Raw genomic sequence first — 57,005 nt, forward strand, 5'->3', positions numbered from 1 at the left:
GACGGCATCCGCTTCCTGCCCGAGGACGCCGCAGCCGTGAAGGGTGGCGTGATGAAGACCTTCATGCGCTACCAGGGGTGGCTGTTCTTCCCCCTCCTCACGCTCGAGGGCCTGAACCTGCACCGCTACGCCGTCATGTCGATCGTGACCGGCAACGGCACCAAGGCCGACAAGAAGCACCGCCTCATCGAGGGCGCGCTGCTGGTGGCGCGGTTCGCGATCTACCTGACGGTGGTGTTCTGGTTCCTGCCGTTCGGGATGGCGTGTGCGTTCCTCGGGGTGCAGCTGGCCGTGTTCGGCGTGATGATGGGTGCTTCGTTCGCTCCGAACCACAAGGGGATGCCGACCATCGCCCACGACGCGAAGGTCGACTTCTTCTCCCGCCAGGTGCGGACCTCGCGCAACATCCGTGGTGGTTGGTGGGTGTCGTTCCTGATGGGTGGGCTGAACTACCAGGTCGAGCACCACCTGTTCCCGTCGATGCCGCGTCCGGCGTTGAAGCAGGCCCGCCTGCTGGTGCGGGACCACTGCGACACCCTCGACGTGCCCTACACGGAGACCACGCTGCTGCGTTCGTACGGCATCGTCGTCCGGTACCTCAACCGCGTCGGCCTCGCCGCCCGCGACCCCTTCGCGTGCCCCATGGTCGCGCAGCTGCGCATCCACTGACGCCGTGCTGACCGCCATGCCCACGGGCACCGTGAAGTGGTTCGACCACAGCAAGGGGTTCGGATTCATCCACCCCGACGACGGGTCCGAGGACCTGTTCGCACACTTCTCCAGCATCGTCGCGGCGACCGGCTCCCGGCCGCTCGCCCAGGACGACCACGTGCAGTACGAGATCGGACCCGGCAAGAAGGGTCCGCAGGCGGACAACATCTCGATCATCCGCTGACGCGGACGACGGACGGGAGGCACGGTGCCAGCTGGCACCGTGCCTCCCGTCGTTCCTTTCCCATGGCCACTGCAGTGGTAGTCCCGGAACCGCTCGGCGCCCTACTTGATGCCGGTCGAGGCGATGCCCTGCACGAACTGCCGCTGGAACGCCAGGAAGACCACGAGCAACGGCAGCACCGTGACGGTCGCGATCGCCATCACGGCTCCCCACGGTGAGCTGAACGCCGGGTTGTTCGTCAGGGTCGACAGGGCCACCGGCACGGTCAGGTTCTCGTTGCCCTGCAGCACGACGAGCGGCCAGAGGAAGTCGTTCCACCGCGTCATGAACCCGAGGATCACGAGCACCCCCACCAGGGGGCCGCACGAGGGCAGCACCACCCGGAAGAACGTCTGGAACTCGCCGGCGCCGTCGAGCCGAGCGGCCTCCATCAGCGCGTCCGGCACCCCGAGCATGAACTGCCGGGCGATGAAGATCCCGACGACGTCGAACACGGTCGGCAGGATCACCGCCCAGGGGGAGTCGACCAGGCCGATCTTCGCGACGACCAGGAAGCTCGGCACCAGGGTGACCTGGATCGGGATCATGATCGTGACGAGGAACGCCGAGTACAGCAGCCCTCGGCCCATGAACCGGAACTTGGCGAGGGCGTACCCGGCCATCAACGACACGACGACGCTCAACGCGGTGCCGACGCTGGTGATGAGCGCGGAGTTGCCGAGCCACCGCCAGACCGGCTGCGTGCTGAACACCTGCGTGTAGTTCTCGAACGTCGGCCGGGTCGGGAACAGCGAGAACGTGCCACTCTGCGACTGCCCGCCGGGGGTGAGCGCCGAGACGACCATCCAGTACAGCGGGAACACCATCAGGATCGCCAGGGCGGTGAGCCCGGCGACGAGGACCCACCGACCGGGCCGACGCCGGGAGCGGGCTCCAGCCGGACGGCGGCGGGGACCGCGGACATCGAGTACGGCCATCAGAGCATCTCCTCCGCCTTGCGGTTGGCGCGCTGCCGGAGCAGCGTGAACACGAGCAGGATCGCGACGAGCACCAGTCCGAGCGCCGCGGCGTAGCCCATCCGGGCATCGATGAACGCGGACCGGAACACGTACTGGATCAGCACGGTCGTCGAGAAGCCAGGGCCACCGCCGGTCATCACGTAGATGACGTCGAAGGCCTGCAACGAGAACACGACGTTCAGGATGAGCAGGATCGACGTCGTCGGGCGGAGCAGCGGCCACGTGATGGTCCGGAACCGCACCCAGCGCGAGGCGCCGTCGATCGCGGCGGCCTCCTTGAGCTCGGCGGGCACGGACTGCAGCGCGCCGAGGTAGATCACCATGCAGAAGCCGATCCGGGTCCAGACCACGACGACCACCAGGGTCGCCATCGCCCACCCCGGAGCGGTCAGCCAGGGCACGCGGCCCATGCCGAGCGCTTCGAGCAGGTTGTTCACGACGCCGTAGTCGCCGTTGAAGATCCACGACATGATGACGCCCACCACGACGCCCGCGGCGACCATCGGCACGAAGAACAGGGCGCGGAACACCGAGCGCCCGGGCAGCGGCCTGTTCAGGGCGACCGCCAGGGCGAGCCCGATCGCCATCGACGTCGGCACGGTGCCGAGCGTGAACACGAGCGTGTTCCGCAGCGCCGTGCCGATGAGCGGGTCGGAGCCCATGTCGACGAAGTTCTTCCCGCCGACCCAGGTGCCGTCGCCGAGCGAGGTGCTGGAGTCCTGGAAGCTCAGCGCGATCGCCGTGATGATCGGGATGAGCGAGAAGCCGAGGAACAGCAGCGCCGCGGGGCCGATGAACACGTACGGGACGAAGCGGCCGCGGCTTCGGCGGGCACCGTCGCCAGCGGGGAGTCCGCCGGTCGGAGGGGCGGTGGACGCCGTCGTGCGGACCGGCGCGGTCTCAGTTCGCAGTGACACTGCGCATCGCCTCCATCATCTGGTTCGAGGCCTCTTTCGGGCTCAGCTGCCCGAGCAGGCAGAGGTCGAGGTAGTCGGCGAACACCGCGTTGAGCGAGCTGAAGTACTCGCCGCTCTCGGCCTTCACCATCGAGAGCGGGATCGTCGTCCCCTGGTCGATGAACCGCTGCATCGTGTCGGTGTTCGCGGCGTACCCGATGTCCTTCGCGTCGAGGGACTTCCGGGCGGGCAGCCAGTTGCCGTCGTGGCAGAACTGCTGCATCTTCGACCGTGACGTGATCATCGCCACGAGCTCGGCCGCGAGCTCCGGGTGCTTGCTCGACTTCGTGACGGCCAGGGCGTTGCCGCCCAGGTCGCTCGCCTCGCCGACGTTGCGGATCATCGGGGCAGTGCCCCAGTTGTCGGGCATGTCGGTGTCGAGCTGCGCGATCGACTCCGGGTTGTTGAGCATCATGCCGATCTGCCCGGTCAGGAACAGGTTCCGCGAGACGTCACCGCCGCCGCTCTTGCTGAGGTTGCCGGTCGTCGCGAGTCCTTCGGCGTACCACTTCCGGCCGAAGGCCAGGGCGTCGATCGCCTCGGGGGTGTCCATCGACGGGGTCGCGCCGTCCTCCCCGAGGAACGCGCCGCCGTTCTGGTGGACCAGCGGCAGCCACCGGTACGCGGTCTCGGGCGACGACCAGCCGTACCCGAACGCGTACTTGCCGGTGACCTGCTTGACCTCCTTCGCGACGTCGAGGAACGCATCCCACGTCCACGCGTCGCCGAGGGCCTGCGGTGGCGTGACACCGATCCGTTCCATGACGTCGCGGTTGTAGTAGGTGATGAAGTTGTCGGTGTGCTGGAAGACGCCGTACACACCGTCGTCCCGCGCGCCGATCGCCCAGAACGGGTCGCTGTAGTCCTGCCGGTAGTCCGCCGGGACGGCCCCCGAGATGTCGACCAGGCTGCCGTTCGCGGCGTACCGGCCGATCTGCTGCGGGGTGATCCGGATGACGTCCGGCGCCAGGTCGGCGGCGAGCCGCGTGATGAACCACTGGTGGAACTGGCCGGTCGTGACCTCGACGGAGACGCTCGTGCCCGGGTGCGCCGCGACGAACTCGTCGGCGATCGCCTGGTAGCTCGTGATGTCAGTCGGGATGTTCCAGGTGGACAGGCGGATGTGCTTCGTGCCGCCGCGGGCAGCGGTTCCCTGGCCCGCGCAGGCGGCGAGGGCGCCGGCCATCGAGATACCGGCGAGTGCGAGGAACCCCCGTCTGGCGAGCTGGGGGGATGGTCGGGTCGGCATGGTCCTCTCCTTTGAGGTCGTGGTGCCGTGCAGGACGGACTGGAGGCGCGGCGCGCGGCTGCGCGTCGGCGCGAGCCGGACGTGGGGTCGCGGTTGCGGACCCGACCCCACGTCGGGCGCGACGGCGTCAGACCAGCGCTGGGCGGGCCTCCCGGTCGGCCGTGTGCGCGGCTGCGCCCGCGTCCGCCGGACGCAGCGACTCGGGGAGCAGCGCCGCATGGGCGTGCAGGAGCTCGTCGGTCATCTCGGCGATGCGGTCCAGCGTGAGGTGCGCCGCCGTCAGCGGGTCGAGGGCGACCGCGTGGTGGACGTGCTCGACGTTGCCCGTCAGCGCAGCGCGCACCGCCAGGGTCTGCACGTTCGTGTTCGTGCGGTTGATCGCGGCGAGCTGGGGCGGGAGCTCGCCGAACGAGGTCGGTTGCACGCCCTTGCCGTCCACCAGGCAGGCCACCTCGACGCAGGCGTCGGACGGCAGGTTCTGGATGACGCCGGTGCTGTTCGGGACGTTGCCGTAGACGACTGCGGGGACCCCCGTGACGATCGCGTTCACGATGCTCGCGCCGTACTCGACGCTCGGCGTCAGGTCGGCCTTGAGCTTCTCGAGCTGCGTGTCCACGTCGCCCTGCTCGTCGTGCGCCAGGCAGATCTCGTAGTAGTCCCAGCGCTCCGGGATGTACTCGAGCACCGTCTCCGGGTCCTTGCGGAAGTACGGCACGTACTCGCTGGCGTGGTGGCTCGACTCGGTCTCGAAGTACCCGAACGAGCGCATCAGCTGGGTGCGGACCTGCTCGTTGCCGCCCTCGTAGTTGCTCGCCGCGGCAGCCGCCTCGCTGTGGTCGCCGTCGTCGTCGTGCAGGTCGGACGCCGCGACGCCGCGCTGGTGCTTCGCCGTCATCACCTCGCGCAGACGCGGGTAGAGGTCCTCGCCGTTGCGACGCTTGAACTCGAGGATCCACGCCTGGTGGTTGATGCCGGCGCTGATGAACTCGACCTCGTCGTACGGCACGCCGAGCGTGCGGGCCAGCATGCGGGTGGTGCCCTGCACGCTGTGGCAGAGGCCGACGGTCCGCAGGCCCTTCGCGTTGAGGAACGCCGTGGCCATCGCCATCGGGTTCGCGTAGTTGATGAACTGGGCGTCCGGGCAGAGCTCGAGGGCGTCGCGGGCGATGTCCTCGTAGGCACGGACCGACCGCAGGAAGCGGAAGACGCCGCCGGGGCCGACGGTGTCGCCGACGGCCTGGTCGATGCCGTACTTGCGGGGGATCTCGACGTCCCACTTGTACGACTCGACGCCGCCGACCTGGAACGTGATGATGACGACGTCCGCACCCGCCAGGGCCTCGCGCCGGTCGGTGGTCTCGAGGACCTCGACGCCGAGGCCGTGGTGGGCGACGAGTTCGCGGGCTGCGGTCGCAGTGCGGGCGACCCGGCCCGCGTCGAGGTCCATGAGGTGCAACGTCGCGTCCTGCAGTGCGGGGAAGGAGACGAGGTCGCCGATGAGGCGGAAGGGGAAGACGAAGCCGCCGGCGCCGATGATGGTGATCTTGGTCATGTGACGACGGTAGGAAGCGCCGGGGCCCGGGGTCCTCCGGCTTCGGACGGCGGGGTTCCAGGATCCTCCGATCGGACTCCGGGTCGTCCACGCCGCTGCCGTAGGCTCGGCACCGTGCTCGACGTGGAGACGGTGGAAGCGGCGTACTGGAGCCATCGCGGCCCGGCGCCGATGATGCCGTCCTCACACCGGCACGACGACCTCGAGATCAACCTCGTGCTCGAGGGACGGCTCGACTACCGGTTCGGCGGGGAGCCGGTGAGCGTCAACGCGGGGGAGATCGCGCTCTTCTGGGGATGGACACCCCACCAGCTCGTCGGTGACGCGACGGGGACCGGACAGTGCCGGTGGGTGCACATACCGCTCGGCGAGGTGCTGGCGTGGGGGCTTCCGGACCACGACCTCGGTGCCATGCTGCTGAACCGTCCCGTCGTGGTGCCGACCGGTGCGGCTGGTCGGGACGTCGAGTCGATGTTGTCGTCGTGGCAACGGGACTTCGCGGACGACGGAGCCGGAGTGATCGCGAACCTCGAAGCGCAGGCCCTGGTGCGCCGGTTGCTGCGGCACCACCGCGACGCCGTGAACCAGCGCGCGGAGGGCGGGCACGGCACCGCGGACGCGATGCACCGGGTGATCGACATGGTGCGGTTCGTCGTGGACCGGTTCCGCGAACCGATCGAGGTCGCCGACGTCGCCGCTGCGGCACACCTGCATCCGCACTACGCCATGACGGTGTTCCGGCAGGACGTCGGGACCACGATCGGGGAGTACCTGACTCGGTGCCGAGTGGCCGAAGCGCAGCGGTTGCTCGCGACCACGTCGATGACGACGTCGGAGATCGCGCACGCCGCGGGGTTCGGCTCGCAGTCGAGCTTCTACGCGCACTTCACCCGTGCTTGCGGGAGCGCGCCCGGGGCGTACCGAGCGCGGGCCCGCTGAGCTGTGGTTCCCACGACGTGAATCGGCCCGGACCGCGCTGCCGCGTGGTCCGGGCCGATCGTGGTGCTGGGGTGTTACTTGATCTGTGCGGTGATGGTGGCGGTGCCGACGAGGAGGCCGCGCTTGACGGCGTCGGTGCCGAAGGTCTTGTTCAGCAGGCCGGCGGCGTCTTCGCTGATGTGGACGGTGGTGCCGGTCAGGATGGCGTTGTCGCCCTCGAGCTGGAGGGGCTTGAGGGAGCCGCCGTGCAGCTCGAACAGGAACGCGTTGTTGACGGCGACCTTGCCGTTGACCAGGACGTCGCCGTAGAGCTTGGACGAGCCGGGGTTGACGACGAAGTTCTCGAGGGTGACGGTGGTGTCGCCGCCCTTGAGGGTCAGGCCGGAGTCGTCGTGGTTGAGCAGGCCCTGGACGTAGGGGCGGTAGTTGCCGTCGGGGGACCAGTAGGTGACCGATCCGGCGGTGATCGGGAACGACACGGACCCGTCGGCGAGCTTGGCGGTGCCGGAGACGCCGGGGGTGAGCTTGAGGGAGGTGAGGGCGTCGGTGAAGCCGGAGTCGAGCTTCACGGCGGTGGAGCCACCGAGGACCTCGGGCACCGAGGCGACCGGTGCGGGGATCTTCGACGACGACGAGGACACCGTGTGGATGGCGGGGGTGGCGGCCTGGGCGGAGGAGATGCCGAACGCGGCACCGCCCAGCACGAGGGCGCCGGTGGTGGCGAGGGTGATGGAGGTCTTGAGGCTCTTGCGCATCGTGATCAGTCCTTTGCTGTTGTCGCGCTCGGCGCGGCTGCTGTGTGCGCGCCGAACACACCCTGGTGCAGGGTGGAGAACCAGCGGTGTGCGGCTGGTGAGCGCTCCGGGTGGTTCCCGGTCGTTGCAGGTGATTCGGCACCCTCTGCCCGTCGGATTGGGACGACTTCTCCGGGCCCGTCGCCCCTAGGCTCGGGGCATGCGGGGAACGACGATCCGACCGACCACCGAGGACGACTGGGAGCGGGTCCGTGCGCTGCGGCTCGAGATGATCCAGGACACCCCGAAGGCCTACGGGGAGCGCCTCGCCGACGCCGAGCAGCTGCAGGAACGTGACTGGCGGCGCCGCGGTCGCCGTGAACACGACGTCGGCGGGACGACCCTCGCCGCGATCGACGCCGACGGCACGTGGGTCGGGACGATGGGGGTGTACGTCCCCGGTCCCCGTGTCGGACCGCTCCTGGTCGGCGTCTACGTCGCACCCTCGCACCGGGGTCGTGCCACTGGTGTCGCCGATGCGCTGCTCGACGAGATCGAGGTGTGGGCGGCGACGCACGGGTCGGCCCTGCGGCTGCACGTGCACGAGGGGAACACCCGCGCGCAGGCCTTCTACGCCCGGCGCGGCTACGAGCCGACGGGCGCGACCGAGGCGTACGTGCTCGACCCGAGTGAGCTCGAGGTCGAGATGATCCGACAGCTGCGGGGATCGCTGTGACCGCCGGGACGGCCGGGGCTTCCGTGCCCGCTGTGCGGTGGCTGCTGCTCGACGTGGGCGGGGTGCTCGAACTCGTCGACGACGCCGCGTGGCCCGGACACTTCCGGGCGCGGTGGGCCGAGCGGCTCGGGATGACGACGGACGACTTCTCCGCTCGGCTCGTCGCAGCCGACCTGCCCGACGCCTCGCGGCAGACCGGCGTCGTCGACCGGTACTGGGGTGCGATCGGCACGGCGCTCGGGCTGTCGGCCGAGCAGCTCGCCGTCATGCGCGCCGACTTCTGGGATGCGTACTGCGGCACCCTGAACGAACCGCTGTACGACTTTCTCGCCGGACTCCGCGGCACGATCGGCCTGGCGATCCTGTCGAACTCGGGCGACGGTGCCCGCGAGGAAGAGGAGCGGCGCTTCCGGTTCTCGGCGGTGTTCGACCCGATCTGCTACTCCCACGAGATCGGCGTGAACAAGCCCGATGCCGAGGCGTTCCGGATCACGTTGGACCGCCTGCAGGCGACCCCGGCCGAGGTGCTCTTCATCGACGACGTCCCGGAGAACGTCGCGGCCGCCCGTGCACTCGGCATCGGGGCGCACCTGCACGTCGACACCGACGAGACGATCCGGGTGCTCGACGCGGTCGTGCGGGGGAGCGGCCGGCCGTGACCGTCGGCATCGTGTTCTTCGACGTCGACGGGACCCTCGTCACCCCCGGTTCCAGCAGCAGCTTCCTGGCAGCCCGGTTCGGGCACCAGCGAGCCCTCGACCAGGCAGAGGCCCGGTACGCCGACGGCGAGCTCACCAACCAGCAGGTGAGCGAGGTTGACGCCCTCGGGTGGCGCGGCACGGCCACTGCGACGGTCGAGCGGTGGCTCGACGACCTGCCGGTGTTGCCCGGCACCGACGCCGTCGTCGCCTGGTGCGCTGCACACGGCGTCGAACCTGTGCTCGCGTCGCTCGCCTGGCAGCCCGTGACCCGCTCCTTGGCGCGGCGGTTCGGGTTCGTCGCGAACGGAGGACCCCGGGTGGGGGAGCGCAGCGGCGTCCACGACGGCTCCGTCGCGGAGCACTTCGACGAGTTCGACAAGCGGGACCGGGCGCTCGCGCTCGCTCGCGACCGCGGTGTCCCGATCGAACGCTGCTGCGCCGTCGGGGACAGCCGCTCGGACATCCCGCTCTTCCGGGCGCTCCCGAGCGCGCTGGCGCTCAACGCGAGCCCGGCTGCACGTGCGGCTGCGAGTGACGCGATGGACGCGGACGACCTCTCGAGCATCATCCCCTGGCTCGGCCGCTGGTTCCGGGGACTCGCCTGATCGATCCGCTCCGAGCCGGATGCGGCATGATCGGTCCGTGTCTTCTGTGAACCCGACCGACGCGTACCGTGCCGCCCGCGACCAACTCCTCGCTGCGGACTCTCCTGAAGCGGCACGCGCCGGGTTCCGGTGGCCCGACGTCGGCGAGACGTTCAACTGGGCGTCCGACTGGTTCGACGTCATCGCGACCGACAACGGCCGCACGGCGCTCTGGATCGTCGAGGAGGACGGCCGTGAACAGCGGCTGAGCTACGCCGAGATGGCCGCACGCTCCGATCGGCTCGCCGCACGCCTGCACGGCTTCGGCGTGCAGCAGGGCGACCACGTCCTCGTCATGCTCGGCAACCAGCTCGAGCTCTGGGAGACCATGCTCGCCGTGATCAAGCTCGGCGCGGTCATCCTGCCGACGTCGACGATGCTCGACACCGCCGACCTGCAGGACCGTGTCGACCGGGGTTCGGTGGCGCACGTCGTCACGAACCAGAGCGAGACACACAAGTACGACGACGTCCGAGGCGCCTTCACGCGCATCGTGATCGGCGGCCACTCCGACGGCTGGACGGAGTACCCGAGCGACCTGGGCGAGCCCGCCCCAGAAGGCGAGGCACGCCCGCGGGTCATCACCCGCACCACCGACCCGTGCCTGGTCTACTTCACGTCCGGCACCACGTCGAAGCCGAAGATGGTCGTGCACACCCAGACGTCCTACCCGGTCGGGCACCTCAGCACCATGTACTGGCTCGGCGTCCGCCCCGGTGACGTCCACCTGACGATCAGTTCGCCCGGCTGGGGCAAGCACGCCTGGAGCTGCTTCTTCGCGCCCTGGATCGCCGAGGCCACCGTCTTCATCCACAACACCGCACGCTTCGACCCGGCCGGCCTGCTCGCCCAGCTCGAACGCGCCGAGGTCAACACGTTCTGCGCCCCGCCCACCGCCTGGCGGATGATGCTGCAGTCCGACCTCGGCGCGAAGCCGCGTGCACTCCGCGAGGTCATCTCGGCCGGCGAGCCGCTCAACCCCGAGGTCATCGGCCGGGTCGAGGGAGCGTGGGGGCTCACCATCCGCGACGGCTACGGGCAGACCGAGACCACCGCGATCGTCGGCAACGCACCCGGAGCCCCCGTGACCCCCGGAGCCATGGGCAAGCCGCTGCCCGGCGTCACCGTCACGCTGCTCGACCCCGTCACCGGCGAACCGGGCGACGAGGGCGAGGTCTGCCTGGACCTGACCGAGCGGCCCGTCAACCTGATGGCCGAGTACCTGGGCGACCCCGATCGCACGGCGTCGTCGATGCGCGACGGCTTCTTCCACACCGGCGACATCGCCGTCCGTGACGCCGACGGCGAGCTGACGTTCATCGGTCGCACCGACGACGTGTTCAAGTCCTCCGACTACAAGGTGTCGCCCTTCGAGGTGGAGAGCGCGCTGCTCCAGCACCCGGCCGTGGCCGAGAGCGCGGTCGTCCCGGCTCCCGACGATGCCCGCCTCAACGTCGTCAAGGCGTACGTCACGTTGGCCGCCGGATGGGAGGCGTCGGCCGACACCGCCAGACAGGTCCTGGAGTACGCACGCACAGCTCTCCCCGCCTACGCGCGTGTGCGCCGGGTCGAGTTCGCGGAGCTGCCGAAGACCATCTCGGGCAAGATCCGTCGCGTCGAGCTGCGGGAGCGCGAGGAGCTGTCGGTGACCAATGGCACGCGCGCCGAGGCTGAGTGGCGCGACGACGAGTTCCCCGGCCTCCGCGCGCCCCGCCCGCACGCCGGACCCGCTGCCGGCTGATCGACTGGCGGAGCTCACACATGGTCGTCGTCCTGCGCCCGTGGTCCTTGGACGACGCGGCTGCACTCCTCGTCGCCAGTCGGTCGGACCCGGATCTCGCGACGCAGTTCCCGGAGGTCGGGCTCGATGACGAGGAGCATGCCCGCGCGCACGTCACGGGCGCACTGCGGTTCGACGACCACGCGAGGAACTGGGCGATCGTCGAGGACGGGGTCGCGGTCGGCAACGTCGGTCTCTCGGCGATCGAGTTCCGGCACGGCACGGCGTGGGCCCACTACTGGGTGGCAGCCGATGCTCGTGGCCGAGGACTCGCCGCTCGTGCGCTGACGAGTGTGTCGAGCTGGGCCTTCGACGCCGGTCTCTTCCGCCTCGAACTCGGACACCGGACGAACAACCCGGCGTCGTGTCGGGTCGCCGCCGCCGCAGGGTTCAGCGCGGAGGGCATCGAACGGCAGAAGCTCCGGTACGGCTCGGAGCGGTTCGACGTCGAGACGCACGCCCGCCTCGCGATCGACCCCGTGCCGGACCTGCCCGGGTTCGAGGTCAGGACGACGTCCTGACGGCTGCCCGGTCAGTCCCTAGGCTCGGCACGTGGAACTGATCACGGACGTCACGCGCGGCGACTGGCTGTTGGCCCGGGCCGGCGAGTTCGCCACGTTCGGCGGCGTCGCGGGCACCGGCTTCGAGGCGTACGCGCGGATCCTGCACCCGCTCCGCGCGGATCGCGAAGACCGCTCGACCGTGGACGAGTACGACGACCACCCGGTCATCGAATCGACCGAGTGGCGTTGGGCCGCCGTCGCCGAGCGCACCCGTCGGACGATCGATCCCCTCGTGTCGTGGCAGACGCTCAGCGGTCGGGACGACGAGTCGGACCTGCCCTTCGAGGACGGCTGGGTCGTCCATCCACCCGAAGAAGGCTGGTACGAGCCGACGCACCTCGCCGCGCTCACCGAGCTCCTCGCCGACGCGACGTCGACGCCGGACGACCTGGTCGGGGCGATCTGGGACGGATGGGGCGACCTGAACGGGACGTCGACGTTGGGCTTCGGGTGGCAGGGGAACGGCGAGCCGACGGCGGCCGAGCGCGCGGAGATGCAGGCGCACATGGCCCGGGCTCAGGCGCAGCACGGGCGGGAGCAGGCTGCGCTCCGGGAGTCGCTCGCGGGTCCGCGCTTCCTGTGGCCGGCCCGCGAGTGCTTCCTGCTCTCCATGTCCCTGCCGCAGCTCAGCGACCCGTCCTGGACGGACGACGCCCGCGTGGGCACGTACGTCGACGTCGGGCACACCCCGCAGATGCTCTGGCCCGAGGGGCACGAGTGGGTGCTCGCCACCGAGATCGACTGGGACTCGACGATCGTCGCAGGCTCACGGTCACTCGTCGACGCGATCCTCGCCGACGCCCGGTTCGAGGCGTACGAGGTCGACGCGGACGCTTCCCCGGGCTGATCAGACCGGTAGGGCCACCTCGGTGGTCACGCGCCGGACACTCCGGGTGGACGCGGCGACCACGGTGGCGACGACGATGACGACGGCGCAACCGACCAGGGTCGCGGGCGTGCCGACCGCGTGCGCCAGCGGTCCGACCAGGGCCTCGCCGAGCGGGACGGCGACGAACGATCCGACCATGTCGTACGAGTAGACCCGCGACAGCACGGCGCGGGGCACGTTCGACTGCAGTGCGTGGTCCCAGGCGATCGCGAACAGCTCGAGGGCGATCCCGCCCAGGGCGAACGCGACGAGCAGGGTCGGCAGGGCCGGGGCGACCCCGAGCGCCACGACGGGGAGCGCGGTCACCGCCATCAGGGCGACACCGATGCCGAGCGCACGCCGGGGCCGCCACCGCAGGGCGATCAGCGCACCGAGTGCCAGGCCGACGGTCTGCGCGGCGACGACGAGCCCCCAGGCCGCCCTGCCGAAGGAGTCGTCCGCGACGACCGGTCCGAGCACGGTCGTCGCGCCGACGAAGGCGGCGTTGAGCACTGTGAACTGGGCGACCACCGTCCAGACCCAGCGTCGTCCCGAGAACTCGACCCATCCCTCCCGGATGTCCGCGATCACCGACGGGCGGTCGGCCGGTGCGATCGACGCGCGACGGGGCAGGCGTATCCGCGCGTACAGGGCTGCGGCGACGGCGAAGCCGGCGGCGTCGACCGCCAGCCCCCACCCGGCACCGACGAGCGCGACCATGCCGGCCCCGGCGGAGGCACCGACGATCGTCCCGGCGTTGATGCTCAACCGGATCACGGCGTTCGCGGGGCGGAGCAGCGCCTCCGGAACGGTTTCGGGCACCATGGCCGCGGTCGTCGGCAGGCTCACCGCGGCGACCGCGCCGTTCAGGATGCTGAGCACGACCAGGAGCGGGACGGTCGCCGTGCCGGTCAGGACCAGCGCGGCGACAGCGGCCTGTGTCACCGCCGCGCCGAGCGACGTGGCGACGAGCACGACGTCGCGGGGCAGGCGGTCGGCGATGACCCCGCCGAACAGCAGGACCGCGACGTTCGCGACCGAGCGTGCGGCCACGACGAGACCCAGGTCGACGGGTGAGCCGGTGAGGTCGAGGACGGCGAACGCCAGGGCGATCGGCGCGACGGCGTTGCCGACGATGCTCACCGTGCGGGCTGCGAGCAGCCAACGGAACGGTGCGTGGGCGAGGACGCCCGGGGTCGGCGTGCTCACGGTCGCCGCATGGGGAACATCGAGACGGTCATCGACACCGGCACCGTGCCCGGGGTACGCGGGCGCTGCGCTGCAGCGTGGAGCAGGGCGGACGCCTGGCCGACGTGGTGCACCACCCGCCGCCACGTCTCGGGGCCGACCCACAGTTCGGCGTCGGTCGAGACGGCAGGGCCCGTGGTCCGCTGGTGCAGTCGTCGCCGGAGCTCCTCGACCTGCGCCTCGACGTAGACGAGCTGGTCCTCCACCGAGATGCGTTCCGGGTGCCCACCATCGGGGACGGCGTCGAGGTCGAACGGTTCGGACGACGACTCGTGCCGGTACCGCTTCGCCTCGCCGCCTCGGAGCCGCACGACCTCGACGACCGCGACCAGCCCCGCCCGTTCGAGAACCCGCAGGTGGTAGCTCGCGGTGGCCTGCGAGAGGCCGAGTTCCCGCGCGGCCTCGGCCGCGCTCATCGCGGTGCTCGTCACCAGCGACAGCAGGCGGAGCCGGATCGGGTGGGCGGTCGCCCGGAGGGACTGGAGGCTCGACATGCGCCCATCGTCGCCGCTGCGGTCGAGACCGTCAAACGGCTCTTTGGGGGTTGCGCACCAGGGGCACCTCCGAGCCCCTGCACCGGTCTTTCGCGCTCAGCGACATCTCACGGGCCGCCGCGCGCGTGAACTGTCGCCCAGCGCGAAACAGCGCGACCCCCCGCCCGCGTCACCCCGCCCCATCCGCGTCAGCCTGTGGGAGCCCACATCTCCCCCCAACGGCGGACGCGGCGCCGACCACCGCTCCCGTAGCGTCGACGCCGTGATCGAAGTCAGCCATCTCACCAAACAGTACGGTCCGAAGACCGCCGTGGACGACGTCTCCTTCGTCGTGCGTCCCGGCAGTGTGACCGGCTTCCTCGGGCCCAACGGCGCCGGGAAGTCCACCACGATGCGCATGATCATGGGGCTCGACCAGCCCACGTCGGGCACAGCCACCGTGAACGGCCAGCCCTACACGAGCTTCCGCGACCCGCTCCGGCAGGTCGGCGCCCTGCTCGAGGCGAAGGCGGTCCACTCCGGACGCAGCGCCTACAACCACCTGCTCTCCCTCGCGGCGACCCACGGCATCCCGAAGTCCCGCGTGCACGAGGTCATCGACATGACCGGCCTCGACTCCGTCGCGAAGAAGCGCGTCGGCGGGTTCTCGCTCGGCATGGGGCAGCGCCTGGGAATCGCTGCCGCACTGCTCGGCGACCCGAAGACCCTGATCCTCGACGAGCCGGTCAACGGCCTCGACCCCGACGGCGTGCTCTGGGTCCGACAGCTCGCCCGCCGCATGGCCGCCGACGGCCGCACGGTGTTCCTCTCCAGCCACCTGATGAGCGAGATGGCACAGACCGCCGACCGCGTGGTCGTGCTCGGCCGGGGCAAGGTCCTGGCCGACGCCCCGATCGCGGAGTTCGTCGCCGGTGGCGGCGCCGCTGCCGGCACCGATGCCGCCGTCAGCCGTGTCATCGTCCGCACGCCGGACCCGAACGGCCTGTTCAACGCCATCGGCCCGAACGCCGCGGTCACCCAGCGCGAGGACGGCTCATTCCTCGTCGTCGGGCCCGACGCACCGACGGTCGGCAACATCGCCGCACAGGCAGGCGTCCCCCTGCACGAACTCACCCCGACCGGCGCGAGCCTGGAAGAGGCCTACATGGCCCTCACCCGCGACGACGTCGAGTACCGATCGGAGGGCACCCGATGAGCGCCACCACCTCGCCCACCACACCGTCGACCCGGATGTCCGGCTCGACCCGCCTGTCGTTCCCGCACCTGGTGCGGAGCGAGTGGATCAAGCTGCGCAGCATCCGGTCCACGTTCTGGTGCTACGCGATCCTGGTCGTCCTCACGATCGGCATGGCCGCGCTGATCGGGGCGAACACGAACAGCGGCGGCCAGGAGCTGCCGACGGACCTCGCCAACGGCACCTTCGTGAACGCCAACGCCGTGGGTGTCCTGCTCTCGTCGCTCGTCGTCGGCGTGCTCGGCGTCCTCATCATCACCGGTGAGTACGGCACGGGCCAGGTCCGCTCGACGTTCACCGCCGACCCGCGACGCACCGGCGTGATCCTGGCGAAGGCCACCGTCCTTGCCATCGCGACCTTCGTCGTCAGCGCCGTCGCCACCTGGATCGGCGTCCTCATCTCGCTGCCGCTGCTGGCCGGCAACGGCATCGAGCCGGAGGTCAGCGACCCGTCGGTGTTCCTGCCGATCCTCGGTTCGTCGGTCTTCCTGACCCTGCTGGCGCTCCTCGCGTACGGCATCGGTCTGCTCGTCCGGTCGAGCGCCGGCGGCATCGCGATCACGCTCGGCCTCCTGCTGGTCGTTCCGGGGGTGCTCGCACTCATGAGCGGACTGATGAAGGTCGACTGGCCGATGGACATCGCGGCGTTCCTGCCCGACTCAGCCGGCGGCCAGCTCTACGCCTACTCGTACGACGGCGCGAGCACGGTCGACAACAGCGGGGTCGTGCTGAACGGCTGGGGCGGCTTCGGCGTCCTCGCCGCCGAGGTGCTCGTCGTCGGTGGCCTCGCCCTGACGCTCGCGCGCCGTCGCGACGTCTGACGCGACCAACCCACGGCCGGGAGGCGCGGTGCCAGCTGGCACCGCGCCTCCCGTCGTCCGCGGTGTGGGTCCGCAGCGTCACTAGGCTCACAGCGTGCGCTCCGTCCCCGCCCTGCTCCTGCCCGCGATCGCGGGCGTGCTGCTGCTGGCCGGCTGCGCCGGGCCGCCGCCCGTCGACGAGGCGGCGCTGCACGCCTGGGAGAAGCGGCAGATGGCCGCCGAGTCGGACCGGGACCTCGGCGCGATGTTCGCCGAAGAACCCGCCGGGCAGAGCGCGACGGGGAACGACGACGAGATCGACCGTGGCGTCACGATCACGTTCGCGCACCCGGAGACGGTCGACCACCTCGAGTTCTCGTGCTTCGGTGACGGGCACATGAGCGGTTCGGTCATGGTCGTCTCCCGGGAAACGTCGCGGAACCACATCATCGAGGCGATGCCCTGCGGCGACGGGGAGCGACGCATCGACCTGCGGCGAACCTGGCGCGCCGACGTCGACAGCATCTCCGTCAACGGGTTCGACAGCGACCGCGACAGCGCCTGGAACGTTCGCGTGATCGGCGCAACGCCCGGCGCGGACTGACCGTCCGAGCGTTCAGGACCGCCGGACGTCGTACCGGTGCAGGGTGACGCCGTTGTCGGAGCGCTGCTGCTCGAGCAGGTCGAGCTGCACGAGCGGGCGGTGCCCCGAGAGCGGCGGATCGAACAGCGGCCGACCGGCACCGAGCACCGACGGGTGCGTGAAGAGCATGACCTCGTCGAGCAGCCCGGCGTCGAGCAGCTGACTCGCGATGCTCGGCCCACCGACGCCGATGTCGCCCTCGCCTTCGGCACGGATCGCGGCCAGCTCGGCGATCGCGTCGCCGTCGCCTCCGATGACCCGGGTGTCGTGGTCGGCGGTGGTCCGCGTGCGGGACACCAGGATCTTCGGCTGCGCGGTCCAGATCTCGCCGTACTCGCGCAGGTACTCGGGCATCGACTCGTCGTGCCGGGCATCGGGCCAGAACGGGTCCATCATGTCGCGCACGAGCCGGCCCTCGACGGACAGGGTCATCGCGGCGGCCCGGGCGTTGAACTCGCGGTGCAGTGGCTCGTCGATGCGCATCCAGTCGGGGCCGTCCAGGCCGCCGTGCTCGCCGGGTGCCCGTTCGACGAACCCGTCGACGGAGACGTTGATCCAGTAGACGAACCTCGCGGGCATGGCATGACTCCTTCGTCGGGCCGAGCGTACGCGCGCGTTGCCGACCAGCGCCACCGAGGGGCGCACGACACCGGTGTTGCCGAGGTGCACCGCGACGTGCGCGTGTTCGACCCGCGAACACCGGTGTTGTGGCGCCCCTGCGCACCGCGCCCCGATCCGGGAAACGCCGCTCGGCGACACGGATACCCGTCGGGATGCGAAGATGCATCGTTGGTGCCGGAGCCGAGGACGAGGGTTGGATGATCCCGACGGAAGAACACGACGCGAGCGCGCCGCTGCTCGACGGTCGGTACCGCCTGGAACAGGCGATCGGTCAGGGCGGCATGTCCGTCGTCTACCGCGGCGTCGACGAGAGCCTGCACCGCCCGGTCGCGATCAAGCTCTTCCACGCGGGCATCGTCGACATCGCCCGGCAAGAGGCCGAACTCGGCGTGCTGGCGTCGCTCGAGCACCACAACCTCGTCAGCCTGCTCGACGCCGGGGTCGTCACCAGCCAGGACGGCACCCAGCAGCGCTACATCGTGATGTCGCTCGTCGTCGGGCAGGACCTCGAGGAACGTCTGAGCGTCGGCCCGCTCGCCTCGCGCCACATCGCCGAGATCGGCTACGACATGGCCGAGGCGCTCGACTACATCCACGCCAACGCCGTCGTGCACCGCGACATCAAGCCGTCGAACATCCTGCTCGTCGACTACGGCAACGCCTCCGAACGGGCCCGCGCACGCCTGACCGACTTCGGCATCGCGCTCGCCGCCGGCGTCGAACGCCTGACCGCCGACGGCGTGACCACCGGCACCGCCGCCTACCTCAGCCCCGAGCAGGCGCGCGGCGGCGAGGTCGGCCCGCCGAGCGACGTCTACTCGCTCGGCCTCGTGCTGCTGCAGTGCTTCACCCGCCGCCGGGAGTTCCCGGGCTCGCTCGTCGAGTCCGCCGTCGCGCGGCTGTCCCGCGACCCCGTGGTCCCCGAACCCCTGCCCGAGCACTGGAAGCACCTGCTCCGCGCCATGACCGCGCAGGATCCCGCAGCCCGTCCGCTCGGCCCCGAGCTGGTCACGATGCTCCGCGACGTCGTGATCGCCGAGACCGCCGCCCCCGACCACGTGGTCGAGCCGACGGACGAGACAGCCCCGGTGCCGACGCGGTCCGAGACCGATCGCCCGGCGACCCTCGACACGCTGCCGAACGAGTCGCTGCAGCGCACCACGACCATGGCTGCTCGGCTCTTCGACGCACCGATCGCCCTGATCGAGGTGCTCGACGAGGACCGCGAGTGGTCCCAGTCGTACATCGCCGAGGGCATCGACGAGGCGGCCCGGAGCATCAGCTTCACCAACGGCTTCGCGCCCGTGCCCGTCCCCGTCGTGATCCCGGACGGTTCCGCACACCCCGAGATGCGCAACAGCCCCCTGGTCACCGGCCCGCTCGGCATCCGCTTCTACGTCAGCGTCCCGCTCGTCCGGCACGACGGCGCGCCGATCGGCACCCTCGCCGTGCTCGACACCCGCCCGCGGCAGGCCACCGAGGACGACCTCGCCAACCTCCGCGACCTGGCGGCGCTCGCCGTCTCGCAGCTCGAGATCCGGCAGGAGTCCCTGCGCACGACCAGCGACTCGCTGCCGGTCCCACGGGTGGGCGGCGACCACACCGCCTGAGGGGAGGCCCGGTGCTACCCCGCACCGCGCCTCCCGTCCGCCCGTGGTGGCGTCCACCGCCACGCCGTCGCCGTCCGCCGAGCGGTCACGATCCGTCGGCTGACGCGCTCCCGCCCGACCCTTCGTGACCGCTCGCCCGCCGGTCGGCGGGGTGTCGTGACCCCTCGCGGTGGTGCGTGTTCGCGCGCGTCGGCTCACACTGCCGAGCGGGCGAAATGCCGGGGTGCCTCCGCGGGCCGACGCGGGTGTTTCGCCCGCTCGCGGTGGTGGGGGTTCGTGCGCGTGGGTCGGGGTTGCCGAGCGGGCGGAATGCCGGGGTGCCTCCGCGGGCCGACGCGGGTGTTTCGCCCGCTCACGGTGGTGGGGGTTCGCGTGCGTGGGTCGGGGTTGCCGAGCGGGCGGAATGCCCGGGTGCCTCCGGGAGCTGACCCGGGTGTTTCGCCCGCTCGCGGTGGTGCGTATTCGCGCGCGTCTGCTCGCACTGCCGAGCGGGCGGAATGCCGGGGTGCCTCCGCGCATGAACCCGGGTGTTTCGCCCGCTCGGCCGGGGGGAGGGGGGGCTCAGCCGAGGCGGGTCGCGGCGATGCCGCCGTCCACGTCGATGGTGGCGCCGTGCACGAAGGACGCCTCGTCGGAGGCCAACCAGCGCACGGCGAACGCGACGTCGACCGGCCGGACGGGTGCGCCGGCCGGTGTGCCCGCCGTCATCTGCGCGAGGACGTCGTGCGAGTCGGCGTTGCCCGGCGTGGCGGTGGCACCGGGGGAGACCGTCGACACCCGCACACCGTGCGGGCCGAACTCGGCGGCCCACGCCCGGGTCAGCTGCTCCACGGCCGCCTTCGTCGCCGGGTACAGCGCCGTGAAGGGGACGCCGACGCGGGACATCCACGAGCCGATGTTCACGATGACACCCGAGCCGCGCTCGACCATGCCCGAAGCCAGGGCGCCGACCAGGACGTGCGGTGCTCGGACGTTCGTGGCCCAGAGCGCTTCGGCGTCGTCATCGGGGAGCAGCGCCGTCGGGCCGACCGGGTAGACGCCGGCGTTGTTGACGACGATGTCGACCCGGCCACCGAGGGCTGCCGTGGCACGGGCAGCGAGGTCGCGGACGGCGTCGGGATGCGCGTTCAGCTCGCCGATGACGGCCACGGCGGAGCCACCTGAGGCGGTGATGGCGTCCACCACGGCCTGCGTGCGCTGTACGTCACGGCCGGCGACACCGACCGTCGCGCCGGAGGCGGCGAGGACCCTGGCGACGGCTTCGCCGATGCCGCTCGAGGCGCCGGTCACCAGCGCGGTCCGGCCGGCCAGTCGGTCGTCGGGGGTCAAGGAGTCGAGGAGTGCTTCGTTGGTCTGCATGCTCCGATGCTCGGTCCGGCGAGGCGGTCGACGATTGCACAGGACTCCGGACTGCTTGCCGGATCCAGCACGGGCGTTCAGCGCATCGATCGGCTCGACAGAATGAGTACATGGACGACGTCACCTCGGACCGACTGGACCGCGCGCTGCAGAGCGTCCTGGCCCACGTCGACGACACGGAGCGCGCCGGACGGCTCGGACTCCGCCTGGCCCGGGTCGACGCGCCGACCGACCTCGGGTACCAGCGCTACACGCCGTCGGTGTCGGTGGTGCTCGCGGGCCAGAAGCGGTCAATCGTCGGGGACGACGACCAACTCTGGGGCCGCGAGCGCTTCATCATCACACCCGTCGACCTGCCGGTGATCGCCGGTGTGGTCGCCGTGGAAGAGCCGGCGGGATTCGTCGCGGTCGTCTGGCAGCTCGACCCCGCGGCGGTGGCCGAAGTCGCGACGGCGATGTCCCGCCCGCACCAGGACGAAGCGCCGCCGGCCCGACTCGGCAGCTGGACACCAGCGCTGGCGGACGCGTTCGCGCGACTCGTCGGATTGCTCGACACTCCGGAGGACATGGCGGTCCTCGCCCCGCTCGTCACCCGCGAGGTCGTGCTCCGGCTGCTGCAGACCGACCAGGCCCCGCGCATCCTGGCCGCGATCGGCAACCGGGACGGCGACGTGGTCGCGGCCGCCACGGCCCTGCTCACCGATCGGCTGGCGGACCCGTGGTCGGTCGCCGACCTGGCCGCGGCGGTCCGGACGAGCGAGTCGACCCTGTTCGCACGCTTCCGGCAGGTCACCGGGATGAGCCCGGTGCAGTACCTGCGGCGGCTGCGGCTGGGAGAGGCCCGGCGGCGGATGATCGTGCTCGGGGACACCGCTGCCCAGGCTGCTGCGGCGGTGGGGTACCGGAGCGCCTCGCACTTCTCGCGGGACTACCGCGCCCTGCACGGTCGTCCACCGGCTGCCGACGCCGGTCGGGCCCGTGAGCTCATGGCGCGGGGCGAGGTCGCGATCGCCTGAACCGTCAGTCCTCGGTGAGGGCTGCCGCGTAGGCGCGGACGGAGCGGTGGTAGCGGGGGAGCGTCGGCTCGACGGCCTCGATCGCGACGCGCAGGGCCTCGGCCGAGCGTCCAGCGCTGTGCAGCGCGAGCGCGAGGAACACCCGCGGTGCCGCCCCCGTGGCGGGGTGCTCGGGGGCGTCGCGGAGCATCGCGATGGCGGCGTCGACCCGGCCGAGGTTCCGCAGCGTCGAGGCGTGCTGCACGACCATCCGCGCCGCGCGTTCGGGGTCGACGGTGTCGAGACCCGCTGCGGTCGCGGCGGCGTACTGCACGTCGGCCTCGGCCTCGTGGCCGCCCGAGTCGAAGGCGCCGCCGAGCTCGAACGCGCCGAGGGCCGGGTGCGGGGCGTCCGCTGCGAGGTCACGCATCCGCTCGATCCGCTGGTGGTCGTCGATCGTCTCGTCGTCCCACAGCGCCGTGACGCGTGCTTCCCAGTCCCCGGTGCTCATCCGGCGAGCGTACCGCCGTCGGTGATCGTCGAGCGGAAGGAACGGACGAACGGTGCGCCCGGCTGCACGATCGCCGGGGTGTCCCACGCCAGGGCCGAGCCGATCGCCGGGTACTCCTCGGCGCGGACGAACCAGGGGTCGTGGTGGTCGAGGGCCTCGATGCGGATCGTCGCCGGCCCGCCGTCGAACACCGCGGACCAGGAGATCCAGGGTGCGACCGAGCCGTGCACGGCGGTCTCGCCCTCGGCGTCGGCGGTCCGGACGACGACCCCGGTGCACTCCGGGAACCGCCAGGAGAAGCCGCCGTAGCCCGCGCCGACCCGGCCGTTGCTGCCCGGGCCGCCGAGGTGCACGGGGGAGTCGCCGGGGGCGCGGAACGACGACGACCAGGACAACTCCCACCCGGTTCCGACCGAGCGCCAGCGCAGGGTGCGGTCCTCGTGCAGGACCACCGCGCGGTCCGGACCCCGCCAGACCAGCTCCTCCGTCGACCCGTGTCCGTGCTGCGCAGCGTGCACGACCTCGACCGAACCGTGGTCGTCGCGCCAGACGTAGCCGGGGCCCTGGACGTAGGTCCGTCCGCCCCAGCAGTTCATGCCGTCGACGTCGGGGATCGCGACGCCGACCCCGCAGTGCCAGTCGTGGTCGCCCGGGTGGTGTGCGCTGACCACGGTGCCGCTGAGGGTCCGGACCGGGTGCAGGTACGGCCGAGGGGACGACGTGGCGATCGTGCCGGCCCCGTCGCGTTCGACGGCGACCGTGACGTCGTCCACGCGGAGCTCCTGCAGCGTCTCGTCGCGGGCCGTGTGCGCCCACGGTGCCCCGACTTCCGAGAACAGCGCGCGGGCGTCGGCGGCGCGCTCGATCGTGGCCTCGACACCGGTCACCACCGGGCGCCGGGCCGGGCCCTCACCCTCCCACGTCACCCAGGGGTGGTCGAGCTGCACGGGTTCGGTCGCGCGGACCGCCTCGAGCACCTCGACGAACGCTCCCGTCGAGACGAGCGGCACGAGCAGTTCGTCGCCGCGCAACCGGTGCGCCAGCAGGTTCTCGAGTAGATCGGTGCGCTCCAGGCGCGTGGTCGCGCCGTCGATCGTGACGTCGTCCGTCGTGTAGTGCACTACGCCGTCCCCCGTCGCGCCCCGCACCCGCACGGTCGGCGGGACCTCGGTGGTGGCGCAGAGCGTGAGCGCGGCAGCGGCTTCGAGGCCGGCGGTCGTGGTCACCCGGACGGCCGAGGTGTCGTCGCCCTCGATGGCGTTCGCGCGGTACAACTCGACCTCGACCCGCGCGACGTCGGCGGTCCGGCGGCAGCCGACGAGCGCCAGGGCCGTCGCCACGGCGTGGGCGAGCGGGTTGGTGACGACGCCGTCGAGCACGTCCACGCCGCCGACCCGACGGCGCCCCGCCCAGGGGGAGCGGTCCCAGTACGCCCGGTCGCGGGTCCACGTGCCGACGGCGGCCGCAGACCGGACGGCACCGACGAGCGCCCCGTCACGGAACGCCGGCAGCGCGGCGGAACCGAGGCTCTGGAACCCCACCTGCACGACCCTGCCGGTCCGACGTTCGGCCTCGAGCAGCACGTCGAGGGCGTCGCGCGTGGTGACCGGGGGCTTCTCGAGCAGCACGTCGGCGCCGGCGTCGAGCGCATCGAGGGTGAGGGGCAGGTGCGCCGCGATCGGAGCCGCCACGACGACCACGTCCACCGGTCCGAGCCTGCGGGCCGCTGCCACGTCGGCCACGACGGGCACACCGGCGTCGGCGGTCGTACCGAGCGCGGGGTCGACGACCGCGGTCACCGTGCAGACCCCTGCTGCCACGAGCCGGTCGATGTTCGCGCGGTGGTGCAGGCCGTAGCCGCGGGCTCCGACGAGCACCACGCCCGGCAGCGTCACCGGCCCGTCCCGATCACGATGCGTGCGGAGCCAGGGGCTCGCCCGGTGACGTGGACGTGCTCACCCTGCGGTCGGTCGGTCCCGCCGAGGAACGCGTAGTCCTGACCCGGGGTGTAGCACGCTGGCTGGCCCGGACCGGCGCCGTTGCCCGGGCCGAACGTCACGACGTCGGAACCGACGCGGTAGCTGCCGGTCCCGTCGGCCAGGACCCGCTCCCCGGTGACGGCGTCGGTCTCGACGCCCATGAGGGTCCCCCCGGTGCGGAACGTCAGCTGCAGGGACCACGGCACTTCGGCCCCCTCGGTCACGACGTCGAGGACGACGGCGTCCGGGGTCACCGCGACGTCGACGGTCGTGCTGAGGACCACCGTGTCGACGGACCGGGCGCCGAACGCCATGGCGGCGGAGAACCGGCCTTCGTCGGCGAGCGGGTAGCGGCCGTCCGGCTGGCGAGCACTCGCGGGCAACGGCTGGTGGTAGCCGGCGGACACGGTCTCGTTCAGCCGGAACCGTCCGTCGCCCAGGGACTCGAGCGCGGTCGGTCGGAACGGTCCGAGGCCGAAGAACTCCCGCGAGAGCCGCACGTCGGACAGCACGACCGACCCGACGACGACCCGCAGGAACGTCGGGCTGTTCGCCAGCCCCGACCGCACGTGGCCCTGGGCCGGGACGTCGGAACCGGCGAAGAGCACGACACTGCGGTCGAGCTCGCGGACGTGCACGAGCCGTGCGTCGGCGAAGGTGTGCACGGCCGGCGCCAGGGCGACGGGTTCCGGCAGCGGACGCCCGAGCAGTGGATCGGTCATCGACCGCGCGGCGACGGCGGCGGGCTGCCAGGTCTCGGCCACGGCGGCGCGGGCGGCGACCGCGGCCAGGTCGCCCCGGCCGTCGAGCACCGCGACGTGCCAGAGCAGCGGCGCGAACGGCCCGATCCCGAAGGGCTGTGACTGGTCCTGCCGTCGGGACTGCACGGTCTCGACGGTGTCGTCCGGCAGCAGGAGCGCGAGCGTGGCGTCGAGCGAGCGGCGCACCGGGTCGAGCAGGGCGGGGCGGTCGAGCACGGCGGCGAGCACCAGGAACGACGGCCCGGACACGGCGGACGCGTAGTTCGGGCTCCGCTCCGACCACAGACCGTCGGCGTCGATGTCCGGCCCTTCGGCCAGCCACGCGTCGATGCGGTCGAGCAGCGCCGCCGCCGGGTGGAGTCGGTGCACCCGGGCGAGGGCGGCTGCGATCTCCCACCGGTGGTTCGGGGTGTGCACCCCACCGGTGAGCAGTGCGGGGGTCGCCCGGTGCACGATCGCGTCGAGGTCGTCGGCCAGCGCGGCCGCTGCCGGCACCGTCGCCCGGTGCGGTGCGAGCAGTTCGAGGGCGTCGCAGACGTCGTTGACGGTGAACGCGGAGTCCGGCGGGGAGAGCACGTTGTCGCCGCCGACGAACGTGCCGCCGGGCGACTGCCGGGTCGCGAGGTGCCGGACCCAGCCGTGCGCGGTGGTGAGGTCGTCGTCTGCGGGGTGAACCGGGCCTCCAGGCCGTTGCCGGACCCACGCACCGACCAACGCGAGCGCACGCGCCATCAGTTCCCGGTGCTGCAGCGTGGCCGGGTCGTCGTCGGCCAGCCGCAGGCGGGCGACCTCGGCGTCGGCGGCCGGGCCGGCCAGGTCGAGGAACCCCATCAGTCCTTCAGACCCGCGTTGAGGTCGGCGCCGTTCACGTACTTCTGGAACACCAGGTAGAGCAGCACGAGCGGGATGATCGAGATGACCGAGGCACCGAGCAGGACCGTCCAGTTCACGTTCTCGGCACCGACGATGCTCTGCAGGGCGATCTGGATCGTGAACTGCTTCGGGTCGTTGAGCACCAGGAGCGGCCAGATGTAGTCGTTCCACCGCCACTGGAACGAGAAGATCGCGAGCGTCAGCATGATCGGGCGGGAGATCGGCAGCATGATCCGCCAGAAGATCCCGAACTCACTCGCACCGTCGATCCGGGCCGCTTCGACCAGGTCGTCCGGCACGGTGATGAAGAACTGCCGGAACATGAAGATGCCGGTGGCCGTGATCACCGACGGCACGATGATGCCGGCCAGCGAGTCGTACATGCCGAGGTCGCGGATGACGATGAACGTCGGAGCGAGGATCACCTCGGTGGGGAGCATCGTCGTGGCGAGGATGCAGACGAAGAACACCTTCAGCCACCGGTTGTCGTACTTCGCCAGCGCGTACCCGGTGGCCGCACTCGCCAGGACCGTCAGCACCGTGGTGACCAGGGCGACGATCACGGTGTTGCCGAAGTACTGGGCGAAGTCGTAGCTGGACCACGCCTCGGCGAAGCCCTCGACCGACCAGTTCTTCGGCAGCAGGGTGAGCGGGTACGAGAACAGCTCGCCGCCCGGCTTGAACGCGCTGAGCACGAACCACAGCACCGGGAACCCGAACGCGATGATGAACACCCAGAGCAGGGCCGTGGCGGCGATGGCCTGGGGCCGCGGCGTGGTGTCCACAGCCTTCGAGCGGCCAGAGCGGCCAGAGCGGCCGGAGCCGGAGCGACCGGCCCGACGGCCGCTTCCGGTCTTGTTGGTCTCGGTGGGGAGCGTGGCGGTCATCGACGGGACTCCGTCCGGCGGTTCACGGCCAGCTGGATCAGCGCGATGGCCATGAGGATGAGCATGAGGACCATCGACGCCGCGCTCGCGTAGCCGATGTGGGCGTTCTGGAACCCGTTCGTGTAGATGTACTGCACCAGCAGGTTGTTGTCGGTGCCGGGGCCGCCGCCGTTGAGCGCCTGCACGGTGGCGAACTCCTTGAACGCACTGAGTGACGACAGCAGGATCACGATGAACGACGTCGGCGCGATGCTCGGCAGGGTGATGTAGCGGAACTGGTGCCAGGCGCCGGCACCGTCGAGCGATGCGGCCTCGTAGTACGACTGCGGGACGTTCCGGATCGCAGCGACGAACAGCAGCATGTTGAACGCCGCCCCGGCCCACGCGGTGGCGAAGACGACGACCAGCAGCGACAGGTCGGCGTTCGACTGCCACGGGACGGCCTTGCCGCCCAGGGACTCGATGACGAAGTTGGCCAGCCCGAAGTTCTCGCCGAACATCCACCGCCAGATCACACCGGTGACGATGGGGGAGATGAGCCACGGGACGAAGAACACGATGCGGGCGACGCTCCGGCCCTTCGCCGCGGGGCTCGTGAGCATGAGGGCCATCGACAGCGACAGGACGAACCCGAGCGGCACGGCGACGATCGCGTACAGGAAGGTGCGACCGAGGGCAGCGTAGAAGGTGTCGTCGGCGAACAGCTCGACGTAGTTCGCCAGGCCGACGAACTTCGGGTCGACGACGCCGTTGTAGTCGGTGAACGAGTAGCCGAGGCCGATCACGGCGGGCCACACGAAGAACACCACGAACAGGACGGCGTTCACGCTGACGAACAGGATCGGGGCGAGGACGGGCTTGCTGACGCCGGAGCGGCGGCGCTTCGTCGTCTTCGCGGCTCCGGGCCGGCGGGGCGGCACCGGGGTGGGGACGGCGGTCTGCACGTCACCGGCTGCGGTGGGGATGCTCACGATGATCCTCTTCGTTCGACGTGGTGCTGCTGTGGAAGGAGGGACAACGGGGCCGGACGCATGCGCCCGGCCCCGTTCCGTCACCCCACGTGCTCCTCGTAGTAGCTTCGTGATCGTGTCGAGCGTCTCCTTGGCCGACTGCTGCCCGTTGATGAGCTTGCCGACCTCGGCCGTGGTCGGGTCGGTGCCGATCTCCTTGCCCTCGACCGCCCACTCCGACGCTGCCTTGGCGTACGAGCTCGAGATCGGGTCGGCCGCCTCGATCTCCTTCTGGTACAGCGCGAAGGAGTCCTTTGCTGCCTGCGACTTGAAGGGGTAGGTGATGTCCAGCCCGGACTCGACCGGCAGGAACCCGTTGGTGGTCACGAGCTTCGCGTAGTTCGTCGGGTCGTACATGTAGTCGATGAACTTCTTCGCCGCGGCGCCGCGGGTGTCGGAGTTCTCGAACCCGACGATGTTGCCGCCGTAGTTGATCTCGGTGGCGTGGGTCGGGTCGGCCGGGGTGGCGGCGCTGGCCCAGTCGAAGTCGGTGATGTTCGACGCGAAGTCCGACGACTGCCAGACACCGGAGAAGTACGCCACGACCTGGCCGCTCTTGAACAGGGCGTTCGGGTCCTGGCCGCTCGTCCACACCGACTTCGGCATGACCGAGTCGTCGTTCATGTCGGCGAAGTCCTGCAGGGCGTCGACGGTCTTCGCGTCGGTGGGGAAGGAACCGTCCTTCTCCTGCTGCATGAAGTCGGTGCCCTTGGTGAACATGTAGGCCCGCAGGCGCGACGGCGACGAGTCGAAGACCAGGTCGTACTTGGCGCCGGTGTCGGCCTTCACCTTGTCGGCGGCGTCGAGGAACTCGCTCCACGTCCACGCCTTCGCGGGGTCGGTCGGGTACGCGACGCCGGCCTTGTCGAACAGCGACTTGTTCACGAACAGTCCGGCCGCGGTGACGTCGGACGGGATCGAGGTGACCTTGCCGTCCTTGTCCTTCGCGATGAGGTCCTGGTCGATCCCGTTCGCCTTGTCGCTGACGATCGAGGCGAGGTCGACGGTCTTGCCGCTCCAGATCGGGTCGATGCCCGCGGCCCGCACCACGTCGGGCAGCGAGTTCGCCTGCGCCGACTCGCGCAGCTTGGTCTGCAGGCCGTCGTACGGCAGGTTCACGATCTTCACCGCGACGCCGGTCTGCTTCTCGTAGGCGGTCGCGAGGTCCTGGTAGCCCTTCTCCTGCGCGGACGAGGTGGAGAGCCAGAAGGTCAGCTCGTCCACCTTGCCGCCGTCCCCGGACCCGCCGGAGGCGCAGCCGCTCAGGAGCGCGAGCGCGGCGATCCCGCCGGCGAGTGCGAGCATTCTCTTGGATGACTTCATCGTCACTGCTTTCGTTCGGGACCACGTGCATGTGCCGTGGGCGAGCGTTCGGGGTGTCTCGGCCGAGGACCCCAGGTCTACACGACCCCCGCCGTTCTGGCAAGCGCTTTCCTGAGGGTTGTTCTGACAACGTGACCTGTGGTCTCGACGGCGTGACCGGCCGCTCGGAACCCCGCCCTGGTCGGCGGGGAATCGCTATCCTCGCCACAGGCCGCGCACGGCGCGGACCCTGACTGGAGGCACGACATGCCCGAGCGAGGCACCGTCACCCTGGCCGACGTGGCCGAGCGGGCAGGGGTGTCGCTCGCGACCGCCTCGCGGGCACTCAACGGCAGCACCCGCAAGGTCCGGCAGGAGTCGGTGGACCGGGTGCGCGCCGCCGCCCGGGCCCTGCGCTACACCGCCAACGTGCAGGCGCAGGCCGTCGCTCGGGGGTCGACCACGACCCTGGCGCTCGTCGTCGGCGACATCGCCGACCCGTACTTCGCCGCGATCGCCGCCGGCGCGATCCGCGCCGCCGACGACGCCGGGCTCGTCGTCACGATCACCTCCACCGGCGGCGACCCGTCGCGCGAAGTGGCGGTGCTCGACGTGGTCGCCGGACTCCGCCCGCGAGCCGTCGTGCTGGCGGTCAGCCGTCGGCTCGGGATCGGCTCCGGATCCGCGACGGGCTCCGGCCCGTCCGAAGTCGCGGCGGCGGTCGGTGGCCTCGTCGCCGCGGGGGCTGGAGTGTCGGCGCTCGTGTCCGACCTGGACGGTGCCGCAGCGGGCGTCCCGGGCGTGCACGGCGTCGTCATCCGCAACCTCGGCGGGGCTGCGGCGCTCGCCGGTGCGCTGGTCGAACAGGGGCACGACTCGTTCGCCGTGCTCGCCGGCGACCCGGACCTCGTCACCGCCCACGCCCGGGTCGAGGGGTTCGTCGCCGGCCTCGCGGCCCACGGTCTGCGGGTGCCCGACGACGACGTGGTGCCCTCCGAGTTCACGCGCGACGGCGGGTACCGGGCGATGGTGTCGCTGCTGGACCGAGCTGCCGAGGGTGGGGCCGCGGTGCCCCGGTGCGTCTTCGCGGTCACCGACCTGATGGCCGTCGGGGCGGTCGCGGCGATCCGGGAGCGCGGGCTCGTGCCCGGGGTGGACGTCGGCGTGGCGGGGTTCGACGACGTGCGGATGCTCGCCGACGTCGTGCCGGCGCTCAGCACGGTGCGGCTGCCGCTCGAGGAGATCGGCGAGCGGGCCGTCCGCCGTGCGCTCGGGCTCGAGGCCGACGGTGCCGTCGACGGCGAGGTCGTCCTGCGCGCCAGCACCGCCCGCTGACCTCGCCACCGCGCACCCCGTGGTGTACGGTTCCGGCAAGCGCTTTCCACGACGACGGAGAGCGGGCCGCAGCGAGCAAGGGAGCACGCGTTGACCACCACGCGCACCATCGGCATCATCATGAACGGCGTCACCGGGCGCATGGGCTACCGGCAGCACCTGGTGCGGTCGATCCTGGCGATCCGCGACGACGGCGGTCTGCGGCTGCCCGACGGCACGCGCGTGCAGCTCGAACCGATGCTCGTCGGTCGGAACGCCGCGAAGCTCGAGGAGATCGCGACCCGGCACGGCCTGCAGCACTGGACCACCGACCTCGACGCCGCCCTGGCGGATCCCCGCTGGCAGGTCTTCGCCGACTTCGCCGTGACGAGTGCCCGTGCCGACGCGCTGCGCCGCGCGATCGCCGCCGGCAAGGCCGTCTACACCGAGAAGCCGACGGCCGAGACCTCCGCCGAGGCCCTCGAACTCGCCCGGCTCGCGGCCGAGGCCGGCATCCCGAACGGCGTCGTGCACGACAAGCTCTACCTGCCCGGGCTGCGGAAGCTCCGTCGCCTGCTCGACTCCGGGTTCTTCGGCCGGGTGCTGAGCGTCCGCGGCGAGTTCGGGTACTGGGTGTTCGAGGGGGACTGGCAGTCGGCGCAGCGCCCGAGCTGGAACTACCGCCGGCAGGACGGTGGCGGCATCGTCGTCGACATGTTCCCGCACTGGAACTACGTGCTCGAGCAGCTGTTCGGCCGCGTCGAGTCCGTCTACGCCCGCGCGGTCACGCACATCGAGCAGCGCACCGACGAGCAGGGCGTGCCCTACCCGGCGACCGCCGACGACGCCGCGTACGGCGTGTTCGACCTGGCCGGCGGCGTCACGGCGCAGATCAACTCGAGCTGGGCGGTCCGGGTGGACCGTGACGAGCTCGTTCAGTTCCAGGTCGACGGCACCGACGGCAGCGCGGTGGTGGGGTTGTTCGGCTGCCGGATCCAGCCCCGCACGGCGACGCCGAAGCCCGTCTGGAACCCCGATCTGCGCGACGACGCCGACTACCGGAGCCAGTGGCTCGAGGTCCCCGACAACGAGGTCTACGGCAACGGGTTCCGCGCCCAGTGGGAGGACTTCCTGCAGGACCTCGTCGCCGGGCGCCCGCACCCTTACGACCTGCTGTCCGGTGCCCGCGGCGTGGCGCTGGCGGAAGCCGGTCTGCGATCCAGCGCCGAGGGCCGGCGTGTGGACCTGCCGGAGCTGACCCTGCCCGCCGGGGCCGAGCCGCGCCTCCCGGTCGAGACGCCGGAGGTCGCCCAGCGCACCGAGACCATCGGGGCGTCCGCATGACGGACCTGACCCTGCTGGCGCCCGACGGCACCACGAGCCGGACGCCGCTGGGCGCACCGGCCGTCGACGCCACTGCCGTGCCCGCGGCACCGCTCACCGAGCGCATCGTCTACGCGGCCGCCCACGTCGTCCCGCGCACCGCCGCCGACAACACCCCTGGTGCTCCGGCCGACCTCGACTGGGACGCCACCCTGGCGTTCCGGCACCACCTGTGGTCGTGGGGGCTGGGTGTGGCGGACGCGATGGACACCGCGCAGCGGAACATGGGACTGGACCCGGCGGCGACCCGCGAGCTCGTGACGCGCTCCGCCCGCGAGGCGCAGTCGGTCGGCGGCCGCATCGTCGTCGGCGTGAACACCGACGACCTGCCCGACGAACCCGTCACCGAGCAGCAGGTCGTCGACGCCTACGCCCGGCAGCTCCACCACGCCGAGGACGCCGGGGCGGGCGTGGTCCTGATGGCCAGCCGCCACCTGGCACGACTCGCGCTGGACGATCCGGACACCTACCGCCGCGTCTACCGTCGGGTCGTCGAGCGGGCGAGCGCCCCCGTCGTCCTGCACTGGCTGGGGGAGGCGTTCGACCCCGCCCTCGCCGGGTACTTCGGCGGGCACCGGGGCCCCGACACGGTGCTCGACATCATGCGCGACGCCGGGCCGGGGATCTCCGGCATCAAGATGAGCCTGCTCGACGCGACGGCCGAGGTGGCACTCCGCGCCCGGCTGCCCGAGACCGCCCGGATGTTCACGGGTGACGACTTCCACTACGTCGACCTGATCGCGGACCGCGACGGCGTGCACTCCGACGCCCTGCTCGGGGCGTTCGCCGCGATCGCACCGCTCGCCTCAGCCGCCGTGCGTGCCCTGCCAGACGAAGCCGCCTACCGCTCGTTGCTCGGACCGACCGAGGCCCTGTCCCGACACCTCTTCAGTGCCCCCACCTGGCACTACAAGACCGGCATCGCGTTCCTCGCCTGGCTGAACGGGCACCAGCCGGCCTTCGCCATGGTCGGTGGCCAGCACGCCGGCCGCTCGCTGTCGCACCTGTCCGAGACGGTCCGGCTCACGAACGCCTGCGGCGCCCTGCAGGACCCGGACCTCGCCGCCGCGCGCTGGCACGCCCTGCTCGCGGTCAACGGGGTGGACACGACCGCCGGGAGGCCCGCCCCACCCGCCGTCGACCGCGCCGCCGCCGGGGTGGTCGCGTGAGCACGCCGGTCGGCGCGGCTGGGCAGGCCGGCGTGGTCGCGCCGGCGGCGCCTGGCTCGCCCGCGCCGCACCCGCGGCTGTCCGTCAACCAGGCGACGATCAAGTACGCGACCCTGCCCGAGGCGCTCGACACCGTCCGCCGTGCCGGGGTCGGGGCGATCGGCACCTGGCGCGAACCCGTCGCCGAGCTCGGGCTCGCCGAGGCCGTGCGCCGGGTGGCCGACTCCGGACTCCGGGTGTCGTCGCACTGCCGTGGCGGGTTCTTCACCCTGCCCGAGGGGGCCGCACGCCAGCGGGCACTCGACGACAACCGCCGGGCGATCGACGAGACCGCTGCCCTGGCCGCCGCGGGTGCTCCGGGGTCGGTGCCCGTCCTCGTGCTCGTCGCGGGCGGCCTGCCAGCGGGCTCGCGCGACCTCGGCGGTGCGCGTGCGCGGGTGGCGGACGCCCTCGCCGCCCTCGTGCCGCACGCACTCGACACCGGCGTGCAGCTCGCCGTCGAACCCCTGCACCCGATGTACGCCGCCGACCGCGCCGTGGTGTCGACGCTCGCGCAGGCCCTCGACCTGGCGGCCCCGTTCCCGGCAGCGGCCGTGGGGGTCGTCGTCGACACCTTCCACGTCTGGTGGGACCCGGCGCTCGCGGCCTCGATCGCCCGGGCCGGTGCCGCCCGCCGGATCGCGTCGTACCAGGTGTGCGACTGGACCACCCCGATCGCGGCCGACCCGCTGCTCTCACGCGGCTACCCGGGCGACGGGCACGTCGACTTCGGGCCGGTGACCGATGCGGTGATGGGTGCCGGCTACTCCGGCGACGTCGAGGTCGAGCTCTTCAACCAGGCGATCTGGGACACCCCGCCCGCCGAGGTCGTCGCCCGCGTCGTGGCGTCCTTCGCCGAAGCGGTCCCGCTCCCGCGCTGAGGCGGGCGCTGCCCCCGCACGGTGCGGGGCGGGCGCGCCCCGGGCCTCCCGTCCGCCCTGATCGTGAGCACAGGACGTCGGGTCGGCTCGACGGACCCGACCATTCCTGCTCACGAAGCGAGCGCGACCGCGAGCGCGAGCGCGCGCGACCGCGCACGAGCCCTACTCGTCGGCGGGCAGCGGCTCGGCGTGCTCGATGCGGGCGCTCGCCGTGGCCATGTGCTCGTCCATCGCGCGCTGCACGGCGGGCACGTCGCGGGCGCGCAACGCCTCGAAGACGGCGCGGTGCTCGTGGAACGCGGCCTCGGTCGCCTGCCGGGTCTGCACGCGGCGCGCGACCCAAACGCTCAGCATGGAGCGCAGACTCTGCAGCAGGTCGGCGAGCACGTCGTTGCCGGACGCCCGTGCCAGCAGGACGTGGAAGCGGACGTCGGCGTCGATGAAGGCCTGCGGGTCGTCGAGCGTCGCCTCCTGCCGGACCAGGTACTCGCCGAGCTCGGTGATCTGCTCGTCGGTGGCGCGCTGCGCGGCGAGGATCGCGGCCGTGCGCTCCAGCGAGGACCGGATCTCGAGCAGTTCGCGGGTGCGGTTCGAGGCGAGCATCAGACCCCACGACAGGGTCGTCGGCAGCAGGTCCGAGGTGCCGCCGCGCAGGTACGTGCCCGAACCGGGGCGGATCTGCACGATGCCCAGGATCTCGAGGGCGGCGAGGGCCTCGCGGACGGCCGAGCGACCCACGCCGAGCCGCTCGGACAGGACCCGCTCCGCCGGCAGCCGCGACCCGGGGGCCAGCTCGCCGGCGGTGAGCAGCGAGACGAGCTGTCGGGCGACCACCGAGGCGGGTGACCCGACGGGCACGGACTCGAGTTCGAGTCGGATGTTGAGGGGGTCGTCCGGGCTGAACGCGGGCATGCAGTGAGCGTACCGGTCGGTCAACCGGTTGCGGCGGGAGCGGAGCCAGCGCGCCGGGCGGGCGGCCTCGTCCGAGCCGACGCGCGAAATGGTCAACCGGTTGACAAGTTGAACGAGCGCGACGCACACTGGATCAGGCGCACCGATGCGCCCGCTCCCGATCCGCGCAGCAGCCCGGACCACCCCGACGCAGCCGACCGGGCAACCCGGCGCAGCAGCCGGGCGGAGTCGTACCACCCCCACCGAGCAGGAGTCATCGTGGACATCCCCGCCACGCGAGGCATCCCCACCTCGGTCGTCGAGAAGACGGCCATCCGCAAGATCGCGATCCGCATCGTGCCGTTCGTGGCACTGATGTTCTTCATCAACTTCCTCGACCGCACCGCGATCTCCTTCGCCGCCCCCAACGGCATGGAGGCCGACCTCGGCCTGACCGCCGCCCAGTTCGGCTTCGCGTCCGGTGTGTTCTTCATCGGCTACCTCGTGCTCGAGGTGCCGTCCAACCTCGCGCTGCACAAGTTCGGCGCCCGGATCTGGCTCGCCCGCATCATGATCACGTGGGGCATCGTGTCCCTGCTCTTCACGTGGGTGCAGAACTACCCGCAGCTCGTCGGTCTGCGCTTCCTGCTCGGCATCGCCGAGGCGGGGTTCTTCCCCGGCGCGATCCTGTTCCTGTCGACGTGGGTCCCGGCTCGCCACCGCGGCAAGATGCTCGCGCTGTTCTACCTGGCCCAGCCGCTCACGAGCGTCATCGGTTCCCCGCTCGCCGGCTGGCTGATGACCCACGAGGGGATCCTCGGCGGCCTGGCCGGCTGGCGCTTCATGTTCCTCTGCGTCTCGATCCCGGCGATCATCGTCGGCGTCCTGTGCCTCTTCGTGCTCAAGGACAAGCCGTCGCAGGCGAAGTGGCTCGACGAGGACGAGAAGGTCTGGCTGGAGACGACGCTCGCTGCCGAGAGCGCGGCGAAGGGCGGCGGCGACGGTCACGGCAAGGGCGGCCTGCGTGCGGCCTTCGGCTCCGGCCGCGTCTGGATGCTCGCCGCCGTGTACTTCGGCTTCATCTACGGCCTCTACGCACTCAGCTTCTTCCTGCCGACGATCATCGACGGCTTCCAGGAGCAGTTCGGCACCACGTTCGACCTGTTCCAGAAGGGCCTCATCACGGCCATCCCGTACGTGCCGGCCGCGGTCGTCCTGTACTTCTGGTCGCGTGACGCCTTCCGTCGTGGCGTCCGGGTCTGGCACATCGCCGTCCCGGCCCTGGTCGGCGGTCTGACGATCCCGGTCGCGCTGTACATGAACAGCCCGGCGGCCACCGTCGCCGTCATCGCGATCACCGCGTGTGCGATCTTCGCGGCCCTGCCGAACTTCTGGACGGTCCCGACGCAGTTCCTGACCGGTGCCGCCGCAGCCGCGGGGGTCGCCCTGATCAACACCGTGGGCAACCTCGGTGGGTTCGCCGCCCCGTACATCACGGGCGCGGTCAGCGAGTGGACCGGCGGGTACCAGGTGCCGATGTTCATCGTCGGGTTCTTCATGGTGCTGTCGAGCGTGCTGATGTTCGTCCTCGGCCGGAACACCAAGCGCAACGAAGCGGCCGCCGCCGCGACCGGAGCCGAGACCGCAGCCGCGGCCACGGACGGACCGACCGCCATCGCGAAGGAGGCCGGCGCATGACCCGCCTGTTCAACGACCCGGCGGACTTCGCCGACGAGATGGTCGACGGCTTCGTCGCCGCCAACCGCGCCCGGGTCCGCAGGGTGCACGGCGGCGTCGCCCGCTCCACCACCAGCCCCGAGGGGACCGTCGCGCTCGTCGTCGGCGGTGGCTCCGGCCACTACCCGGCCTTCGGCGGCCTCGTCGGGCACGGCCTGGCTGCCGGTGCCGCGATGGGCAACCTGTTCGCCAGCCCCAGCGCCCAGCAGGTCACCGCCGTGGCGAAGGCGTCCGAGCACGGCGGCGGCGTACTGCTGAGCTACGGCAACTACGCCGGCGACGTCCTCAACTTCGACGCCGCGGCACGGGCGCTCGAGGCACAGGGCATCGACGTCCGCACGGTCCGCGTGACCGACGACATCGCCTCGGCGCCCGCCGACCAGGCGCACCAGCGCCGGGGCATCGCGGGTGACCTCTGCGTGTTCAAGGTGGCCGGCGCGGCCGCGGAACGCGGCGACGACCTCGACGCGGTCACCGCGATCGCGACCCGCGCCAACGACCGCACGCGCAGCTTCGGTGTCGCCTTCTCCGGCTGCTCCCTGCCCGGCGCCGACGAACCGCTCTTCACCGTCCCCGAGGGCCGGATGGCCATCGGCATGGGCATCCACGGCGAACGCGGCATCGCCGAGGCCGACGTCCCCACCGCGGACGGCCTGGCCGACCTGCTCGTCGACGAGCTGCTCACCGAGCTGCCGTCCGGCGTCACCGCGGACGGTGCGCGCGTCGTCCCGATCCTCAACGGCCTCGGCTCCGTCAAGTACGAGGAACTCTTCGTCGTCTTCGGTGCCGTCCAGCGGAAGCTCACCGAGGCCGGCATCGTCGTGGTCGAGCCCGAGGTCGGCGAACTCGTCACCAGCTTCGACATGGCGGGCGTCTCGCTCACCCTGTTCTGGCTCGACGACGAACTCGAGCAGCTCTGGGCCGCGCCCGCCGACGCCCCCGCGTACCGCAAGGGCGGCGCCGTCCCGCAGCAGCCGCTGCCGGCCGAGGTGCTCGAAGCCGGCGTGGTGGTGCCCGTGACGCCCGGCACCGAGGAGTCCCGGGCCGCAGCAGTCCGCGTCGCAGGCGCCGTCTCCGCGATCCGCGCCACGATCGACGACCACGCCGACGAGCTCGGCCGCATCGACGCCGTCGCCGGCGACGGCGACCACGGCATCGGCATGCAGCGCGGCTCCACCGCCGCCGACCGTGCGGCACAGGACGCCGCCGCCCGTGGCGCCGGCGCCGGTTCGGTCCTCGCGATCGCCGGTGATGCCTGGTCCGACAAGGCCGGCGGCACGTCCGGTGCGATCTGGGGTGCTGCCCTGGAGGCCATGGGTCGCGTCCTCGGGGACGAGTCCCGTCCGACATCCGCCACCGTCCAGAGCGCGGTGCACGCCGCCACCGAGGCCGTCCTGGCCTTCGGGGCCGTCCCCGGCGACAAGACCATGGTCGACGCACTCGTGCCGTTCGACCAGGTCTTCTCCGCCCGGGTCGACGCCGGCGACGAACTCGTCGACGCCTGGTCGGCCGCCTCGGCCGCAGCGCAGACCGCGGCCGACGCCACGGCCGACCTGTTGCCCCGGATGGGCCGTGCACGCACCCACGGTGCGGACGCCGTCGGCACCCCGGACGCCGGCGCGGTCTCGTTCGCGCTGATCACCGCCGCGGTCCGCTCGACCATCGCCGTCCCCGCCTGACCCCCACCACGAAAGGCACACCCGCATGAGTGAGCAGCAGTTCCGCATCGTCGTCGGTTCGGACGACGCCGGCTTCGACCACAAGGAGGCCATCAAGGCCGACCTGGCGAAGGACCCCCGCGTGGCCTCCGTGGTCGACGTGGGCGTGGACGCCGACGGCCACACGGCCTACCCGCACGTCGCCGTCGACGCCGCCCGTCTGGTGGCGAACGGCGAGGCCGACCGCGCGATCCTGGTCTGCGGCACCGGCCTCGGAGTCGCGATCGCGGCGAACAAGGTCCCCGGCATCCGCGCCGTGACCGCGCACGACTCGTTCTCGGTCGAGCGCTCGATCCTGTCGAACGACGCCCAGGTCCTCTGCATGGGGCAGCGCGTCGTCGGGGTCGAGGTCGCGCGCCGGATGGCGAAGGAGTGGCTCGGCTACACCTTCGACCAGACCAGCGCGAGCGCGTCGAAGGTCCAGGCCATCTGCGCCTACGACGGCTCCGCACCGGTGGGGACCGACGCCTGATGCCCGCGACCGCGGCGGCCGCCCCCGTGACGATCGGGGTGTCGCTCAAGATGTACTTCTCGCACGCCCGGACGCTCGAGTGGGCGGCCGCCGTGGCCGACATCGCCCGGAGCCACCCGGCGGTGCGCTCCGGCGCGGTCGAGCTCTTCGTGGTGCCGACGTTCCCGTCGCTCGTGCCGGTGCGTGCGGTGATCGGGGACGCCCCCGTGACGCTCGGCGCGCAGGACCTGGCGTGGGCGGACGAGGGCGCGTTCACCGGCGAGGTCTCCGGCGTGGAGCTCCGGGAGATCGGTGTCGACCTCGTCGAGATCGCACACGCCGAGCGCCGCTCCCTGTTCCACGAGACGGACGACGAGATCGCGGGGAAGGTGCACGCGGCGTTCCGCAACCACCTGCGGCCCCTGATCTGCATCGGTGAGACCGCGCGCGCCGCCGACGACGACCCCGCAGCCGCGATCGCCGATGTCACCGCGCAGCTCGACCGGTTCACCACCACGGCCACCGCCGACGGTCTCGCCGGACCGCTCATCGCCGCGTACGAGCCGGTGTGGGCGATCGGTGCCCCGCAGCCCGCACCCGACGAGCACATCGTCGCGGTGCTCGGTGGGATCGAGCAGCACCTGGCGACCCGGCCGGAGCTCGCCGGCTCGGTCGCGATCTACGGCGGCAGTGCCGGTCCGGGCCTGCTGACCCGCGGTGCCGGACGCATCGGCGGCCTGTTCCTCGGCCGCTTCGCCCACGACCCCGAGGCGATCCGCACGATCCTCGACGAAGCCGAGGCGCTGGCCGCGACGCAGGACGGAGCACCGGCGTGACCTCCCTGCTCGGCCTCTCCACCTACGCCTACTTCTGGCGCATGTCCGACCGCGTGCCGTCGCCGATGTCCCTCGACGACGCCCTGCGCGACGCCGCGAGCCACGACGGCGTCGACCTGTTCCAGATCTGCGACCACCTGCCGCTCGACACCGCGACCGATGCGCGCCTGGCGTCGATCCGGTCCCTGGCCACCGACCTCGGTATCACACTCGAGGTCGGCACCCGTGGCACCCGGCCGGAGCACCTGGCCCGGTACCTGCACGTCGCGCAGCAGCTCGGCGCGACCCTCGTCCGGAGCATGTGGACGAGCGGCGACGACCAGCCCGACGCGGCCGAGACCGGACGACGCCTGCGGCAGGCGCTCCCCGCCTACGAGCGCGCGGGCGTGACCCTCGCGCTGGAGACCTACGAGGTCGTCGCCACCGCCGACCTCGTCGCCGTCGTCGAAGCGATCGGCTCCGACCACCTCGGCATCTGCCTCGACCCGGCGAACACCGTCGCCCGGCTCGAACACCCGGCCGACGTCGTGACGATGACCGCCCCGCACGTCGTCAACTGGCACGTGAAGGACGCAGCCTTCACCCGCTCACCGGGCTGGGTCGGGTTCCAGTACACCGGCGTCCGCACCGGTACCGGACTGCTCGACCACGACGCCGTCCGCGCCGCGATCGAGCCCGACGCCCGGGGGATCAACCGCGTCATCGAGTTCTGGCTGCCGTGGCAGGACGAGCACGCCTGCGCCGAACCCCTGCCGGGGGAGACCCCCGCACAGACCACCACGCGCATCGAGGCGGCGTGGACCGAACACACCATCGAGTACATCAGGAGCAAGGAATCATGACCGACACCGTCACCACCCCCCACACCGTCGCTGCCGGATCCGGCACGGCCGACGTCACCGTCGCCGTGATCGGTGCCGGCGGCAAGATGGGCACCCGCGTCTCGAACAACTTCGCGAAGAGCGAGTACACGACCCTGTACAGCGAGGCCTCGCCCGCCGGCCAGGAGCGCATCCGGGCCCTCGGCCGCGAGATCACCGACAGCCTCGACGCCGCGAAGGCCGCCGACGTCGTCATCCTCGCCGTGCCCGACGTCCTGCTCGGCACCGTCTCCGAGCAGCTCGTCCCCGTGATGCAGCCCGGCGCCACGATCCTGACGCTCGACCCCGCCGCCGCCTACGCCGGACTGCTCGCCAAGCGCGAGGACGTCCACTACGCCGTGGCGCACCCGTGCCACCCGTCGGTGTTCCTCGAGCGCACCACCAAGGCCGAGTGGGACGACACCTTCGGTGGCATCGCCGCCCCGCAGGAGGTGATCGCGGCCTTCGACGCGTCGGAGTCGCTCGGCGACCAGGACGAGCGCGCCAAGGCCGTCGCCGAGGCCGTCATCACCACCATGTACGCGCCCGTCATCCAGGTGCACTGGGTGACGGTGAAGCAGCTCGCCGTGCTCGAGCCGACCCTGGTCGAGACCATCGCCTGCATGATCGGCGACTTCCTCAACGACGCCCTCGAAGAAACGGTCACCGGTGTCGGCGTGCCCCGCGAGGCCGCCCGCGCCATGCTCCACGGCCACACCTGGATCGCGCTGACGAACGGCCTGCGCGGCTCGAACCCGTTCTCCGACGCCTGCCACATCGCGATGGGCTACGGCCGCGAGAAGCTCATCAAGGAGGACTGGAAGCAGGTCTTCGACGACAGCGAGCTCGACTCGGTCATCGCGAAGATGCTGAAGATCGACGCCGTCCGGCGCTGATCACCCGCGGTCCCCACGGACCGGAACGCCCCGCCGACCCCCTTCCGGCGGGGCGTTCCCCGTGCCGCCACGGCTGCTCTTCGCCACCCGCCAGCCGCCCTGGAGGCCCGGTCCGGCCCCGTCAGACCGTCTCGCGCCCGGCGAGCAGTGCGCCCAGCGCTGCGGCGCCGCCCGCCGCGTCGGGCACGGTCACCATCCGCGCCTGCCCGCCGCGGAGCCGTGCGACCAGCCCCGGCCCGGACCGCACGACGTAGGCGACGCCGCGGCCCGAGATCCGGTAGCCCCAGCCACCCCACTGCCCGGGGGACACCTGCTCCCACCCGCACGACTCGATGCGCTCCAACGGCACCCGCATGAGCGGGATCCTCGTCCACGTGGACGTGAGCCGCATGCCCCGTCGGTCGACCGTGAGCTCCACCCGCGCCAGCACCAGCACGGCGAGCCCCGCGAGCACCATGGCCAGACCGGACACGACCGCCGTGGTCACGCCCGCCGACACCGTCCAGACCGCGGTCCCGACGCCGAGCAGCACGACGAGCGCCCCGAGCAGCGCGAACCACCGGCTGCCGACGCGTGCACGCCAGGCCACCCGGGTGTCGGGCCCGACGGTCAGGGGTGCGACGTCGTACGCCGGCACGGGTGCAGCGCCCCGGAACAGTGCGAGGACGGGGACGGCGGCGACCACCACGGCGACGAGCAGGAACGGCACCGTCCACCACGGGGACAGGGTGCCGTCGCCGGCCGTGTTCGTCCAGGCGAGCAGGACCCAGGCCGACCCGAGGGTCCCGGCCAGCAGGTTCGCGACGAGCAGCACGGTGGCCGCGGTCCGCTTGTCGTGCCACCGCAGCGCGCCCATCGCGAGCCCGACGGCCACGAGCGCCACCGCCAAGGTGACCCAGAAGGCCGTCCAGGGGGAGCCCCAGCCGTCCGCTGTGCCGTCCGTCCGGAAGTGGATCGCGATCCGTGACGGCATGGCGGGCGCCGCGAGGACCGCGGTGAGCACCAGTCCCACCGCGACCAGGAGCCCTGGTGCCACCACCGCCAGCCGTGTGCCCGTGGTCATCGGTCGTGTCGTCATCGTGCCCCCTTGATCATCGTGAACAGGTCGTCGAGCGGGACGCCGAGGGCGTCCGCCTGGTCGCGCAGCTCGTCGACGAGCGTGCGCAACCGGTCGAACGAGGCGTTGCCCGACCGCAGGACCGTCGCACCGCGGCCACGCCGCAACTCGATCAGTCCGTCGTCCTGCAGCAGCGCGTAGGCGCGCAGGACAGTGTGCATGTTGACGTCGACCGAGGCCGCGAGGTCGCGCGCTGCGGGCAGTCGCTCGCCGTTCCGGAGCTCGCCGCGGGCGATCGCGTGGCGGATCTGGGTGGCGACCTGTTCCGCCAGGGTCGCGCGGGCCCCCGGGTCGACGGTGATCAACATGTTCGCATTCTATGCGAACAATCCCGCTCGCCACCAGGGGTCACCCGCCCGTCGAGACCCTGCTCGGACGCCGTTTGGCCGCGGAACGCAGGACGCGGTTCCGGCGGGCTCCGGCACGCGTACCGTCCGTCGCGATGACCGATTCGACCACCACCAGCACCCCGTCGAACTACGAGTCCGCCGACGGGGTGGACCCCCTGCGCGTCACCACCTACCGACAGGTCCGCAAGGCCGCACGCCGCGGGCACGCACTGCCCGGCGACGTCGGCGAACCGTCGCTCGCCGACCTCGTGAACGCCCGGAAGAACGGCATCGCCGAGTCCCGCTGACCCCGCGTGGCCGTGCGTGCGGGCGGGCGACCGGTCAGCCGTGCGCGACGGACTCCACCAGCGCGTCGAGCGCCCGGTCGAGTTCCGGCAGCGTGACGGCGCCGTAGCCGAACACGATGCCCGCCGGTGCGCTGCCGGGCGCGAGCCCGTACTCCTCGAGCGTCGCCACTCGTACCCCGGCGTCCGCCATGCGCTCGGCGACGACGGCCCCGGTGGTCGGACCCGACCACGTGACCACCGCGTGCAGTCCGCCGTTCAGGGCACGGGCCTCCAGTCCGGTGACGTCGTCGAGCCGGGCCGCGATCCGGGCTCGGCGATGCGCGTAGTCGCGGCGCACCCGACCCAGGTGCCGCCGCAGCGCACCCGTGCGCAGCAGGTGGGCCAGTGCCGCCTGCACCGGCTCGGCGACCACCGCGCCGCGTGCACGCCGCGCCGACAGCACCGCCTCCGCCACCCGTGCACCGATCCCGGCACCTGCTGCGGAGGGCAGGACGACCCAGGCGCACCGCAGTCGCGGGTCGAGCGTCTTCGAGAACCCGCCGACGTGCAGCACCACGCCCTCGGCGTCGAGTGCGGCCAGCGCGGGCACGGGCGTCCCGCGATGCCGGAACTCCGAGTCGTAGTCGTCCTCGACCACGACCGTGCCGGTCGCAGCCGCCCAGGCGAGCAGCCGACGGCGCCGGGCCACCGGCATCACCGAGCCGAGCGGGTACTGGTGGGTCGGACTGACCAGCACCGCGTCGACCGGCCCCGCATCCTCGAGCACGTCGAGGTCGAGTCCGTCCTCCCCGACCGGGACGGCGACGAGGGTCCCGCCCGCGCTCGTGATCGCCCGGTGCCCGGTGCGGTAGCCGGGGTCCTCGACGCCGAAGACGGGTGGACGACCCAGCAGGCCCCGCAGCGCCTCGGTGACGAGCGACAGCGCCTCCGAGGTCCCCGCGGTCACGAGCACCCGGTCGACCGTCGTCGTGAACCCGCGGGTCAGGCCGAGCTGGACGACGACCTGTGCCCGCAGCTCGGGGGAGCCGAGCGGCTCCGCGATCGCGTTCCGGAGCGGTGCCGACGCCGCTGCACGCCAGGCGGCCCGCCAGTCCCGCTGGGGGATCGCGGTCACGGCGGGGATGCCCGGCCGGCAGTCGATGCGCACCGCGGGCGACGGATCGGCCAGGACGGCGTCGGCGGCGAAGGCGACGGGCGAGCCGGGCCCGGCGCCGCCCGCCACCGACCCACCCGGCGTCCGGCCGTGCACGTCCGCCGCGACCCGGGCCACCGCACCGTGCCGCGTGCGCAGGTACCCCTCGCCGTCGAGCTGTTCGTAGGCCGCGACGACGGTGCCGCGCGCCACCCCGAGCTCTGCCGCCAGTGCACGCGTCGACGGCAGTGGATCGCCCTCGCGCAGGGTGCCGTCGTGCACCATCGCACGGACCCGGGCCACGACACCGGACACCTTGCCCGACTGGTCCACCGTGATCGCTCCGAACTGGTCCACGCATCGGACCACTGGCGACCCTAGCGTGAGCGCATGCCCACCCCGAACGCCCAGCCGCACCCCACGGAACCCGCCGCCGACGGTCCCTCGCTCCGCGTCCGCCGCCTGCGCGACCGCCAGTCCGACGACCCGGGAGTCCTCGACGCGATCCTCGCCGAGGCCCACGTCGCGCACGTCGGCATCGTCCGCGGCGGCCACCCCGTGGTCCTGCCCTTCCTCTGCGCCGTCGGGGACCTCGGCGACGGCCCGGTCATGCTGCTGCACGGCTCGACCGGAGGCGGCCTGTTCCTCGACGCCGGGGCCGAGGGTGTCCCGGTGGCCGCGACCGTCACCCACCTGGACGGCCTGGTGTTCGCCCGCTCCACCAACGACAGCTCCGCGAACTACCGCAGCGCGATGATCGCCGGCCGCGCCACCGTCGTCCCGACCGACCTGCGTGCCGAAGCGCTCTGGCAGGTGGCGGACCACCTCATGCCTGGGCGCCGAGCCGAGGTGCGCGAGATGACCGCGAAGGAGGTCCGCGCCACCCAGGTCCTCCAGCTGCCCCTCGACCGCGCGAGCGTCAAGGTCCGTGCCCACGGGGTCGGCGAGGACCCGGCCGACGGCGAGGACCACACCGTCTGGGCGGGCGTCCTGCCACTCGCGGTCCGCGCCGGTGTCCCGATCTCGGGGGACATCTCGGGGGACAGTCCAGTGGACGCGTCCGTCCTCGCGCTGTCGGCCCGGCTCGACCGTCTGGCCGCCGACCGGGAGGCCCGGATCGCCGCCGCCATGCGGGTCGCGTCGGTCTGAGCCGGTCTCCACAGCCGCACGCCGGCTCCGGAACAGCCGTGCGCGTCGTCGGAGTGGCCTGCGAGCGGTGATCGTTCCTGTGACCAGCTGCAGGAACACTCCGGCGCTGCCCAGCCGCGGACACCGTCGTGACCAATACGTTACTTTCCGGACCGCCGAGTGGTCCCGACCCGGAAGGACCCATGGGACGCCACACCCTGCCTGCAGCAGCCGACGACCGTCAGCCCGCGCGGACGCACACGCACCCCGCGCGACCGCACACGCACCCCGCGGCCGATCCCGCGCCGCTGACGCCGGACACGCAGCAGTCCCGTCCCCGCGGACGCCGCTCGGCCCTCGGCCCCGCAGCCGCCCGTTCCACCTTCGTCGAGCACCCGAAGCCAGCCCGGACCGTGCGGATGCAGCCGCGTCCCGCCCCCGTCGCGTCGTCGGCCGGCAGCGCGGTGCTGAGCCGGACGGCCACCCTGCGTGCCGAACGAGCGCTCGACCCGCGGCACATCCGTCGTTCCGCGAACGCGAAGCGCGCCGCGATCCTGCTGGCCCCCGCCATCGCCGTGACCTCGAGCCTGACGCTCGCCCTGCCCGCGAACGCCGACACGCTGCCGGTCGACACCCGCTCCGGCACGACCACGGCACAGGACGCCCAGACCTTCACGGTGGCGCACGACGTCCAGGTCCCCGTGGTCTCGACCGACGGCATGACCACCACCACGACGATCGTGTCCTACCCGACGCTCGACCTGCGGTTCGGGGTGACGACGGCGCAGGCACAGTCCGCGTTGTCCGCCGCGCTGTCGGCCGGCGGCGACCGGGCCACGATCCTGACGACCGCCCTGCAGTACATGGGGGACCCGTACGTCGAGGGCGGCGCGAGCCACGAGGGCATCGACTGCTCCGGGCTCACGATGGTCGCGTACCAGGCGGTGGGGATCCAGCTCGTGCACTACGTGCCGACGCAGGACGCCGTCGCCACCACGATCCCCGAGTCCGAGGCGTTGCCGGGCGACCTCGTCGTGTACGACGACGACGACCACGTCGGCCTGTACCTCGGCCAGGGTCTCGTGCTGCAGGCACCGCACCCGGGCGAGGTCGTCGACATCGTCCCGATGTACTCGGCGGCGCACCACTTCGCCCGCGTCCTGCCGGCCGGCAGCTGACCCGGCGGACCGCGCTGGGGCCCTGGTGGTGACCAGCAGGACCACCCGGACGGGGCGTCCCCACGGATCACGGGCCTCCCGTATCCTGGAGTGATGGCTTCCGATACCCGCACCCCGTTCGAACAGCAGCAGTCTGCTCGTCCGCAGGTGCGCCCGCGCACCGAGGGCTGGAAGCAGGCCACCGACACCGACGGCCGGCCGCTCCTGCAGTTCGCGTCCCCGAAGCGTGGCAAGCCGCCTGTGCACCTGGCCGACCTGACGGCCGAGGAACGCGAGGCCCGCGTCAAGGAGCTCGGTCTGCCCGGGTTCCGCGCCAAGCAGCTCGCGACCCACTACTTCCAGCACTACACGTCCGACCCAGCCAAGATGACCGACCTGCCCGCCGCCCAGCGGGAGCAGCTCGTCGCCGGGATGCTGCCGCCGCTCCTCACCGAGACCCGGCGGCTCGCGACGGACAACGGCGACACCATCAAGTTCCTCTGGAAGCTGCACGACGGCGCCCTGGTCGAGTCGGTCCTGATGCGGTACCCCGGCCGGATCACGCTGTGCGTGTCGTCCCAGGCCGGGTGCGGCATGAACTGCCCGTTCTGCGCCACCGGCCAGGCCGGGCTGACCCGCAACATGTCCACCGCCGAGATCATCGAGCAGATCGTCCGGGCCAACGCCGCGATCGCCGCCGGTGAGCTCGGGGGCGATCCCCGCAAGGGCGGCAACGACCGCGTCGACGCCGAACGCGTGACGAACATCGTGTTCATGGGCATGGGGGAGCCGCTCGCGAACTACAAGCGGGTGATGGACGCGGTGCGGTTGATGGTCGCGCCGCAGCCGAACGGCCTCGGCATGAGTGCCCGCGGCATCACGGTGTCGACCGTCGGCCTCGTGCCGGCGATGATCAAGCTCGCGGACGAAGGGATCCCGCTCACCTTCGCGCTGTCCCTGCACGCCCCCGACGACGAACTCCGCGACGAGCTCATCCCGGTGAACTCGCGCTGGAAGGCCGACGAGGCGATCGACGCCGCCCACAACTACTACGTCAAGACGGGCCGTCGTGTCTCGATCGAGTACGCGCTCATCAAGGACATGAACGACCACGCCTGGCGAGCCGACCTGCTCGCCGAGAAGCTCAACAAGCGTGGCAAGGGATGGGTGCACGTCAACCCGATCCCGCTCAACCCGACGCCGGGCTCCGTGTGGACCTCGTCCGAGGTGCACGTGCAGGACGAGTTCGTCCGCCGGCTCAACGCCGCCGGCATCCCGACGACCCTGCGCGACACCCGCGGCAAGGAGATCGACGGGGCGTGCGGGCAGTTGGCCGCCGCCGAGTAGGACGGTCCGGTCAGTCGGTCCGGTCCGGTCCGGTCCAGTTGGTCTGGGCGTCTGTTCGTTCGGGAGGCACGGTGCGGGTTCGCACCGTGCCTTCCGTCGTTCCCGGGGTGCGTCCACCCCGTCGATCACCGGAAACCCGGGGGACAGCTCCCGTTCACCGGAGTGCGACACGCCCGGGAGGAAGGACGGTTGGCGGGCCCCCTGGGGCCTGTGTAGAGTAATCACTCGTTGCCGCTGAGGCGGAGAACGGAACGGCCGAGACGGTCACAGGGTGCAAGCCCTGGATGCGCAGTCCGGACGGGGTCCCGCTCAGGCAACATCCCCATAAGAAGTCGAAGTGATTCGACGTGTCTGACGGTGGAACATGACGAATGCCTCTCTGGCGGAATCCTTTTGTGGGTCGAGCGGGGAGTGCGTCTGGTCCTTGAGAACTCAACAGCGTGCACATTGTCAATGCCAATTTATTGATTGACCTCGTGCCTGGTCGGCTTGCTGACTGGGTCATGAAGCAATTCCTTTTGGATTGAAGATTGTCAGTAGACAGTCAACAGTCAGAATCAACTCGGTCTGATGCCTTCGGGTGTTGGGTCTGTATTTTTTTACGGAGAGTTTGATCCTGGCTCAGGACGAACGCTGGCGGCGTGCTTAACACATGCAAGTCGAACGATGATGCCCAGCTTGCTGGGTGGATTAGTGGCGAACGGGTGAGTAACACGTGAGTAACCTGCCCCTGACTCTGGGATAAGCGTTGGAAACGACGTCTAATACTGGATATGATCACTGGCCGCATGGTCTGGTGGTGGAAAGATTTTTTGGTTGGGGATGGACTCGCGGCCTATCAGCTTGTTGGTGAGGTAATGGCTCACCAAGGCGACGACGGGTAGCCGGCCTGAGAGGGTGACCGGCCACACTGGGACTGAGACACGGCCCAGACTCCTACGGGAGGCAGCAGTGGGGAATATTGCACAATGGGCGAAAGCCTGATGCAGCAACGCCGCGTGAGGGATGACGGCCTTCGGGTTGTAAACCTCTTTTAGTAGGGAAGAAGCGAAAGTGACGGTACCTGCAGAAAAAGCACCGGCTAACTACGTGCCAGCAGCCGCGGTAATACGTAGGGTGCAAGCGTTGTCCGGAATTATTGGGCGTAAAGAGCTCGTAGGCGGTTTGTCGCGTCTGCTGTGAAATCCCGAGGCTCAACCTCGGGCTTGCAGTGGGTACGGGCAGACTAGAGTGCGGTAGGGGAGATTGGAATTCCTGGTGTAGCGGTGGAATGCGCAGATATCAGGAGGAACACCGATGGCGAAGGCAGATCTCTGGGCCGTAACTGACGCTGAGGAGCGAAAGCATGGGGAGCGAACAGGATTAGATACCCTGGTAGTCCATGCCGTAAACGTTGGGCGCTAGATGTAGGGACCTTTCCACGGTTTCTGTGTCGTAGCTAACGCATTAAGCGCCCCGCCTGGGGAGTACGGCCGCAAGGCTAAAACTCAAAGGAATTGACGGGGGCCCGCACAAGCGGCGGAGCATGCGGATTAATTCGATGCAACGCGAAGAACCTTACCAAGGCTTGACATACACCGGAAACGGCCAGAGATGGTCGCCCCCTTGTGGTCGGTGTACAGGTGGTGCATGGTTGTCGTCAGCTCGTGTCGTGAGATGTTGGGTTAAGTCCCGCAACGAGCGCAACCCTCGTTCTATGTTGCCAGCGGGTTATGCCGGGGACTCATAGGAGACTGCCGGGGTCAACTCGGAGGAAGGTGGGGATGACGTCAAATCATCATGCCCCTTATGTCTTGGGCTTCACGCATGCTACAATGGCCGGTACAAAGGGCTGCGATACCGTAAGGTGGAGCGAATCCCAAAAAGCCGGTCTCAGTTCGGATTGAGGTCTGCAACTCGACCTCATGAAGTCGGAGTCGCTAGTAATCGCAGATCAGCAACGCTGCGGTGAATACGTTCCCGGGCCTTGTACACACCGCCCGTCAAGTCATGAAAGTCGGTAACACCCGAAGCCGGTGGCCTAACCCTTGTGGAAGGAGCCGTCGAAGGTGGGATCGGTGATTAGGACTAAGTCGTAACAAGGTAGCCGTACCGGAAGGTGCGGCTGGATCACCTCCTTTCTAAGGAGCATCTGGTCAGTGCTGGTCGCCCATTAGGGGTGGTTGGTTGCTGGTCCAGGCGCCTGTTTCGGACCGAACGTGTCCGACGGGTAGCTCATGGGTGGAACATTGACAGTGCAGTTGGGAGTGATGCTTCCGACCTCAGTACGCTCTGCTTGCAGGGTTGGGACGGGTCGGGGGTGGAGCGCTCAGCTGGTGCACGTTGTTGGGTCCTGAGGGACCAGGCTTCCTGCTGCTACGTGAGTGGTGGTGGGGGTTGGGCCTACGGGTCCTTCGTCGGGCCAGTGTGATCCTGCTGTTGTGGTGGGGGAGTGCTGGTGCCGATCGTATGTTGAGAACTACACAGTGGACGCGAGCATCTTTGATTCGCGTCATCCATGATCAGCCTTTGGGTTGTTGAGTGGTGACGTTGGATCGCAATTTTAATCTTTGTGGTCAAGTTTCTAAGAGCAAACGGTGGATGCCTTGGCATCTGGAGCCGATGAAGGACGTAGAAATCTGCGATAAGCCTCGGGGAGCTGATAATCGAGCTGTGATCCGAGGATTTCCGAATGGGGAAACCCCGCCAGGCGTTTTGCGACCTGGTGACTCCCGCCTGAATATATAGGGCGGGTAGAGGGAACGTGGGGAAGTGAAACATCTCAGTACCCACAGGAAGAGAAAACAACATGTGATTCCGTGAGTAGTGGCGAGCGAAAGCGGATGAGGCTAAACCGATCATGTGTGATAGCCGGCGGGCGTTGCATGGTCGGGGTTGTGGGACACGTCACTCAGTTCTGCCGGACTGGGGCGGTTACAGCGCATCATAGTCGAACCGGTTTGAAAGCCGGGCCGTAGTGGGTGCCAGCCCCGTAGACGAAATGGTGTTATGGCCGGATGTGTATCCCAAGTAGCACGGGGCCCGAGAAATCCCGTGTGAATCTGTCAGGACCACCTGATAAGCCTAAATACTCCCAGATGACCGATAGCGGACAAGTACCGTGAGGGAAAGGTGAAAAGTACCCCGGGAGGGGAGTGAAATAGTACCTGAAACCGTTTGCTTACAAACCGTCGGAGCCTCCTTAGTAGGGGTGACGGCGTGCCTTTTGAAGAATGAGCCTGCGAGTTAGTGATATGTGGCGAGGTTAACCCGTGAGGGGCAGCCGTAGCGAAAGCGAGTCTGAATAGGGCGTTTGAGTCGCATGTTCTAGACCCGAAGCGAAGTGATCTATCCATGGCCAGGTTGAAGCGACGGTAAGACGTCGTGGAGGACCGAACCCACTTCAGTTGAAAATGGAGGGGATGAGCTGTGGATAGGGGTGAAAGGCCAATCAAACTTCGTGATAGCTGGTTCTCTCCGAAATGCATTTAGGTGCAGCGTTGCGTGTTTCTCGCCGGAGGTAGAGCTACTGGATGGCCGATGGGCCTCAACAGGTTACTGACGTCAGCCAAACTCCGAATGCCGGTGAGTGAGAGCGCAGCAGTGAGACGGTGGGGGATAAGCTTCATCGTCGAGAGGGAAACAACCCAGACTACCAACTAAGGTCCCTAAGCGTGTGCTAAGTGGGAAAGGATGTGGAGTTGCACAGACAACCAGGAGGTTGGCTTAGAAGCAGCCACCCTTGAAAGAGTGCGTAATAGCTCACTGGTCAAGTGATTCCGCGCCGACAATGTAACGGGGCTCAAGCACACCACCGAAGTTGTAGATTTCGCACTATAGACAAGCCTTCGTGGTTCAGTCGTGCGGAGTGGTAGGAGAGCGTCGTGTGGCGAGTGAAGCGGCGGAGTGATCCAGCCGTGGACGCTACACGAGTGAGAATGCAGGCATGAGTAGCGAAAGACGGGTGAGAAACCCGTCCTCCGAAAGACCAAGGGTTCCAGGGCCAGGTTAATCCGCCCTGGGTAAGTCGGGACCTAAGGCGAGGCCGACAGGCGTAGTCGATGGACAACGGGTTGATATTCCCGTACCGGCGAACAACCGCCCAAGCTAATCCAGTGGTGCTAAGAGTCCTAACCCGGTACAACCGGATCCCTTCGGGGTGATGGTGGCCGGTCTAACGCTCGACCCCATGCTGGTGCGGTTAGCGTATGAACAGGTGTGACGCAGGAAGGTAGCTGAGCCAGGCGATGGTATCCGTAAGGTGAACCTGGTGTAAGGATGTAGGGCTGACGATAGGCAAATCCGTCGTCTGTGTGCCTGAGATCCGACGCGTACCCGTAAGGGGAAATCAGTGATCCTATGCTGCCGAGAAAAGCATCGACGCGAGGTTGCAGCCGCCCGTACCCGAAACCGACTCAGGTGGTCAGGTAGAGAATACCAAGGAGATCGAGAGAATCGTGGTTAAGGAACTCGGCAAAATGCCCCCGTAACTTCGGGAGAAGGGGGGCCGGACACGTGACCGGATTTACTCCGTGAGCGTTGAAGGCCGCAGAGACCAGTGGGAAGCGACTGTTTACTAAAAACACAGGTCCGTGCGAAGTCGCAAGACGATGTATACGGACTGACGCCTGCCCGGTGCTGGAAGGTTAAGAGGAAGGGTTAGCCTTTGGGCGAAGCTCTGAATTTAAGCCCCAGTAAACGGCGGTGGTAACTATAACCATCCTAAGGTAGCGAAATTCCTTGTCGGGTAAGTTCCGACCTGCACGAATGGCGTAACGACTTCCCAGCTGTCTCAACCGCGAACTCGGCGAAATTGCACTACGAGTAAAGATGCTCGTTACGCGCAGCAGGACGGAAAGACCCCGTGACCTTTACTACAGTTTGGTATTGGTGTTCGGAGTGGCTTGTGTAGGATAGGTGGGAGACTGTGAAGCGGGCACGCTAGTGTTCGTGGAGTCATTGTTGAAATACCACTCTGGTCACTTTGGATGTCTAACGTAGGACCCTGATCGGGTTCATGGACAGTGCCTGATGGGTAGTTTAACTGGGGCGGTTGCCTCCCAAAGAGTAACGGAGGCGCCCAAAGGTTCCCTCAACCTGGTTGGCAATCAGGTGGCGAGTGTAAGTGCACAAGGGAGCTTGACTGTGAGACTGACAGGTCGAGCAGGGACGAAAGTCGGGACTAGTGATCCGGCAGTGGCTTGTGGAAGCGCTGTCGCTCAACGGATAAAAGGTACCTCGGGGATAACAGGCTGATCTTGCCCAAGAGTCCATATCGACGGCATGGTTTGGCACCTCGATGTCGGCTCGTCGCATCCTGGGGCTGGAGTAGGTCCCAAGGGTTGGGCTGTTCGCCCATTAAAGCGGTACGCGAGCTGGGTTTAGAACGTCGTGAGACAGTTCGGTCCCTATCCGCTGCGCGCGTTGGAAATTTGAGAAGATCTATCCCTAGTACGAGAGGACCGGGATGGACGAACCTCTGGTGTGTCAGTTGTTCTGCCAAGGGCACCGCTGATTAGCTACGTTCGGACCGGATAACCGCTGAAAGCATCTAAGCGGGAAGCCGTCTTCGAGATGAGATTTCCATGCACCTTGAGTGTGAGAGGCTCCCAGCAGACTACTGGGTTGATAGGCCGGATGTGGAAGCGGGGACTAACGACCCGTGGAGCTGACCGGTACTAATAAGCCGAAGACTTGATAACACACTGATTTCCGTGCACTTGTGCACGGGCTCGCGTCCACTTTGTGGTTCCCGACAGACGATCGGGAATCGAAACTGAATACACCGCTCTGCCCTCTTCACGGAAGGCAGTAGTCGGGACAGCTTTGAGACCAATGTATGATCTGGTCGAGAGTGTTCCGGTGGTCATAGCGAGAGGGAAACGCCCGGTCACATTCCGAACCCGGAAGCTAAGCCTCTCAGCGCCGATGGTACTGCAAGGGGGACCTTGTGGGAGAGTAGGACGCCGCCGGACTTAACGTAGTAACACCAGGGAACCCCTGACCATTCATGGTCAGGGGTTTTCTGCGTTCACGGGGTTGTTCTGAGCGATCTGACGGCGGTGGTCATGCCAGCGGTGCGCACCGGCACGCTGTGTGCGTCGTTGCGCCGTGGTCAGGTCCACTGCGCGGGACCCGGTCTCTTGTCTGCCCGGAGACGGTTCTGGTTCAGGATCGTCGGGAATCGCGAACCGGAACCGTCACACGCGCTGCAGGGAAAGATCCCCGTCGTGCACGGAGTCGTAGGGTCGGAGCGGGGGGACTGCGAAGAACCGGGGACGTCGAGCATGAGCGCACCGATCTGGCTGATCGCGATCGGCGGGGTGTCCGTCGTCCTCGGCGGACTGGTGTACGTCGGGCTCTGGCGATAGTGGATGCGCTGGAGTACGACGTCGATGCCCTTCGGGTGCGCTGCGGTGACCAGCGGCGCCTGACTGCGGTGTTGATCAGGGGAGGAGCTGGAGCTCCATCGCGCGGATCACCGCACGGGTGCGGTCGTTCACGCCGAGCTTCTCGAACACGTGGCCGAGGTGGGTCTTCACCGTGGCCTCACTGAGGAACAGTGCGCGCCCGATCGCCGGGTTGCTGTTGCCCTGGGCAACGAGGCGCAGGACGTCGAGCTCGCGCGGGGTCAGCGACGGGCCGGCAGCAGCGGGGAGGGATCCCGTCGCTCGGCGGACGAGCGCTGCGGCCGCCGATGGTGCCAGCGCGGTCTCGCCCCGTGCGGTCGCCCGGACGCCGGCGAGGATCTCGGACTCCGGGGCTGCCTTCAGCAGGTAGCCGGTGGCGCCGGCCTCGATGGCGGCGAGGATCTGGTCGTCGGACTCGTACGTCGTCAGGATCAGGACGCGGATGCCTGGGTCGGCGGCGAGGATCTCCGCCGTCGCCGCATCGCCGTCGAGCACGGGCATCCGGAGGTCCATGAGCACGACGTCGGGGCGTTCGGCCAGCGCCACCGTCACCGCGGCGCGGCCGTCGCTGGCCTGACCTACGACCACGATGTCGTCGGCGTCCTGCAACAGCGCGACGATGCCCGACCGGACGATCGGGTGGTCGTCAGCGACCACGACACGGATCACCGGGTCACCTGCGCCACGACGTCGCGTTCGACGGCCGGGAGGCTCGGCTCGGGTCCGGTGGGCAGGCTCGCGTCGACGACGGTGCCGCCGCCCGGTGTGCTCGTGATCGTGCAGGTACCGCCGGAGAGCGCCAGCCGTTCGTGGAGGCCCCGGAGACCGTGCCCGGCAGTCGGCACGCCGGTGTCGAACCCGACGCCGTCGTCGACCACGCGGACGCCGACGTGTTCGGGCGCGTGCTGCAGGACGATGCGGACGGAACGGGCGTCGGCGTGCGCGCGGATGTTCGCGAGGGACTCCTGGACGACCCGGAGCAGTACGACCTGGGCGTCACGGTCGAGCGGGCCGTCGGTCGCGTCGACGGCAACGGGCGTGCCGGTTTCACGGGTGTACCGCTCGGCGAGCCGGTGCAGTGCCCCGGCGAGGCTGCCGCTCGTGGCACCGGCGACCCCGGCGGCGATGAGGGCGCGGGAGTCCTCGAGCGCCGCTCGTGCCGACTCCTCGAGGACCGCCAGCCGTTCGTCGAGCGCGGCTCCACGGTCGTTCGCCAGGTCCTTGCGGGCGCGTTCGGTGAGCATGACGATGCCGGCGAGGTTCTGCGCGACGGTGTCGTGGATCTCGCGTGCCAGGCGCTCCCGTTCGCTCGCGACGCCCGCGCTCCGGTGGGCATCGGCGAGGGACTGCTGGGTGGCGCGGAGTTCGTCGAGGAGCTGGCGGCGCTCCTCGGACAGGCCGGCGACGCTCGAGATCCACACGCCCATCGCGCAGGCACCGATGACGCTGATGCCCTCGATGAGCAGGGTGCTGACGAGGGCGTCCGGGCCGTCGGAGACCTGCAGGCCGATGCCGCTCGCGATGCCGACCGCGACCGAGAGCAGGACGCCGGTGCGGACCCGCTCGGACTGCATCCAGACGAGCGGGAACGCGATGCACTGCACGAACGCGGTGCTCGGCACCACGGCGGGCAACACCAGGGCGGAGACGAGGACCAGCGGCAGGAAGGCCGCGGCGGCACGGGGGCTGTCGTAGCCGCGGTGGCCGAACACGACGTAGGCGACGACGAGCACCACGACCGCGGTGTACGCCGGCCAGCGGGTCGACCACGGGGACCAGCCGAACACGGTGATCACCGCGGTGAGGGCCATCGTGCCCGCGAAGAAGACGTGCAGCCAGCGGTTGCGCATCCACGTCTCGCCGTTCATGTGCCCAGCATCCCACCAGCGGGGCGCCATCAGGCGTCCTTGCGGTTCCAACGGAACGTCAACAGGCAGGCCACCGTGCCCAGGACCAGCCACGCTGCCAGCACGAGGGCTCCGAGGCCGAGGTGCCACGCGCCTCCCGGCTCACCCGACTCGAACGCACCGGGCAGGAAGACGGAGCGCATGCCGGACGCCATCCAGCGCAGGGGGAAGACGGACGCGACGTCCTGCAACCAGGTGGGGAGCTGCGTGAAGGGCAGGTAGACGCCGGAGATGAACTGCAGCACCAGCACGATCGGGACGATGGTGGCGGTGGCGCGGCGCCCCTCGCGGGGGAGCGCCGAGACCGCGATGCCGAGGACGCAGCTGGTGGCGATCCCGAGGACCATCACCCCGGCGAAGACACCCCACCGGCCCGCGTCGATCGGCAGGTCGACGCCGAACACCAGGCCCGCGATCGCCAGCAGCAGGGCCGTCTGCACGAGCGTGGTGACGAGGACCATGCCGATCTTGCCGACGAAGTACGACAGGACCGGCAAGGGCGTGCCGCCGAGACGCTTCAGCGTGCCGTCGCTGCGCTCGCCGGCGATGTCGACGCCGAGGGACTGCGTGCCGGAGAGCAGGATGCCCGTCGCCACCAGGCCGGGCAGGTAGTAGGTGGCGTAGTCGGCGCTGACGCCGGGGCCGGCCTGGATGTCGGCGGCGCCGGAGAACGCGACCGAGAACAGCGCCAACATGATGATCGGGAACAGGAACGTGAAGAAGACCGAGTCGGGAGCGCGGAAGTAGGTGCGGATCTCGTACGAGATGCGGCTGGTTGCTGTCTTCACTGCTGTCCCACCATGTCGAGGTAGACGTCCTCGAGGGACGGACGGATGACTTCGAGGTCGTGCATGGGGGCGCTGCTGCTGCGGACGAGCGCCGTCGGGTCGGTGGTGCGCTCGTCGTGGAGTTCCCCGCCGTCGTCACGCCAGCGGACCCGGGGCGTGCGGGCCTCGGCGCCGCCGATCTCGTCGATGGGTGCGAGGTCGAGGAGCTTCCCGTCGGCGATGACCGCGGCCCGGTCGGCGAGCTGGGCGGCTTCGTCGAGGTAGT

The 57,005-nt window shown here is 70.2% G+C and carries 51 protein-coding genes and 3 rRNA genes (2 of these 54 only partly in view); 32 read left to right on the top strand and 22 right to left on the bottom strand.

The window, feature by feature from the left end; genetic code table 11:
* Both MXD64_RS06300 and MXD64_RS06305 read left to right on the top strand, forming a co-directional pair.
* Positions 1-669, top strand: the 3' portion of a protein-coding gene (locus MXD64_RS06300) for a fatty acid desaturase family protein (RefSeq protein ID WP_042540448.1). The gene continues 441 nt to the left of window position 1, outside the view; 669 of the gene's 1,110 nt are visible here — the last part of the coding sequence; its start codon lies beyond the left edge, outside the window; the stop codon is at positions 667-669.
* Between the two features lie 16 nt (positions 670-685).
* Entirely contained in the window at positions 686-895 is a 210-nt protein-coding gene (locus MXD64_RS06305; protein ID WP_042540496.1) for a cold-shock protein, read from the top strand.
* Between the two features lie 101 nt (positions 896-996).
* On the opposite strand, the gene MXD64_RS06310 is transcribed toward MXD64_RS06305, so the two are convergent.
* The 4 genes from MXD64_RS06310 to melA all read right to left on the bottom strand — a co-directional run bounded on the left by MXD64_RS06310 (position 997) and on the right by melA (position 5,671).
* Complete coding sequence (locus tag MXD64_RS06310; RefSeq protein ID WP_071252441.1) at positions 997-1,872, bottom strand: carbohydrate ABC transporter permease; 876 nt, start codon at positions 1,870-1,872, stop codon at positions 997-999.
* A complete protein-coding gene (locus MXD64_RS06315) occupies positions 1,872-2,831 on the bottom strand; it encodes a carbohydrate ABC transporter permease (protein ID WP_056069178.1) in 960 nt (319 codons plus the stop codon). Before MXD64_RS06315 ends, MXD64_RS06310 begins: the two co-directional genes overlap by 1 nt.
* Positions 2,815-4,119 carry an ABC transporter substrate-binding protein gene (locus MXD64_RS06320; RefSeq protein ID WP_250898339.1) on the bottom strand — a complete coding sequence of 435 codons (1,305 nt, stop codon included), beginning with the start codon at positions 4,117-4,119 and terminating at the stop codon, positions 2,815-2,817. The genes MXD64_RS06315 and MXD64_RS06320 overlap by 17 nt, the downstream gene beginning before the upstream one ends.
* A 127-nt stretch (positions 4,120-4,246) precedes the next feature.
* Positions 4,247-5,671 carry an alpha-galactosidase gene (gene melA / locus MXD64_RS06325; protein WP_263137270.1) on the bottom strand — a complete coding sequence of 475 codons (1,425 nt, stop codon included), beginning with the start codon at positions 5,669-5,671 and terminating at the stop codon, positions 4,247-4,249.
* A 114-nt stretch (positions 5,672-5,785) separates the two neighbouring features.
* Here melA and MXD64_RS06330 point away from each other — a divergent pair, with 114 nt between their 5' ends.
* Positions 5,786-6,610, top strand: coding sequence for a helix-turn-helix domain-containing protein (locus tag MXD64_RS06330; protein ID WP_056069172.1), 825 nt, complete (start codon positions 5,786-5,788; stop codon positions 6,608-6,610).
* A gap of 74 nt (positions 6,611-6,684) precedes the next feature.
* Here the strand turns inward: MXD64_RS06330 and MXD64_RS06335 are convergent, their stop codons facing one another.
* Positions 6,685-7,365: a hypothetical protein gene (locus MXD64_RS06335; RefSeq protein ID WP_042537774.1), complete on the bottom strand. Its 681-nt coding sequence runs from the start codon at positions 7,363-7,365 to the stop codon at positions 6,685-6,687.
* Between the two features lie 199 nt (positions 7,366-7,564).
* Here MXD64_RS06335 and MXD64_RS06340 point away from each other — a divergent pair, with 199 nt between their 5' ends.
* From MXD64_RS06340 to MXD64_RS06365, 6 genes are read left to right on the top strand one after another with little or no spacing between them, the layout of a single operon-like run.
* Entirely contained in the window at positions 7,565-8,080 is a 516-nt protein-coding gene (locus tag MXD64_RS06340; RefSeq protein ID WP_017885822.1) for a GNAT family N-acetyltransferase, read from the top strand.
* Positions 8,077-8,739 (top strand): HAD-IA family hydrolase, encoded by a 663-nt coding sequence (locus MXD64_RS06345; protein ID WP_263137271.1) that lies wholly within the window; start codon positions 8,077-8,079, stop codon positions 8,737-8,739. The genes MXD64_RS06340 and MXD64_RS06345 overlap by 4 nt, the downstream gene beginning before the upstream one ends.
* Positions 8,736-9,386 carry an HAD family hydrolase gene (locus MXD64_RS06350; RefSeq protein ID WP_263137272.1) on the top strand — a complete coding sequence of 217 codons (651 nt, stop codon included), beginning with the start codon at positions 8,736-8,738 and terminating at the stop codon, positions 9,384-9,386. The genes MXD64_RS06345 and MXD64_RS06350 overlap by 4 nt, the downstream gene beginning before the upstream one ends.
* A gap of 19 nt (positions 9,387-9,405) precedes the next feature.
* Positions 9,406-11,166, top strand: a complete 1,761-nt coding sequence (locus MXD64_RS06355; protein ID WP_411512256.1) for an AMP-binding protein — start codon at positions 9,406-9,408, stop codon at positions 11,164-11,166.
* A 20-nt stretch (positions 11,167-11,186) separates the two neighbouring features.
* Positions 11,187-11,726, top strand: a complete 540-nt coding sequence (locus MXD64_RS06360; RefSeq protein ID WP_042540433.1) for a GNAT family N-acetyltransferase — start codon at positions 11,187-11,189, stop codon at positions 11,724-11,726.
* 31 nt (positions 11,727-11,757) lie between these two features.
* Positions 11,758-12,615, top strand: a complete 858-nt coding sequence (locus tag MXD64_RS06365; RefSeq protein ID WP_042540431.1) for a hypothetical protein — start codon at positions 11,758-11,760, stop codon at positions 12,613-12,615.
* Here MXD64_RS06365 and MXD64_RS06370 read toward each other — a convergent pair whose 3' ends face one another.
* Together MXD64_RS06370 and MXD64_RS06375 are read right to left on the bottom strand one after the other, a co-directional pair.
* Complete coding sequence (locus MXD64_RS06370) at positions 12,616-13,845, bottom strand: MFS transporter (protein ID WP_263137273.1); 1,230 nt, start codon at positions 13,843-13,845, stop codon at positions 12,616-12,618.
* The gene (locus MXD64_RS06375) at positions 13,842-14,378 is read right to left on the bottom strand and encodes a winged helix-turn-helix domain-containing protein (protein ID WP_017885816.1); all 537 of its coding nucleotides are present in this window, start codon (positions 14,376-14,378) and stop codon (positions 13,842-13,844) included. Before MXD64_RS06375 ends, MXD64_RS06370 begins: the two co-directional genes overlap by 4 nt.
* 262 nt (positions 14,379-14,640) lie before the next feature.
* Here MXD64_RS06375 and MXD64_RS06380 point away from each other — a divergent pair, with 262 nt between their 5' ends.
* The 3 genes from MXD64_RS06380 (at position 14,641) to MXD64_RS06390 (ending at position 17,016) form a co-directional block, all read left to right on the top strand.
* A complete protein-coding gene (locus tag MXD64_RS06380; protein ID WP_017885815.1) occupies positions 14,641-15,573 on the top strand; it encodes an ABC transporter ATP-binding protein in 933 nt (310 codons plus the stop codon).
* Positions 15,570-16,433, top strand: a complete 864-nt coding sequence (locus tag MXD64_RS06385) for an ABC transporter permease (RefSeq protein WP_042540425.1) — start codon at positions 15,570-15,572, stop codon at positions 16,431-16,433. The genes MXD64_RS06380 and MXD64_RS06385 overlap by 4 nt, the downstream gene beginning before the upstream one ends.
* Positions 16,434-16,527: 94 nt before the next feature.
* Entirely contained in the window at positions 16,528-17,016 is a 489-nt protein-coding gene (locus MXD64_RS06390; RefSeq protein ID WP_263137274.1) for a hypothetical protein, read from the top strand.
* Positions 17,017-17,028: 12 nt separating this feature from the next.
* Here the strand turns inward: MXD64_RS06390 and MXD64_RS06395 are convergent, their stop codons facing one another.
* Positions 17,029-17,634 carry a dihydrofolate reductase family protein gene (locus MXD64_RS06395; protein WP_263137275.1) on the bottom strand — a complete coding sequence of 202 codons (606 nt, stop codon included), beginning with the start codon at positions 17,632-17,634 and terminating at the stop codon, positions 17,029-17,031.
* 239 nt (positions 17,635-17,873) lie between these two features.
* Here MXD64_RS06395 and MXD64_RS06400 point away from each other — a divergent pair, with 239 nt between their 5' ends.
* Positions 17,874-19,286 (top strand): protein kinase domain-containing protein, encoded by a 1,413-nt coding sequence (locus MXD64_RS06400; protein ID WP_194590992.1) that lies wholly within the window; start codon positions 17,874-17,876, stop codon positions 19,284-19,286.
* Positions 19,287-19,847: 561 nt separating this feature from the next.
* On the opposite strand, the gene MXD64_RS06405 is transcribed toward MXD64_RS06400, so the two are convergent.
* Entirely contained in the window at positions 19,848-20,645 is a 798-nt protein-coding gene (locus MXD64_RS06405) for an SDR family NAD(P)-dependent oxidoreductase (protein ID WP_263137276.1), read from the bottom strand.
* A 110-nt stretch (positions 20,646-20,755) separates the two neighbouring features.
* On the opposite strand from MXD64_RS06405, the gene MXD64_RS06410 reads away from it, so the two are divergent.
* Positions 20,756-21,661: an AraC family transcriptional regulator gene (locus MXD64_RS06410; RefSeq protein ID WP_263137277.1), complete on the top strand. Its 906-nt coding sequence runs from the start codon at positions 20,756-20,758 to the stop codon at positions 21,659-21,661.
* Between the two features lie 4 nt (positions 21,662-21,665).
* On the opposite strand, the gene MXD64_RS06415 is transcribed toward MXD64_RS06410, so the two are convergent.
* The 5 genes from MXD64_RS06415 to MXD64_RS06435 are packed head-to-tail and all read right to left on the bottom strand — an operon-like array spanning position 21,666 to position 28,984.
* Positions 21,666-22,151, bottom strand: coding sequence for a tetratricopeptide repeat protein (locus tag MXD64_RS06415; protein WP_263137278.1), 486 nt, complete (start codon positions 22,149-22,151; stop codon positions 21,666-21,668).
* Positions 22,148-24,031, bottom strand: a complete 1,884-nt coding sequence (locus MXD64_RS06420; RefSeq protein ID WP_263137279.1) for a DUF6807 family protein — start codon at positions 24,029-24,031, stop codon at positions 22,148-22,150. The genes MXD64_RS06415 and MXD64_RS06420 overlap by 4 nt, the downstream gene beginning before the upstream one ends.
* An 11-nt stretch (positions 24,032-24,042) precedes the next feature.
* Positions 24,043-25,722 carry a hypothetical protein gene (locus MXD64_RS06425; protein ID WP_263137280.1) on the bottom strand — a complete coding sequence of 560 codons (1,680 nt, stop codon included), beginning with the start codon at positions 25,720-25,722 and terminating at the stop codon, positions 24,043-24,045.
* On the bottom strand, positions 25,722-26,651 hold the full coding sequence (locus MXD64_RS06430) for a carbohydrate ABC transporter permease (protein WP_263137281.1): 930 nt from the start codon (positions 26,649-26,651) through the stop codon (positions 25,722-25,724). Before MXD64_RS06430 ends, MXD64_RS06425 begins: the two co-directional genes overlap by 1 nt.
* Entirely contained in the window at positions 26,648-28,984 is a 2,337-nt protein-coding gene (locus MXD64_RS06435) for an extracellular solute-binding protein (RefSeq protein ID WP_263137282.1), read from the bottom strand. Before MXD64_RS06435 ends, MXD64_RS06430 begins: the two co-directional genes overlap by 4 nt.
* Positions 28,985-29,230: 246 nt before the next feature.
* On the opposite strand from MXD64_RS06435, the gene MXD64_RS06440 reads away from it, so the two are divergent.
* From MXD64_RS06440 to MXD64_RS06455, 4 genes are all read left to right on the top strand, one after another.
* Positions 29,231-30,298 (top strand): LacI family DNA-binding transcriptional regulator, encoded by a 1,068-nt coding sequence (locus tag MXD64_RS06440; RefSeq protein WP_042540409.1) that lies wholly within the window; start codon positions 29,231-29,233, stop codon positions 30,296-30,298.
* Positions 30,299-30,418: 120 nt separating this feature from the next.
* Positions 30,419-31,621 carry a Gfo/Idh/MocA family protein gene (locus MXD64_RS06445; protein ID WP_262161048.1) on the top strand — a complete coding sequence of 401 codons (1,203 nt, stop codon included), beginning with the start codon at positions 30,419-30,421 and terminating at the stop codon, positions 31,619-31,621.
* Positions 31,618-32,829 carry a dihydrodipicolinate synthase family protein gene (locus MXD64_RS06450; protein WP_263137283.1) on the top strand — a complete coding sequence of 404 codons (1,212 nt, stop codon included), beginning with the start codon at positions 31,618-31,620 and terminating at the stop codon, positions 32,827-32,829. The genes MXD64_RS06445 and MXD64_RS06450 overlap by 4 nt, the downstream gene beginning before the upstream one ends.
* 32 nt (positions 32,830-32,861) lie before the next feature.
* On the top strand, positions 32,862-33,749 hold the full coding sequence (locus MXD64_RS06455; RefSeq protein ID WP_263137441.1) for a sugar phosphate isomerase/epimerase family protein: 888 nt from the start codon (positions 32,862-32,864) through the stop codon (positions 33,747-33,749).
* A 162-nt stretch (positions 33,750-33,911) separates the two neighbouring features.
* Here MXD64_RS06455 and MXD64_RS06460 read toward each other — a convergent pair whose 3' ends face one another.
* Positions 33,912-34,661 carry a FadR/GntR family transcriptional regulator gene (locus MXD64_RS06460; protein ID WP_017885798.1) on the bottom strand — a complete coding sequence of 250 codons (750 nt, stop codon included), beginning with the start codon at positions 34,659-34,661 and terminating at the stop codon, positions 33,912-33,914.
* A gap of 258 nt (positions 34,662-34,919) precedes the next feature.
* On the opposite strand from MXD64_RS06460, the gene MXD64_RS06465 reads away from it, so the two are divergent.
* The 6 genes from MXD64_RS06465 to MXD64_RS06490 are packed head-to-tail and all read left to right on the top strand — an operon-like array spanning position 34,920 to position 41,138.
* A complete protein-coding gene (locus MXD64_RS06465; RefSeq protein WP_017885797.1) occupies positions 34,920-36,338 on the top strand; it encodes an MFS transporter in 1,419 nt (472 codons plus the stop codon).
* Positions 36,335-38,056 carry a dihydroxyacetone kinase family protein gene (locus tag MXD64_RS06470; RefSeq protein WP_017885796.1) on the top strand — a complete coding sequence of 574 codons (1,722 nt, stop codon included), beginning with the start codon at positions 36,335-36,337 and terminating at the stop codon, positions 38,054-38,056. Before MXD64_RS06465 ends, MXD64_RS06470 begins: the two co-directional genes overlap by 4 nt.
* A gap of 25 nt (positions 38,057-38,081) precedes the next feature.
* Entirely contained in the window at positions 38,082-38,567 is a 486-nt protein-coding gene (locus MXD64_RS06475; protein WP_042540403.1) for a ribose-5-phosphate isomerase, read from the top strand.
* A complete protein-coding gene (locus MXD64_RS06480; protein WP_262118603.1) occupies positions 38,567-39,382 on the top strand; it encodes a triose-phosphate isomerase family protein in 816 nt (271 codons plus the stop codon). Before MXD64_RS06475 ends, MXD64_RS06480 begins: the two co-directional genes overlap by 1 nt.
* The gene (locus MXD64_RS06485) at positions 39,379-40,224 is read left to right on the top strand and encodes a sugar phosphate isomerase/epimerase family protein (RefSeq protein ID WP_263137284.1); all 846 of its coding nucleotides are present in this window, start codon (positions 39,379-39,381) and stop codon (positions 40,222-40,224) included. The genes MXD64_RS06480 and MXD64_RS06485 overlap by 4 nt, the downstream gene beginning before the upstream one ends.
* The gene (locus MXD64_RS06490) at positions 40,221-41,138 is read left to right on the top strand and encodes a phosphogluconate dehydrogenase C-terminal domain-containing protein (RefSeq protein WP_017885792.1); all 918 of its coding nucleotides are present in this window, start codon (positions 40,221-40,223) and stop codon (positions 41,136-41,138) included. The genes MXD64_RS06485 and MXD64_RS06490 overlap by 4 nt, the downstream gene beginning before the upstream one ends.
* Positions 41,139-41,259: 121 nt before the next feature.
* Here MXD64_RS06490 and MXD64_RS06495 read toward each other — a convergent pair whose 3' ends face one another.
* Complete coding sequence (locus tag MXD64_RS06495) at positions 41,260-42,216, bottom strand: DUF1648 domain-containing protein (RefSeq protein ID WP_263137285.1); 957 nt, start codon at positions 42,214-42,216, stop codon at positions 41,260-41,262.
* Complete coding sequence (locus tag MXD64_RS06500; protein ID WP_263137286.1) at positions 42,213-42,563, bottom strand: GntR family transcriptional regulator; 351 nt, start codon at positions 42,561-42,563, stop codon at positions 42,213-42,215. Before MXD64_RS06500 ends, MXD64_RS06495 begins: the two co-directional genes overlap by 4 nt.
* Positions 42,564-42,697: 134 nt before the next feature.
* On the opposite strand from MXD64_RS06500, the gene MXD64_RS06505 reads away from it, so the two are divergent.
* Positions 42,698-42,892: a hypothetical protein gene (locus MXD64_RS06505; RefSeq protein ID WP_042540396.1), complete on the top strand. Its 195-nt coding sequence runs from the start codon at positions 42,698-42,700 to the stop codon at positions 42,890-42,892.
* A gap of 34 nt (positions 42,893-42,926) precedes the next feature.
* Here MXD64_RS06505 and pdxR read toward each other — a convergent pair whose 3' ends face one another.
* Entirely contained in the window at positions 42,927-44,381 is a 1,455-nt protein-coding gene (gene pdxR, locus MXD64_RS06510) for a MocR-like pyridoxine biosynthesis transcription factor PdxR (RefSeq protein ID WP_263137287.1), read from the bottom strand.
* 33 nt (positions 44,382-44,414) lie between these two features.
* Here pdxR and MXD64_RS06515 point away from each other — a divergent pair, with 33 nt between their 5' ends.
* From MXD64_RS06515 to MXD64_RS06545, 7 genes are all read left to right on the top strand, one after another.
* Positions 44,415-45,173 (top strand): pyridoxamine 5'-phosphate oxidase family protein, encoded by a 759-nt coding sequence (locus MXD64_RS06515; protein WP_056073357.1) that lies wholly within the window; start codon positions 44,415-44,417, stop codon positions 45,171-45,173.
* Positions 45,174-45,355: 182 nt separating this feature from the next.
* Positions 45,356-46,330 (top strand): C40 family peptidase, encoded by a 975-nt coding sequence (locus MXD64_RS06520; RefSeq protein WP_263137288.1) that lies wholly within the window; start codon positions 45,356-45,358, stop codon positions 46,328-46,330.
* Between the two features lie 93 nt (positions 46,331-46,423).
* Positions 46,424-47,656, top strand: a complete 1,233-nt coding sequence (rlmN, locus tag MXD64_RS06525) for a 23S rRNA (adenine(2503)-C(2))-methyltransferase RlmN (RefSeq protein WP_017885785.1) — start codon at positions 46,424-46,426, stop codon at positions 47,654-47,656.
* Positions 47,657-48,254: 598 nt separating this feature from the next.
* Positions 48,255-49,776: ribosomal RNA gene (locus tag MXD64_RS06530) — 16S ribosomal RNA — on the top strand.
* A 433-nt stretch (positions 49,777-50,209) separates the two neighbouring features.
* Positions 50,210-53,337, top strand: a 23S ribosomal RNA gene (locus MXD64_RS06535).
* Between the two features lie 156 nt (positions 53,338-53,493).
* A 5S ribosomal RNA gene (gene rrf / locus MXD64_RS06540) occupies positions 53,494-53,610 on the top strand.
* Together the 16S, 23S and 5S rRNA genes form the textbook arrangement of a ribosomal RNA operon.
* A 255-nt stretch (positions 53,611-53,865) precedes the next feature.
* Positions 53,866-54,006, top strand: coding sequence for a hypothetical protein (locus tag MXD64_RS06545; protein ID WP_159556622.1), 141 nt, complete (start codon positions 53,866-53,868; stop codon positions 54,004-54,006).
* Positions 54,007-54,081: 75 nt separating this feature from the next.
* Here MXD64_RS06545 and MXD64_RS06550 read toward each other — a convergent pair whose 3' ends face one another.
* The 4 genes in view from MXD64_RS06550 to MXD64_RS06565 are tightly spaced (at most 29 nt apart) and all read right to left on the bottom strand, a layout consistent with a single transcriptional unit that may run on beyond the window.
* Complete coding sequence (locus MXD64_RS06550) at positions 54,082-54,714, bottom strand: response regulator transcription factor (protein ID WP_194590658.1); 633 nt, start codon at positions 54,712-54,714, stop codon at positions 54,082-54,084.
* Complete coding sequence (locus MXD64_RS06555; protein WP_263137289.1) at positions 54,711-55,913, bottom strand: sensor histidine kinase; 1,203 nt, start codon at positions 55,911-55,913, stop codon at positions 54,711-54,713. The genes MXD64_RS06550 and MXD64_RS06555 overlap by 4 nt, the downstream gene beginning before the upstream one ends.
* A 29-nt stretch (positions 55,914-55,942) precedes the next feature.
* Positions 55,943-56,740, bottom strand: a complete 798-nt coding sequence (locus MXD64_RS06560; RefSeq protein ID WP_263137290.1) for an ABC transporter permease — start codon at positions 56,738-56,740, stop codon at positions 55,943-55,945.
* A protein-coding gene (locus MXD64_RS06565) for an ABC transporter ATP-binding protein (protein WP_263137291.1) crosses the window boundary here: on the bottom strand, positions 56,737-57,005 show its 3' portion. Its footprint extends 571 nt past the window's final position; only the last 269 of its 840 coding nucleotides appear in the window; its start codon lies beyond the right edge, outside the window — the gene reads right to left on this strand; it ends in the stop codon at positions 56,737-56,739. Before MXD64_RS06565 ends, MXD64_RS06560 begins: the two co-directional genes overlap by 4 nt.

Origin of the sequence: Curtobacterium sp. Arg-1, from assembly GCF_025643395.1 — a bacterium.
Lineage (GTDB): Bacteria > Actinomycetota > Actinomycetes > Actinomycetales > Microbacteriaceae > Curtobacterium > Curtobacterium poinsettiae.

Excerpts from the sequence above, each read along its gene's own strand:
- MXD64_RS06440 (WP_042540409.1), top strand. The coding sequence starts at position 29,231 with ATGCCCGAGCGAGGCACCGTCACCCTGGCCGACGTGGCCGAGCGGGCA.
- MXD64_RS06500 (WP_263137286.1), bottom strand. The coding sequence starts at position 42,563 with ATGTTGATCACCGTCGACCCGGGGGCCCGCGCGACCCTGGCGGAACAG.
- MXD64_RS06395 (WP_263137275.1), bottom strand. The coding sequence starts at position 17,634 with ATGCCCGCGAGGTTCGTCTACTGGATCAACGTCTCCGTCGACGGGTTC.
- MXD64_RS06305 (WP_042540496.1), top strand. The coding sequence starts at position 686 with ATGCCCACGGGCACCGTGAAGTGGTTCGACCACAGCAAGGGGTTCGGA.
- MXD64_RS06430 (WP_263137281.1), bottom strand. The coding sequence starts at position 26,651 with ATGACCGCCACGCTCCCCACCGAGACCAACAAGACCGGAAGCGGCCGT.
- MXD64_RS06400 (WP_194590992.1), top strand. The coding sequence starts at position 17,874 with ATGATCCCGACGGAAGAACACGACGCGAGCGCGCCGCTGCTCGACGGT.
- MXD64_RS06480 (WP_262118603.1), top strand. The coding sequence starts at position 38,567 with ATGCCCGCGACCGCGGCGGCCGCCCCCGTGACGATCGGGGTGTCGCTC.
- MXD64_RS06340 (WP_017885822.1), top strand. The coding sequence starts at position 7,565 with ATGCGGGGAACGACGATCCGACCGACCACCGAGGACGACTGGGAGCGG.
- MXD64_RS06355 (WP_411512256.1), top strand. The coding sequence starts at position 9,406 with ATGCGGCATGATCGGTCCGTGTCTTCTGTGAACCCGACCGACGCGTAC.
- MXD64_RS06505 (WP_042540396.1), top strand. The coding sequence starts at position 42,698 with ATGACCGATTCGACCACCACCAGCACCCCGTCGAACTACGAGTCCGCC.
- MXD64_RS06470 (WP_017885796.1), top strand. The coding sequence starts at position 36,335 with ATGACCCGCCTGTTCAACGACCCGGCGGACTTCGCCGACGAGATGGTC.
- MXD64_RS06385 (WP_042540425.1), top strand. The coding sequence starts at position 15,570 with ATGAGCGCCACCACCTCGCCCACCACACCGTCGACCCGGATGTCCGGC.
- MXD64_RS06375 (WP_017885816.1), bottom strand. The coding sequence starts at position 14,378 with ATGTCGAGCCTCCAGTCCCTCCGGGCGACCGCCCACCCGATCCGGCTC.
- MXD64_RS06475 (WP_042540403.1), top strand. The coding sequence starts at position 38,082 with ATGAGTGAGCAGCAGTTCCGCATCGTCGTCGGTTCGGACGACGCCGGC.
- MXD64_RS06360 (WP_042540433.1), top strand. The coding sequence starts at position 11,187 with ATGGTCGTCGTCCTGCGCCCGTGGTCCTTGGACGACGCGGCTGCACTC.
- MXD64_RS06445 (WP_262161048.1), top strand. The coding sequence starts at position 30,419 with ATGAACGGCGTCACCGGGCGCATGGGCTACCGGCAGCACCTGGTGCGG.
- MXD64_RS06335 (WP_042537774.1), bottom strand. The coding sequence starts at position 7,365 with ATGCGCAAGAGCCTCAAGACCTCCATCACCCTCGCCACCACCGGCGCC.
- MXD64_RS06310 (WP_071252441.1), bottom strand. The coding sequence starts at position 1,872 with ATGGCCGTACTCGATGTCCGCGGTCCCCGCCGCCGTCCGGCTGGAGCC.
- MXD64_RS06460 (WP_017885798.1), bottom strand. The coding sequence starts at position 34,661 with ATGCCCGCGTTCAGCCCGGACGACCCCCTCAACATCCGACTCGAACTC.
- MXD64_RS06490 (WP_017885792.1), top strand. The coding sequence starts at position 40,221 with ATGACCGACACCGTCACCACCCCCCACACCGTCGCTGCCGGATCCGGC.
- MXD64_RS06555 (WP_263137289.1), bottom strand. The coding sequence starts at position 55,913 with ATGAACGGCGAGACGTGGATGCGCAACCGCTGGCTGCACGTCTTCTTC.
- MXD64_RS06405 (WP_263137276.1), bottom strand. The coding sequence starts at position 20,645 with ATGCAGACCAACGAAGCACTCCTCGACTCCTTGACCCCCGACGACCGA.
- rlmN (WP_017885785.1), top strand. The coding sequence starts at position 46,424 with ATGGCTTCCGATACCCGCACCCCGTTCGAACAGCAGCAGTCTGCTCGT.
- MXD64_RS06520 (WP_263137288.1), top strand. The coding sequence starts at position 45,356 with ATGGGACGCCACACCCTGCCTGCAGCAGCCGACGACCGTCAGCCCGCG.
- MXD64_RS06495 (WP_263137285.1), bottom strand. The coding sequence starts at position 42,216 with ATGACGACACGACCGATGACCACGGGCACACGGCTGGCGGTGGTGGCA.
- MXD64_RS06410 (WP_263137277.1), top strand. The coding sequence starts at position 20,756 with ATGGACGACGTCACCTCGGACCGACTGGACCGCGCGCTGCAGAGCGTC.
- melA (WP_263137270.1), bottom strand. The coding sequence starts at position 5,671 with ATGACCAAGATCACCATCATCGGCGCCGGCGGCTTCGTCTTCCCCTTC.
- MXD64_RS06320 (WP_250898339.1), bottom strand. The coding sequence starts at position 4,119 with ATGCCGACCCGACCATCCCCCCAGCTCGCCAGACGGGGGTTCCTCGCA.
- MXD64_RS06435 (WP_263137282.1), bottom strand. The coding sequence starts at position 28,984 with ATGAAGTCATCCAAGAGAATGCTCGCACTCGCCGGCGGGATCGCCGCG.
- MXD64_RS06450 (WP_263137283.1), top strand. The coding sequence starts at position 31,618 with ATGACGGACCTGACCCTGCTGGCGCCCGACGGCACCACGAGCCGGACG.
- MXD64_RS06425 (WP_263137280.1), bottom strand. The coding sequence starts at position 25,722 with ATGGGGTTCCTCGACCTGGCCGGCCCGGCCGCCGACGCCGAGGTCGCC.
- MXD64_RS06515 (WP_056073357.1), top strand. The coding sequence starts at position 44,415 with ATGCCCACCCCGAACGCCCAGCCGCACCCCACGGAACCCGCCGCCGAC.
- MXD64_RS06415 (WP_263137278.1), bottom strand. The coding sequence starts at position 22,151 with ATGAGCACCGGGGACTGGGAAGCACGCGTCACGGCGCTGTGGGACGAC.